At 36.2% G+C, this 57,671-nt stretch carries 57 protein-coding genes and 2 pseudogenes; 42 read left to right on the plus strand and 17 right to left on the minus strand.

The features are described 5' to 3' along the window. The coding region (locus ACQV2Q_RS07150; RefSeq protein WP_428882379.1) for a hypothetical protein at positions 1–272 on the minus strand (272 nt) is incomplete at its 3' end. Between the two features lie 1,135 nt (positions 273–1,407). Here ACQV2Q_RS07150 and ACQV2Q_RS07155 point away from each other — a divergent pair. Both ACQV2Q_RS07155 and ACQV2Q_RS07160 read left to right on the plus strand, forming a co-directional pair. Next, positions 1,408–1,575: a hypothetical protein gene (locus tag ACQV2Q_RS07155; protein ID WP_428874197.1), complete on the plus strand. Its 168-nt coding sequence runs from the start codon at positions 1,408–1,410 to the stop codon at positions 1,573–1,575. A gap of 30 nt (positions 1,576–1,605) precedes the next feature. Further along, positions 1,606–1,665 (plus strand): annotated as a pseudogene (locus ACQV2Q_RS07160) (DUF1295 domain-containing protein); the annotation flags it as partial. A gap of 315 nt (positions 1,666–1,980) precedes the next feature. Here ACQV2Q_RS07160 and ACQV2Q_RS07165 read toward each other — a convergent pair. Continuing rightward, positions 1,981–4,707 carry an ATP-binding cassette domain-containing protein gene (locus ACQV2Q_RS07165; protein ID WP_428875341.1) on the minus strand — a complete coding sequence of 909 codons (2,727 nt, stop codon included), beginning with the start codon at positions 4,705–4,707 and terminating at the stop codon, positions 1,981–1,983. A 631-nt stretch (positions 4,708–5,338) separates the two neighbouring features. On the opposite strand from ACQV2Q_RS07165, the gene ACQV2Q_RS07170 reads away from it, so the two are divergent. The 4 genes from ACQV2Q_RS07170 to ACQV2Q_RS07185 all read left to right on the plus strand — a co-directional run bounded on the left by ACQV2Q_RS07170 (position 5,339) and on the right by ACQV2Q_RS07185 (position 9,426). Beyond that, positions 5,339–6,238, plus strand: coding sequence for a haloacid dehalogenase-like hydrolase (locus ACQV2Q_RS07170; RefSeq protein ID WP_428882380.1), 900 nt, complete (start codon positions 5,339–5,341; stop codon positions 6,236–6,238). A 115-nt stretch (positions 6,239–6,353) separates the two neighbouring features. Beyond that, a complete protein-coding gene (locus ACQV2Q_RS07175; RefSeq protein WP_428882382.1) occupies positions 6,354–7,607 on the plus strand; it encodes an ABC transporter substrate-binding protein in 1,254 nt (417 codons plus the stop codon). Positions 7,608–7,718: 111 nt separating this feature from the next. After that, the gene (locus ACQV2Q_RS07180; protein WP_428874202.1) at positions 7,719–8,588 is read left to right on the plus strand and encodes a carbohydrate ABC transporter permease; all 870 of its coding nucleotides are present in this window, start codon (positions 7,719–7,721) and stop codon (positions 8,586–8,588) included. Then, positions 8,581–9,426 carry a carbohydrate ABC transporter permease gene (locus ACQV2Q_RS07185; protein ID WP_428882383.1) on the plus strand — a complete coding sequence of 282 codons (846 nt, stop codon included), beginning with the start codon at positions 8,581–8,583 and terminating at the stop codon, positions 9,424–9,426. The genes ACQV2Q_RS07180 and ACQV2Q_RS07185 overlap by 8 nt, the downstream gene beginning before the upstream one ends. Before the next feature lie 6 nt (positions 9,427–9,432). Here ACQV2Q_RS07185 and ACQV2Q_RS07190 read toward each other — a convergent pair whose 3' ends face one another. Continuing rightward, positions 9,433–10,344 carry a hypothetical protein gene (locus ACQV2Q_RS07190; protein ID WP_428874205.1) on the minus strand — a complete coding sequence of 304 codons (912 nt, stop codon included), beginning with the start codon at positions 10,342–10,344 and terminating at the stop codon, positions 9,433–9,435. 80 nt (positions 10,345–10,424) lie between these two features. Between ACQV2Q_RS07190 and ACQV2Q_RS07195 the strand changes: the two genes are divergently transcribed. The 4 genes from ACQV2Q_RS07195 (at position 10,425) to allB (ending at position 15,365) form a co-directional block, all read left to right on the plus strand. Then, positions 10,425–11,111: a histidine phosphatase family protein gene (locus ACQV2Q_RS07195; RefSeq protein WP_428882384.1), complete on the plus strand. Its 687-nt coding sequence runs from the start codon at positions 10,425–10,427 to the stop codon at positions 11,109–11,111. 138 nt (positions 11,112–11,249) lie between these two features. Next, complete coding sequence (gene allC / locus ACQV2Q_RS07200; protein WP_428874230.1) at positions 11,250–12,476, plus strand: allantoate deiminase; 1,227 nt, start codon at positions 11,250–11,252, stop codon at positions 12,474–12,476. A 23-nt stretch (positions 12,477–12,499) separates the two neighbouring features. Next, complete coding sequence (gene allW / locus ACQV2Q_RS07205) at positions 12,500–13,948, plus strand: allantoin permease (RefSeq protein WP_428874207.1); 1,449 nt, start codon at positions 12,500–12,502, stop codon at positions 13,946–13,948. Positions 13,949–14,000: 52 nt separating this feature from the next. Further along, complete coding sequence (gene allB, locus ACQV2Q_RS07210; RefSeq protein WP_428875337.1) at positions 14,001–15,365, plus strand: allantoinase AllB; 1,365 nt, start codon at positions 14,001–14,003, stop codon at positions 15,363–15,365. A gap of 102 nt (positions 15,366–15,467) precedes the next feature. On the opposite strand, the gene ACQV2Q_RS07215 is transcribed toward allB, so the two are convergent. Further along, positions 15,468–16,400 (minus strand): AEC family transporter, encoded by a 933-nt coding sequence (locus ACQV2Q_RS07215; protein ID WP_428874210.1) that lies wholly within the window; start codon positions 16,398–16,400, stop codon positions 15,468–15,470. Positions 16,401–16,423: 23 nt separating this feature from the next. After that, positions 16,424–17,176 carry an alpha/beta hydrolase gene (locus ACQV2Q_RS07220; RefSeq protein ID WP_428874211.1) on the minus strand — a complete coding sequence of 251 codons (753 nt, stop codon included), beginning with the start codon at positions 17,174–17,176 and terminating at the stop codon, positions 16,424–16,426. A gap of 291 nt (positions 17,177–17,467) precedes the next feature. Between ACQV2Q_RS07220 and fdrA the strand changes: the two genes are divergently transcribed. The 8 genes from fdrA to ACQV2Q_RS07260 all read left to right on the plus strand — a co-directional run bounded on the left by fdrA (position 17,468) and on the right by ACQV2Q_RS07260 (position 26,960). Next, positions 17,468–20,476, plus strand: a complete 3,009-nt coding sequence (gene fdrA / locus ACQV2Q_RS07225) for an acyl-CoA synthetase FdrA (RefSeq protein WP_428874213.1) — start codon at positions 17,468–17,470, stop codon at positions 20,474–20,476. Beyond that, the gene (locus ACQV2Q_RS07230) at positions 20,469–21,401 is read left to right on the plus strand and encodes a DUF2877 domain-containing protein (RefSeq protein ID WP_428874214.1); all 933 of its coding nucleotides are present in this window, start codon (positions 20,469–20,471) and stop codon (positions 21,399–21,401) included. Before fdrA ends, ACQV2Q_RS07230 begins: the two co-directional genes overlap by 8 nt. Then, complete coding sequence (gene allE, locus ACQV2Q_RS07235; RefSeq protein WP_428874215.1) at positions 21,402–22,190, plus strand: (S)-ureidoglycine aminohydrolase; 789 nt, start codon at positions 21,402–21,404, stop codon at positions 22,188–22,190. A 9-nt stretch (positions 22,191–22,199) separates the two neighbouring features. Then, positions 22,200–23,270, plus strand: coding sequence for an ureidoglycolate dehydrogenase (allD, locus tag ACQV2Q_RS07240; protein ID WP_428874216.1), 1,071 nt, complete (start codon positions 22,200–22,202; stop codon positions 23,268–23,270). A gap of 276 nt (positions 23,271–23,546) precedes the next feature. After that, positions 23,547–25,163 (plus strand): PucR family transcriptional regulator, encoded by a 1,617-nt coding sequence (locus tag ACQV2Q_RS07245; protein ID WP_428882386.1) that lies wholly within the window; start codon positions 23,547–23,549, stop codon positions 25,161–25,163. A gap of 170 nt (positions 25,164–25,333) precedes the next feature. Beyond that, positions 25,334–25,591: a DUF5960 family protein gene (locus ACQV2Q_RS07250; RefSeq protein WP_428874218.1), complete on the plus strand. Its 258-nt coding sequence runs from the start codon at positions 25,334–25,336 to the stop codon at positions 25,589–25,591. 138 nt (positions 25,592–25,729) lie between these two features. Further along, the gene (locus tag ACQV2Q_RS07255; RefSeq protein ID WP_428882387.1) at positions 25,730–26,563 is read left to right on the plus strand and encodes a TspO/MBR family protein; all 834 of its coding nucleotides are present in this window, start codon (positions 25,730–25,732) and stop codon (positions 26,561–26,563) included. A 181-nt stretch (positions 26,564–26,744) separates the two neighbouring features. Further along, on the plus strand, positions 26,745–26,960 hold the full coding sequence (locus ACQV2Q_RS07260) for a DUF1722 domain-containing protein (protein WP_428882388.1): 216 nt from the start codon (positions 26,745–26,747) through the stop codon (positions 26,958–26,960). A gap of 150 nt (positions 26,961–27,110) precedes the next feature. On the opposite strand, the gene ACQV2Q_RS07265 is transcribed toward ACQV2Q_RS07260, so the two are convergent. After that, the gene (locus tag ACQV2Q_RS07265; RefSeq protein WP_428874220.1) at positions 27,111–27,860 is read right to left on the minus strand and encodes a hypothetical protein; all 750 of its coding nucleotides are present in this window, start codon (positions 27,858–27,860) and stop codon (positions 27,111–27,113) included. Positions 27,861–28,045: 185 nt separating this feature from the next. On the opposite strand from ACQV2Q_RS07265, the gene ACQV2Q_RS07270 reads away from it, so the two are divergent. From ACQV2Q_RS07270 to ACQV2Q_RS07300, 7 genes are all read left to right on the plus strand, one after another. Further along, the gene (locus tag ACQV2Q_RS07270; RefSeq protein ID WP_428874222.1) at positions 28,046–28,909 is read left to right on the plus strand and encodes a GNAT family N-acetyltransferase; all 864 of its coding nucleotides are present in this window, start codon (positions 28,046–28,048) and stop codon (positions 28,907–28,909) included. A 220-nt stretch (positions 28,910–29,129) separates the two neighbouring features. Continuing rightward, positions 29,130–29,330 (plus strand): cold-shock protein, encoded by a 201-nt coding sequence (locus tag ACQV2Q_RS07275; RefSeq protein WP_428874223.1) that lies wholly within the window; start codon positions 29,130–29,132, stop codon positions 29,328–29,330. A 108-nt stretch (positions 29,331–29,438) separates the two neighbouring features. Continuing rightward, the gene (locus ACQV2Q_RS07280) at positions 29,439–29,825 is read left to right on the plus strand and encodes a GntR family transcriptional regulator (protein WP_428874224.1); all 387 of its coding nucleotides are present in this window, start codon (positions 29,439–29,441) and stop codon (positions 29,823–29,825) included. Beyond that, complete coding sequence (locus tag ACQV2Q_RS07285; protein ID WP_428875553.1) at positions 29,812–30,660, plus strand: ABC transporter ATP-binding protein; 849 nt, start codon at positions 29,812–29,814, stop codon at positions 30,658–30,660. Before ACQV2Q_RS07280 ends, ACQV2Q_RS07285 begins: the two co-directional genes overlap by 14 nt. Then, the gene (locus tag ACQV2Q_RS07290) at positions 30,657–31,322 is read left to right on the plus strand and encodes an ABC-2 transporter permease (RefSeq protein ID WP_428882389.1); all 666 of its coding nucleotides are present in this window, start codon (positions 30,657–30,659) and stop codon (positions 31,320–31,322) included. Before ACQV2Q_RS07285 ends, ACQV2Q_RS07290 begins: the two co-directional genes overlap by 4 nt. A 164-nt stretch (positions 31,323–31,486) precedes the next feature. Then, positions 31,487–32,143 carry an ABC-2 transporter permease gene (locus ACQV2Q_RS07295; RefSeq protein ID WP_428882390.1) on the plus strand — a complete coding sequence of 219 codons (657 nt, stop codon included), beginning with the start codon at positions 31,487–31,489 and terminating at the stop codon, positions 32,141–32,143. 353 nt (positions 32,144–32,496) lie between these two features. Then, positions 32,497–32,697: a cold-shock protein gene (locus ACQV2Q_RS07300; RefSeq protein ID WP_428874223.1), complete on the plus strand. Its 201-nt coding sequence runs from the start codon at positions 32,497–32,499 to the stop codon at positions 32,695–32,697. Between the two features lie 57 nt (positions 32,698–32,754). Here ACQV2Q_RS07300 and ACQV2Q_RS07305 read toward each other — a convergent pair whose 3' ends face one another. Further along, complete coding sequence (locus tag ACQV2Q_RS07305) at positions 32,755–33,060, minus strand: DUF4298 domain-containing protein (protein ID WP_428875559.1); 306 nt, start codon at positions 33,058–33,060, stop codon at positions 32,755–32,757. Positions 33,061–33,198: 138 nt separating this feature from the next. Here ACQV2Q_RS07305 and pepI point away from each other — a divergent pair, with 138 nt between their 5' ends. The 3 genes and pseudogenes from pepI to ACQV2Q_RS07320 all read left to right on the plus strand — a co-directional run bounded on the left by pepI (position 33,199) and on the right by ACQV2Q_RS07320 (position 35,629). Then, positions 33,199–34,080, plus strand: coding sequence for a proline iminopeptidase (pepI, locus tag ACQV2Q_RS07310; protein WP_428882391.1), 882 nt, complete (start codon positions 33,199–33,201; stop codon positions 34,078–34,080). A gap of 240 nt (positions 34,081–34,320) precedes the next feature. Continuing rightward, the gene (locus ACQV2Q_RS07315) at positions 34,321–34,551 is read left to right on the plus strand and encodes a histidine phosphatase family protein (RefSeq protein WP_428882392.1); all 231 of its coding nucleotides are present in this window, start codon (positions 34,321–34,323) and stop codon (positions 34,549–34,551) included. 300 nt (positions 34,552–34,851) lie between these two features. Continuing rightward, positions 34,852–35,629, plus strand: a pseudogene (locus ACQV2Q_RS07320) (nucleoside phosphorylase). Between the two features lie 41 nt (positions 35,630–35,670). Here ACQV2Q_RS07320 and mnmH read toward each other — a convergent pair. From mnmH to ACQV2Q_RS07335, 3 genes are all read right to left on the minus strand, one after another. Further along, positions 35,671–36,696, minus strand: coding sequence for a tRNA 2-selenouridine(34) synthase MnmH (gene mnmH / locus ACQV2Q_RS07325; RefSeq protein WP_428882393.1), 1,026 nt, complete (start codon positions 36,694–36,696; stop codon positions 35,671–35,673). Positions 36,697–36,995: 299 nt separating this feature from the next. Further along, complete coding sequence (locus ACQV2Q_RS07330; RefSeq protein ID WP_428882395.1) at positions 36,996–37,238, minus strand: hypothetical protein; 243 nt, start codon at positions 37,236–37,238, stop codon at positions 36,996–36,998. A gap of 71 nt (positions 37,239–37,309) precedes the next feature. Continuing rightward, positions 37,310–37,939 carry a hypothetical protein gene (locus tag ACQV2Q_RS07335; protein WP_428875312.1) on the minus strand — a complete coding sequence of 210 codons (630 nt, stop codon included), beginning with the start codon at positions 37,937–37,939 and terminating at the stop codon, positions 37,310–37,312. Positions 37,940–38,616: 677 nt separating this feature from the next. On the opposite strand from ACQV2Q_RS07335, the gene ACQV2Q_RS07340 reads away from it, so the two are divergent. The 8 genes from ACQV2Q_RS07340 to smpB all read left to right on the plus strand — a co-directional run bounded on the left by ACQV2Q_RS07340 (position 38,617) and on the right by smpB (position 47,218). After that, a complete protein-coding gene (locus ACQV2Q_RS07340; RefSeq protein WP_428874263.1) occupies positions 38,617–39,540 on the plus strand; it encodes a dihydroorotate oxidase in 924 nt (307 codons plus the stop codon). Between the two features lie 4 nt (positions 39,541–39,544). Beyond that, the gene (locus tag ACQV2Q_RS07345) at positions 39,545–40,465 is read left to right on the plus strand and encodes an aspartate carbamoyltransferase catalytic subunit (protein ID WP_428874264.1); all 921 of its coding nucleotides are present in this window, start codon (positions 39,545–39,547) and stop codon (positions 40,463–40,465) included. Positions 40,466–40,475: 10 nt separating this feature from the next. Continuing rightward, entirely contained in the window at positions 40,476–41,759 is a 1,284-nt protein-coding gene (locus tag ACQV2Q_RS07350) for a dihydroorotase (protein WP_428874265.1), read from the plus strand. Between the two features lie 126 nt (positions 41,760–41,885). Beyond that, positions 41,886–43,025 carry a 23S rRNA (adenine(2503)-C(2))-methyltransferase RlmN gene (rlmN, locus tag ACQV2Q_RS07355; protein ID WP_428875310.1) on the plus strand — a complete coding sequence of 380 codons (1,140 nt, stop codon included), beginning with the start codon at positions 41,886–41,888 and terminating at the stop codon, positions 43,023–43,025. 164 nt (positions 43,026–43,189) lie between these two features. Beyond that, a complete protein-coding gene (gene secG / locus ACQV2Q_RS07360) occupies positions 43,190–43,423 on the plus strand; it encodes a preprotein translocase subunit SecG (RefSeq protein ID WP_090290184.1) in 234 nt (77 codons plus the stop codon). A gap of 126 nt (positions 43,424–43,549) precedes the next feature. After that, positions 43,550–44,320 carry an alpha/beta hydrolase gene (locus ACQV2Q_RS07365; RefSeq protein ID WP_428876150.1) on the plus strand — a complete coding sequence of 257 codons (771 nt, stop codon included), beginning with the start codon at positions 43,550–43,552 and terminating at the stop codon, positions 44,318–44,320. Positions 44,321–44,340: 20 nt separating this feature from the next. Then, positions 44,341–46,689 carry a ribonuclease R gene (gene rnr, locus ACQV2Q_RS07370; RefSeq protein ID WP_428875307.1) on the plus strand — a complete coding sequence of 783 codons (2,349 nt, stop codon included), beginning with the start codon at positions 44,341–44,343 and terminating at the stop codon, positions 46,687–46,689. Positions 46,690–46,750: 61 nt separating this feature from the next. Further along, the gene (smpB, locus tag ACQV2Q_RS07375) at positions 46,751–47,218 is read left to right on the plus strand and encodes an SsrA-binding protein SmpB (RefSeq protein WP_428874269.1); all 468 of its coding nucleotides are present in this window, start codon (positions 46,751–46,753) and stop codon (positions 47,216–47,218) included. 51 nt (positions 47,219–47,269) lie between these two features. Here the strand turns inward: smpB and ACQV2Q_RS07380 are convergent, their stop codons facing one another. From ACQV2Q_RS07380 to comGA, 7 genes are read right to left on the minus strand one after another with little or no spacing between them, the layout of a single operon-like run. Next, a complete protein-coding gene (locus tag ACQV2Q_RS07380) occupies positions 47,270–48,022 on the minus strand; it encodes a hypothetical protein (protein ID WP_428882396.1) in 753 nt (250 codons plus the stop codon). After that, positions 48,012–48,494 carry a competence type IV pilus minor pilin ComGF gene (locus tag ACQV2Q_RS07385; protein WP_428882397.1) on the minus strand — a complete coding sequence of 161 codons (483 nt, stop codon included), beginning with the start codon at positions 48,492–48,494 and terminating at the stop codon, positions 48,012–48,014. The genes ACQV2Q_RS07380 and ACQV2Q_RS07385 overlap by 11 nt, the downstream gene beginning before the upstream one ends. Continuing rightward, positions 48,454–48,747, minus strand: coding sequence for a hypothetical protein (locus ACQV2Q_RS07390; protein WP_428875306.1), 294 nt, complete (start codon positions 48,745–48,747; stop codon positions 48,454–48,456). Before ACQV2Q_RS07390 ends, ACQV2Q_RS07385 begins: the two co-directional genes overlap by 41 nt. Positions 48,748–48,778: 31 nt before the next feature. Then, positions 48,779–49,225, minus strand: a complete 447-nt coding sequence (gene comGD, locus ACQV2Q_RS07395) for a competence type IV pilus minor pilin ComGD (RefSeq protein ID WP_428875304.1) — start codon at positions 49,223–49,225, stop codon at positions 48,779–48,781. Further along, a complete protein-coding gene (gene comGC, locus ACQV2Q_RS07400) occupies positions 49,225–49,569 on the minus strand; it encodes a competence type IV pilus major pilin ComGC (protein WP_428882399.1) in 345 nt (114 codons plus the stop codon). The genes comGD and comGC overlap by 1 nt, the downstream gene beginning before the upstream one ends. A 12-nt stretch (positions 49,570–49,581) precedes the next feature. After that, positions 49,582–50,652 (minus strand): competence type IV pilus assembly protein ComGB, encoded by a 1,071-nt coding sequence (gene comGB, locus ACQV2Q_RS07405; RefSeq protein WP_428882401.1) that lies wholly within the window; start codon positions 50,650–50,652, stop codon positions 49,582–49,584. Beyond that, positions 50,606–51,658, minus strand: a complete 1,053-nt coding sequence (comGA, locus tag ACQV2Q_RS07410; RefSeq protein WP_428874277.1) for a competence type IV pilus ATPase ComGA — start codon at positions 51,656–51,658, stop codon at positions 50,606–50,608. The genes comGB and comGA overlap by 47 nt, the downstream gene beginning before the upstream one ends. A gap of 189 nt (positions 51,659–51,847) precedes the next feature. On the opposite strand from comGA, the gene ACQV2Q_RS07415 reads away from it, so the two are divergent. The 6 genes from ACQV2Q_RS07415 (at position 51,848) to ACQV2Q_RS07440 (ending at position 57,667) form a co-directional block, all read left to right on the plus strand. Next, a complete protein-coding gene (locus ACQV2Q_RS07415; RefSeq protein ID WP_428874278.1) occupies positions 51,848–52,060 on the plus strand; it encodes a DNA-directed RNA polymerase subunit epsilon in 213 nt (70 codons plus the stop codon). Between the two features lies 1 nt (position 52,061). After that, on the plus strand, positions 52,062–53,771 hold the full coding sequence (gene rnjA / locus ACQV2Q_RS07420) for a ribonuclease J1 (RefSeq protein WP_428874279.1): 1,710 nt from the start codon (positions 52,062–52,064) through the stop codon (positions 53,769–53,771). 40 nt (positions 53,772–53,811) lie between these two features. Continuing rightward, positions 53,812–54,873, plus strand: a complete 1,062-nt coding sequence (locus tag ACQV2Q_RS07425) for a M24 family metallopeptidase (RefSeq protein ID WP_428874280.1) — start codon at positions 53,812–53,814, stop codon at positions 54,871–54,873. Positions 54,874–54,884: 11 nt separating this feature from the next. Next, positions 54,885–55,310 (plus strand): Asp23/Gls24 family envelope stress response protein, encoded by a 426-nt coding sequence (locus ACQV2Q_RS07430; protein ID WP_428874281.1) that lies wholly within the window; start codon positions 54,885–54,887, stop codon positions 55,308–55,310. 1 nt (position 55,311) lies between these two features. Then, positions 55,312–55,752 (plus strand): transcription antitermination factor NusB, encoded by a 441-nt coding sequence (gene nusB / locus ACQV2Q_RS07435; protein WP_428874282.1) that lies wholly within the window; start codon positions 55,312–55,314, stop codon positions 55,750–55,752. A 151-nt stretch (positions 55,753–55,903) separates the two neighbouring features. Beyond that, positions 55,904–57,667: a DUF1002 domain-containing protein gene (locus tag ACQV2Q_RS07440; RefSeq protein WP_428875301.1), complete on the plus strand. Its 1,764-nt coding sequence runs from the start codon at positions 55,904–55,906 to the stop codon at positions 57,665–57,667. The last annotated feature ends 4 nt before the right edge of the window (positions 57,668–57,671 follow it).

The following is a 57,671-nucleotide window of genomic DNA, read 5'->3' on the forward strand; positions in this document are numbered from 1 at the left end:
GTACTTTCTTCTTTAGAGCTTATTTCTTTGGTACTCTCTTCTTTAGAGCTCTCTTCTTTGGTACTTTCTTCTTTAGAGCTTATTTCTTTGGTACTTTCTTCTTTAGTTGTTTCCTCTTCAGTTTCTTCATTCATCACTTCAGTAGCTGTTGTTTCATCAACGGATGTGTCAGTATTCGTGGTAGTGTTCTCATTTGTACAACCAACTAATAGGGCAATGGCTGATAGAGATAGCACTCCCACTTTCATCTGATTTAAAATTGATTTTTTCATTCAACTCTCCCTTTCATCAATAGAATTTATTAATCAGCAACAATAAAATGAATATGTTTATTTTATGACAAACATATTTCATTCAGCTTTATTGTACGAACGAAAACGCAACAAGTCAAACAATTCAATATTAAATTAGATATAAACAACATATATTATAGATGATGAAAACTTGCTAGAAAATTTATTATTAAATTTAATTATCAAATTATTCAAAATTACTTAGCATAGATTGCTTAAGGAGAATCATGTAGCCGGCTTATCTTGAAGCTTAAATATAAAATTTAAAAAGCAAAGCCTATGAATTATGTTAAGAGGGATTTTATTTTTTTGTTAGTCGCTTTATAGAAAGAAAGTGTATAAATGAATCAGCAAAAACACCTATTATAATTTGAAAGAATTAGCGAATACCCCAATTAAAGTCATTGATTCAAAATTTAATTCAGGCGCTCAGTGACTGGTGGTTAAAAAAGCTGCAGAAGTTTTAGCCGCTAGAGAGGACTTTTAAGAAACGGTTAAAAGAATAGAAGGAACTATTAAGAAAACGCATCTCTTTATCAACGCTCCTACCTTGAAATATATGTTAAATCAGGATGCATAGCTAGGGCGCAGGTTTTTGTTGCCAATAAGGTCATTTTAAAACCAGTAGTCTCGATGGATGAGGTTGGCGGCGGGGTAGCAATAGGTATGACCATTAGTTAAAAGGGTAATATTAAAAAGATTTAAAAATGAGTTAATAATTGTATGCAAGAGCATACAATTATTAACTATGCTAGTGTTCATGCCTATGGAGGCCAATGCGTGCAAGAATTTGAGGAATATTAAACTTAATTAATTAGTAGGGGGCTAGATTATACGATGAAATTTTAGCATTTGTAGCGATGAGTGCGAGGATAGGTTCGGTCGCTATCGCCTTAACTATTGAATCGAATAAGAAGGGGGTTAACTGGATTTTAAAAGGGTAATTATATATAGTGTGTTATTTATAGTCACCTTGGTGATCGCCACTCAAGGCTTTACGACTAAGATGGAGGTGGCTTGATGTTGCCACTTCTTTTCCCCTTTATTTATTTCACTATTATTTTTTAAAATTAAGGGCAACTCAATTGTCGATATAGGGTGGGGCTTAGTCTTTGTGTTGCAAGGAATCTTTAATTTTATTGTCGGCTCGGTAAGCTATTCGATTATTAAATACAATCAATTTGATTTTTCTATGAGTCATAATTACATTGTAATAATTAGCTTGCTAATTGCTGACATTGGTCTGTTTTTCGAAGTGGTTGGCGATGAACAAATTAGATAACACATAAATAAAAACACAGGCAAATGACTCCGAACAGACTTATGGTCAATGCCCCGTCATCCTAATTATTTTAGAGAGATCTTAGTTTAGGTCGACCTATATATTAGTGGGTTCACCTTATTATTTATTCAAGTCGTTCATCCTGTTTATTATATCGTTCTAGTTATTTCTCCTCTAGTAATGGCGACAGTATTGATAAAAATATCTATTCCTTTATTAGAAAAAACATGTAGTAATATGAAGGTTGGCAAGAATATACTCAAAGAGTCCCTATGTTATTTCCATGGGGCAAGAAATAACATCTAATAAAATAACTTCCTAACAAACTGTTTTGAGACAGTTTGTTAGGAAGTTATTTTGTATTAAAGTTCGAAGTTAAAATGGATAGGAGGTTGGAGGTCAAATCTATTCACTACGAAGAGCTTCAACCGGGTTTTTGCGTGAAGCTTGTTTAGATGGAATTAAACCAGCAATAAATGATAGTAGAATGCTTAAGCCAATTAAGATAAGGGCATTTTTAAAAGATAAGCTGACTGTGACCTCTTCTAATAAGTGCAGCAATAAATTGTTTAAAGGAGTGTGTAATAAATAAGTAAACCCGATGCCTAATAATCCTGAAAACAAGCCGATAATAATCGTTTCAGCATTAAAAACCGTTGAAATATTTCTTTTTGAGGCGCCGATGGCTCTTAGAATACCAATTTCTTTTGTGCGTTCTAATACTGAGATATAAGTGATGATCCCGATCATAATCGATGATACGAGTAATGATACGCTGACAAAAGCAATGAGAACGTAGGTAATAACATTCACAATTTCCGAAACAGAAGACATGATTAAGCCGGCAAAGTCGGAGTAGGTAATTTTTTCCTTTTCACTAACAGTCTGATTATAAGCTTCAATTGCGTCAGAAATAGCTTCTTTATCAGCAAAATCATCAGCATAAATACTGATTGCAGAAGGATTTTCAGTAGAAACGACACCAAATTCTTTTAAATTAGTGTCGTAACTAGCCGGTGCAATTGAAGAATCATAAATTTCAAGAAGGGACGAATCATCCAGGTCTTTAACGACTTGATTAAATGGATCCGCGATATTAGCCGGATTGTCAGCTAAATTTGGCTCTGTTGTTGCGAACGGTTCTAAGCTTTGCTGTTTTGCTTGAATTTGCTTAATAAATTCAGCTTGTTGACTGAGGGTGAAATCCTCTAAATAATGATAGACATCTTCAATTTTTTCTCTATCGTTAGCTGCTTCAAAAGCTAGACCATTTAAAACGTTGGTTTTTGGTTGCTTTTTTTGTGCTTGAACGATGTCACTTTGATTGACATAAGCCATTAAAAAGTTTCTTAATTTGCGTGTATAAGCAAGCGGAGTGCGAATGGTTAAGGTTTTAGCATTATCAACTGGTTGAATGATACCGGAAATTTTTATCGGGATAGCTTTTTCTTTAACAACTTTTTCAATCGTTAAGGGATCGTCAGTCAGTTTTTGATAATTACCTCGCGCGTTTTTCTCATAGTAATCACTGCGAGGTAATAAATAAAAAGTTTGATTGCGTAGGTCTTTAAACCGAAGTGTCTTTTTTTCGAGGTGAAGTTCTTCATCATTTTCTATTTGATTGAGAATTTTCTCATAATCTTCAGAGGGGAGCATGCCAAACTCGTAAAAATCAGAAAGGCTGATTTCATTGGCTTCATTTACAACCAGCACCATCTCATTATATTTTTCAGGCCATTTACCATCGATTAAATGATAATTATCCTTTACAACTGGGCTAATAACTTGCTCACCTTGACCTGGAAGAAGTTCGCTAATTTTTGTGTTGGGTTGATTAAACGAGTTTGAAGGGGAACTAAAGTTTGTTCTTGGTTGTCGATTCACACTTTCAAAAGAACTACCATCAGTATTGATCAAACGCTCATTTTCGTCGTAGGCGAATAAATCAAAATTGATAGCGTAAGAATAAACGATACCATTTTTGCCGACATAGTTAGAAAGTTTATTGTCATCTTGATCTAAATATTTTTTGAAAGCTGTTAAATTATTTTGGCGAAAAGAAGAATTGAACTCACTCATTTGTTCAAGCGATTCATTGTTACTGTAGATGACGTCTAAATTTTCATTGTTAGAGTCGGTATCTTCTGTTTCTTTAGTAGAAGTTTCCGCTCTTCTTGCCGACATTAATTGATTAAAGTCGACAGACTCTTGTTCAATGGTTATTGGATAGGCCGACATAGTCTCTTCTTGGACGTTATCAATATAGTTATTCACGCCGGTCGATAGCGATAGAATGAGGGCAATTCCAATAATCCCGATGGACCCTGCAAAAGCTGTCAAAAACGTTCGGGCTTTTTTAGCGTTTAAATTATTAAAACTTAACGACAAGGCCGTAAGAAACGACATGGAAGACTTGCCCATGCTTTCATGCTTAGAGTTTTTGTTTTCTTCAATGGCTAAAGGATGGGTGTCAGAAATGACTTTGCCGTCTTGCAATTCAATAATGCGGTTGGAGTATTGGTGAGCCAATTCAGCATTATGAGTAACCATCACGACCAAACGTTTTTTGGCAACGTTTTTTAATAGGTTCATTATTTGAAGGCTAGTCTGTGTATCTAAGGCTCCTGTCGGTTCATCGGCTAAAAGAATATCTGGCTCATTGACTAATGCTCGTGCGATCGCAACTCGTTGCATTTGCCCCCCAGATAATTGATTGGGCTGTTTGTTGATATGATCTTTTAACCCTACTTCCTCTAAGGCTTTGATAGCTTTTTGCTTCCGAAGCTTGGCTGAAATTCCTGAAATAGTAAGTGCCAATTCAACATTGGATAAAACGGATTGGTGAGGGATTAAATTATAGCTTTGAAAGACAAAACCGACCGAGTGGTTGCGGTATGAATCCCAGTCTTTGTCTTTATAATTTTTGGTTGAAATGCCATTAATAATAATATCACCACTGTCATAGCGGTCCAAGCCGCCAATGATATTGAGTAACGTCGTTTTACCTGACCCGCTGTGACCTAAAATAGATACAAACTCATTGTCTCTTAAATTGAACGTCACATTATCCAAGGCTTTTTGCTTAAAGCCCCCTGTATGGTAACTTTTGGTTATTTTTTCTATTTGGTGCATTGTAAAACTCCTTCATTGAAAGATTTACGAATAAATGGTAATAGTCTCATTTCAAACAAAGTATATCACTAATACCGACCTAATTCGATCCTAGCGCAAACAAAAAATAGCAACACAATATCTTCCACCTAAAAAAACTCAAGTCGAAAGTTTTAAGGTATGCGTGGGAAGCCTTGCGATAAAATAGCAAGTGTGATCAATTGTCTGATAAGGATGTTTTTTATATTGTTAGCTTAATGGGACATGAACGACTAAAATAATCCGTCAGGTAACGATTGGAGCATTATTTTATAATATAAATCTATCAGTTTCTAAAATGACACCAAGGGGAGCTAGTTTGTAGGATGCTTAAAGGGAACAGTGCATAAGTTTTCCAAGCAATAGCCATTGTGGCCTACCACTTAATTAAATAGAATTTTAAGAAGTTATCTAATAAATCAGGCCTATTTATCAGAAACTCTGATAGGTCCGCGGCCTGTTAGTAAGTTATAATAGCATCAGGAATATTATTTAGATGCATCCATCCAAGATGTTGAGAGTGGTTTTGTTTATAGGAAGCCTGTTGTTCACAAAAGCGGTAGGACTTAAATAATGCTAGTGCAACTAATAGAAAAAGAGCGAGGGGTTAATTTTGAATAGTAAGCGTATGTTAGATTGTTTCGCAAGTGATTTTGCTACGATGACTTCCTCGGATTTACTCAATAGTATACGAGCTAATGAAGGCAGAACTTTATTAGTAGAATTAAGAGAAGATCGAACTCCTCACCTACCTGATCTTACTAACAGTGAACTTGCTCGAGCCGCTGGTGCGGATTTGATTTTGCTCAATCAAGTAGATGTTTTTAATCCAAAGATATGGGCTTTACCAGATACGCCACATCCAATTGAAACTTTGAAACAGTTTGTCCAACGTCCCATCGGTGTCAATTTAGAACCGGTAGCCAGTGAGGGACATTATTTGGAAAAAGTAAAGAGCCTAGTTGAGGGGCGTATATGTAGTGTTGAAAGCTTAAAAAGAGTGGAAGAATTGGGGTTAGATTTTATATGCTTAACAGGAAACCCACAATCCGGAGTTAGTAATCAGGCAATAGTAGAAGGTATTCGTCTGGCGAAAAACCATTATTCTGGTATTGTGATTGCTGGCAAAATGCATGGGGCAGCCTATGATGAACCTATTTCTTCAGAAGAATGGGTGCAACACTTTTTGACAGCTGGGGCTGAAATTATCATATTACCTCAAGTTGGAACCGTGCCTGGTTACTCGATGGAAGAGTTTAGGCGCAGTTGTCAGTTGATTCACAAAGTGGGGGCTTTGAGTTTAGCAGCTAACGGGACGAGTCAGGATTGTTCACAAAAAGAGGTGGTTACTCAATTGGGATTAACTGCTAAAATAGGTGGTGCAGATATTTTGCATATTGGTTGTTCAGGTAGTGGGGGCATTGCCCCGTTTGAAAATATTATGCAATTATCGATTGCCATTCGAGGGTTGAATCACACGCTTAGAAGAATGGCCATATCCAATCTTCGATAAAGACTCTGCTTCAAGACTTATTACTAAAAAAGATGGAAAGGATGTGGTAGGCTAGAATAGATAATTATTTAGGGATTTAGTCATTCCAACAACTTAAAGAATAAAGGAGAAAAATATGAAAAAAACATTAAAAAGCATCTTAGCAGCATCGCTCACTTTATCAACTGTGTTAGCACCTTTAACAGCTATGGCTCAAGAAGAAAATGCAGGTATAGAAATTAGCTTTATGATTCCTGATTGGGGAGCTCCATCGGATGAAATGTTGGCTAGATTTGAAGAAGAGTATGGGATTAAAGTCAATGTTTTACCAACTAGTTGGGACGATATTCGTGATAAGTTAGCGATTGCAGCTGCAAGTAACACGGTGGCAGCGGATGTCTTTGAAGTAGATTGGTCTTGGATGGGAGAATTCACCAGCGCAGATTGGTTGGCTCCTATTGATTTGCCAGATGCGGATGCTTTTCCAGCAATCGAGCAATTTATGCTAAACGATGAGGTCTATGCAGTCCCTTATGCAAATGATTTTCGGATTGCCTACTACAATACAAAAATGTATGAGGAGGCTGGCTTAGAAGAACCGCCAGTAACTTGGGATCAAGTGATGGAACAAGCTAAAACTATTAAAGATGCTGGAATTACAGAATACCCAGTATCGCTTCCGTTAGGTGCGGATGAAAATTTAACGACTACTTTCTTCTGGTTGGCTTATACACGCAATGGTATTATATTTAATGAGGATAATACTTTGAATGAAGAAGCGTCTCTCGATGCATTAACTATTATTAAGGCTTTATCAGATGAAGAATTAATTAATCCAGGTAATGTGAACGGTTCGGGAATGGACGCTTACAGACAGATTAACTCAGGAGATACTGCCTTTATAGTAGGCCCATCTTCATTTGTTGGTCGCGTTAATAATGAAGAGGAGTCAACAGTAGTTGGACAGGTAAAACCAATTTTACTGCCAGGTGTTGATGCAAACGCTGAAAGAACAGTACCTTTCCAAGAAGCAGTAGGTATTTCACCAAATACTGAAAATATGGAAGCTGCTCAAACCTTCGTTAAGTGGTATACTTCCGAAGAAACTCAATTAGAATTATTTGATGCAGTAGGAGCACTTCCTACACGATTAAGCATCTTACAGCAGCTAATTGATGAGGAAAAGATTAAAAACACAGGTGCGATGGTTGAATTGGCTGAAATGGTTGAATCACCATTCCCAAATGGGGTGCCAGAATATTACACCGAAATGAGTGCCGAAATTTATAATACTATCAATAAAATGGTAACTTCAGATCTTTCTGCCGAAGAGGTTGTTAAAGAATTAGTTGAAAAAGTAAATAGTGTTGTTGAGGAATTTGCTGAGTAATTAATAATAAATCTAGGTGTAGTACACTACACCTAGATTTAAATTTTTAAGGGTTGATCCGTGCTATTATAAAAATGATAGTAGGGATCAATGATTTAAAAGGAGTTTATTATGAAAAAATCTAAAAAAGCCATTTTTCTAATCTTACCCATGATGCTTATCATGGGATTGTTCGTCTACTTACCAATTGTACGCACCTTCATCTACAGTCTTCATGCGTTTAAATTAAGTAGACCAGACCGCTTTAAGTTTATCGGACTCGATAATTATAAAGAGGTTTTACTCTCAGAAGATTTTCATCATGCTTTTCAAAATAGTTTGATGGTTTTTTTATTAGTCGTCTTTTTAACCGTCATTTCCAGCATTATTGTGGGACTTTTGCTCAATAAGCGGACAGTTATTAGCCCAATGCTAACGGGTATTGCAATTGTTCCTTGGGCTTTGCCCCCCCTAGTTAATGGTATTGTCTGGCAATTTATTTTTCATCCCAGTTATGGTTTTATGAATAAATTATTGATGAGTCTTTCAATTATTGATCAGCCAGTTGCTTGGATTAATAATCGTTATTTACTCCTAATTGTCGTTTCAATTGTAATTGCTTGGCGGGTGGTACCTTTTTGTGCCATTTTAATTTTGGCAACCCTACAAACAATTCCTAAAGAAATCTACGAAGCGGCTAAAATGGATGGTGCCAGTCGTTATTCAGAGTTTTTCTATATAACGCTAAGAATGATTTTGCCTACACTTTCAATTGTGTTAATCCAAGCAACTATGGCAGGTTTAAATGTTTTTGATGAGGTAATTTCTTTAGTAGGTTACCGTTATGAAGGACAAACCCTTTTAATATATAATTATTTAAATACCTTTAGCTTTTTAGACTTTGGTCTAGGGTCAGCGATTACCTATATAATCATGATTTTATCGGGGATTATTGGTTACTTTTATATTCGTTCGCTAAGATTGGAGGGAGATCATGCTTAAAAATAAACGTTGGGATTGGTTATACATTATAACTGTAATTATCTTTCTGCTATTCACTTTAGGTCCCCTTATTTGGGCTTTTATAATTAGTGTCACCCCTAAAGCAGAATTAATGAAAGCGGGAGGTCGCTTTCTACCCAGTCAAGCAACTTTTACAAATTATCAAAGCTTGTTTGATCCGACAGATAAGGCACATATAACCATTTTTAATGGCTTAAAGAATTCCTTAATTAGTTCCTTATATACTCTCTTTATTGGGGTACCTTTAGCTGTTTTAACCAGTTACGCTATGGTGCGTTTTCGCTTTCGCTTACGAAAAGTGATTTTACGCTTATTATTGATTACCATCGTTATTCCTGTGTTTACCACCATCATTCCAATATTTGCTATTTTTTCAAACTATCAGTTGCTGGATAAGCTTTTCTGGATTAGTGTCATTTATGTGACTGCTTTTTTACCTCTAGCAACTTGGATGTTGATTACGCATTTTAATAAGATTCCTAAAGAAATGTGGGAAGCAGCAGAACTCGATGGTTGTACAGAATGGCAGCTTTTCTGGAGGGTGATTTTACCCATGTCACGAACAGCTATTATTACCTGTGTCTTAATTCTCTTGTTAATGAGTTGGAGCCAATTTCAAATCCCAATGATTTTAACGTCAACTCAGAATAATAAAGTAATTACCCTAGTTCTATCTGAGTTTATGACAAGAGATGCTATTGACTATAGTATGATTGCAGCCTCTGGTTTAATAGCTATTATTCCACCAGCAGTTATCGCAATGATTTTTAGAAAAGATCTTGTATCAGGTTTATCAGCAGGGTCAATTAAAGGATAGTATTTCCTAGAAAGGAACAATCCCCACTCCAATTCCCAGAAATGAAAGATGACTTTTTGCTCTTCTTTGCAAACTAGTGATTTGAGGCATTGAGTCAGGATGGATATCTTTAGAACCATAAATATGCTCTAAGGCCATATCAGGATAGGCAGAATGGGCGATTAGGTCAAAGTTACTTGAAAAAGATAGAATATTGCTTTGAGATCCTAATAAAAATGAGTTGTTAGGATTTAAGAGCCAAGAATAACAGTAAAAGTATTGTGCTGGGAAATTAGTTAAATATCTTTTTTTAAAGGCTCGAGCTAAGTAAAAAGCAGTTGAAGAGTGTGCTTCATCAATTAAACTATCTTGCATGATGTGGACACTAATAATAGGGAGAGCATCTTGAAGGATTTTACTACCGTTATTAATGTAAGAAATGTCTTTAGGAAGAGTGGCTGAATCAAAAAGAGTAAATTCAAATTGAAGCTCGCCTAACTTGAAAATCCTAAGACGAAAGATACGTGCTAACCATTCAAAATCATCTGTTGATAAACCGACAGACTGGGATAAGTTAATACGTAAAAAAAGGTCGGATAGTGTATTTTGTAATATATTAAGAGGGAGATCGTACTTTTTATACAGCTCTATTAAAGCTTGAATACATACAATCATAATGACCAATTGTTGCCAATCATTTAGTTGAATATTAGTTAGCAGAAAGTCTTGCTTAATAATTTGCTGTAAAACTGCCAAGTAAACTGTTTGATTATCTTTAAAGTCTTTTAACGCTCTTTGAATGGTTGTTAATTCAATCTGGCGAGACTTAATGGTTTGAGACTGATTGTATTTTTGACAAAAGGTTTGGATTTGTTGGCTATCAATCGAAAAGTTTTTAAACCAGTTTTGGTAGAAATACGAGTATGATAAGTAGGTCATGGTTGCTCCTCCTTGAAGATTTAAAATAAGTATAGCACGGGATCCTACTAAGCACACAAATTTGTTAAAGGAATGATTAAATGTCTAACGGGTTAACCATATATTTTGTCCGTCATGGTGAAACGTTTTTTAATAAGAATGGGCGTACCCAAGGGTGGTGTGATCCTTTATTGACAGCAGAAGGGATTCAAGCAGTTAAAGATTTAGGCGAAAAATTAAGTAAGGTTAAATTTGATGCGGCGATTGTAAGTGATTTAAAGAGAACACGTACCACAGCCGAAATTCTTATTGAACAAAGTATCTATCCGAATTGGATGATTCCCATTATAGAAATGGCAGATTTTCGAGAAATTAGCTTTGGTTCCTTTGAAGGTATGGAAAGCTATCAAACTTGGGATATCATAAGGAGATATTTGGGTTTTGATTCTGTAGAGAGTATGTTGAGAAATACAACAGAAAAACAAAGGCTGACAGCATTACAACCTGCTGACCCTCTAGGTCAAGGAGAAGACTATGCTGTTTATTGTAAGCGTCTTAAAGAAGGAATGGATAAATTGTTTAATGAATTAATTGAGACGGAGGCTTGTATCTTATTTGTTGGACACAGTATCAATATTCGCCATATACTTCAAATTTTATTACCAAAAACAGAACATATTGATGAGTTTTATGATATGCGGTCTATGAATAATGGGGGCGTGGTAATTATTCAAAAAGTAAGAGAGAGCTTTAAACTCAAACAGTTTATAGACAAAAAGTTCGCTTAACTAACAGAGGGTTGTTTTTGTTCACTTTATACAAAATACATTGTAAAGTTGAGCAAATATAACAATGAGAAATGAAACCGTTTTACACTATAATGTATGCAAGATACAAATGGGCAAAATTTGGAAAGGGTGCGAACTATGATAAAAATTTCACCAGCAGAAATCGATCGCCAAATGGATTGGATTTCGAGTATTTCTGATAAAGAAGGAAAAGGTACTACAAGACTTTTATATAGCAAATCATGGATTGAAGCTCAGAATGCCTTGAAAGAACTTTTTGAAAAAGAGGGGATGAAGGTAGAGTTCGACGAAGTAGGGAATATGTTTGCAACAGTTGAAGGTAGTGAAGAGCCAGAATCAATCATCGCCTCAGGATCGCATATTGATACAGTTGTTGATGGTGGTCGTCTAGATGGCCAATTGGGTATTATGTCTGCCTACTTAGCGATTAAGGGGTTGGTTGAAGAATACGGCCAACCAAAGAAATCTTTGCGAATTGTTTCGATGGCAGAAGAGGAAGGCTCTCGTTTTCCATATGCCTTTTGGGGATCTAAAAATATTTTTGGTTTAGCGAAAAAAGAAGATGTTGAAACCATTAAGGACAATGACGGTGTTCCTTTTGAGACAGCTATGAAGGAAGCAGGCTTTAATTACCTTGTAGATTCTCCACGCTTTAATCACTTTGATGCTTTTGTAGAATTACATATTGAACAAGGAAACTTCTTGGAAAATGCAGGCAAAAAAGTTGGGGTTGTTAATGCCATAGTGGGGCAAAAACGCTACACCATTAAATTAAAGGGTGAAGCTAATCATGCCGGAACGACCTTAATGAGATATCGTAAAGATGTCATCGACTGTTACGCTAGAATTGTTTCTGAAGTCATTGATAAAGCAAATGAAATTGGCGATCCTTTAGTCGTAACCTTTGGCCACGTAGAAGTAAAGCCTAATGTGGTGAATGTTGTTCCTGGAGAAATGGAATTTTCAATTGATACTAGACACACTAACCAGGAAGCTCTCGATGAGTTTGCTGTATTTATTGAAACAACTATTGAGAAACATTGTCATGAAAAAGCGATTGAAGTAGAAATGAATTTATGGATGAATGAGCCACCAGTGCCAATGGATCCTGAGATTGTTAAAGTTTTAGAAAAAGTTTGTCAGGATAACCAATTAAATTATCAAATCATGCATTCAGGAGCGGGGCATGATTCACAGATATTTGCTCCACAAGTTCCAACAGCTATGATCTTCGTTCCTTCCATCAAAGGAATTAGTCATAATCCGGAAGAACATACCGAGGCGGTGGATATTGTTGAAGGGATACAAGCTTTAGCAGAGGCCTTAAAAGAATTGGCCTATTAAAATAATTTGGAGGACTTTTAATAATGGAACATAATGATGTCTTAGTAAGACAAGAACAAATTGATTTGTTTAAATCAAGGGGATATACCAATGATGACATATTGCCTAATAAGCCAGAACAACGTAGTATGTCAACACTTAACTTCTTTACTCTGTGGATGGGATCGGTCCATAATATTCCTAATTATCTAACTGTTGGTGGCTTTCTAGCTTTAGGGGTGGCACCTATTCACGTGTTCTTAGCTATCATTTTGGCGGGACTAGCAGTAGCGGGACTAATGACAGTTAACGGTAAAGCAGGGTCTATGTATGGCATTCCATTTGCCATTCATTTACGTTCTGTTTATGGTAGTGCAGGATCTAAATTGCCTGGCTTTCTAAGGGGAGTTGTGGCAGCTATTGCTTGGTTTGGGGTCCAAAACTATGCAGGTTCGAAAGCTTTGTTGATCTTAGTAAGTAGAATTTGGCCAGCTTTCTTGAATGTTGGTGAAGGCATTAATATTTTAGGCCTTTCTGTACCGGCCTTTTTATCATTTGTAGTCTTCTTCTTGATCAATGTAATGATTGGCTTAGGGGGAGGCCGCGTATTAAACAAGTTTACAGCTATACTAAATCCACTTATTTATGTTGTGTTCGGAGGAATGGTTGTTTGGGGATTGAGTGTAGCGGGCGGGTTTGGACCAATTTTCGACCATGTAACAGCTGTTAATCAATCGGTTGCAACCCCTCTAGCCTATTTGATTATTATTGCATCTACCTTATCTGTTTGGGCAGCTCCAGGAGTAAGTGTTTCTGACTTTACTCAAAACGCAACTTCCACCAAGTCTCAAACAATAGGACAAATCTTATCGTTGTTAGTTGGGTATGTCATTTTTGCTTTTGCAAGTATCACTGTTTTAAATGGTGCGGCCATTACTGGTGTTTCACATCAAGGAGATGTCTTACAAATTATTAATCAATGGGACTCTATGCCGGCTATTTTCTTGGCTTCTTTTGTCTTATTGATGACAACCGTTTCAACTAATGCGACTGGTAATATTATTCCAGCAGCCTTCCAGTTAACAGCTCTTTTTCCACAAAAAATTAATTATCGTAAAGGTGTTATCATCGCAAGTATTATCAGTTTTATCATAATGCCTTGGAAATTCATGGAGTCAGGGAGTGTAATTCTAGTTTTCCTTAACTATATTGGAAGCTTGTTAGGCCCTGTAGCCGGTGTTATGATTGCTCACTTCTACTTTGTGGACAAACAAAAGATCGACTTGGATTTACTATACTATTCACCAGAGCAAGCAGCGGATAACCCTTATTCTGGTGTCAATAAGAAAGCTTATATCGCAACCATTTGTGGGTTTGTTGTTTCAATTGTCGGACAATTTATCCCAGCCCTAGAGTTTCTGTCCCAAATCTCTTGGATTGATGGTTTTGTAGTGGGATTACTTGTTTACTTTGTATTAAATCGTGCAGAATAATTAAATTTAATTATTTTGGACGCTTAATAAAAATTTATTAGGAGGTTATTTTATGTCATATGATTTAGTCATCAAGAATGGTCAAGTCATTTTAGAAAGCGGCGCAGTTGTGACCGATTTGGCAGTCAAAGACGGAAAGATTGCTGCAATTGGTGAAAATTTATCGGCTGAGCAAGAGGTTGACGCTAAAGGATTAATTGTTAGTCCGGGAATGTTTGATTGTCACGTTCATATTACTGAAAATGGTGGAGGGTATCGTGATGAGTGGGAAGGTTATGTTACAGGAACTTCTGCTTGTGCTAAGGGAGGAGTAACTTCTTTCTTAGAAATGCCATTGAACCAAGTACCAGCAACAACTGATGAAGCGAGTATTAAGGACAAATACCAATCTGGTCAAGGTAAATTAAAAGTGGATGTTTTCTCATTTGGAGGACTCGTTCCTTATAATGTTGAAACAGGTGGTATTCAAGAATTAAATGAGAACGGTGTAACGGCCTATAAATGTTTTATGGCAACTTGTGGCGACCGTTCAATTGATGGAGACTTCCAAAATGTGGATGACTATTCACTCTACGAAGGGATGAAACAAATTGCGAAGACAGGAAAAGTTCTAGCTATCCATGCTGAAAATGCAGCGATTACTGATCGCCTAGGTGAAAAAGCAAAAGCGGAAGGCAAATCAAAATTGTCAGAGTATGTGGCGACTCGTCCAGTCTTTACAGAGGTGGAACCTATTCAACGAGCAATTCTTTTTGCTAAAGAAACAGGCTGTCGTATTCATATCTGTCACGTGGCTTGCCCAGAAGGTGTGGAAGCAGTTATTAAAGGGCAACAAGAAGGTGTCGATGTCACTTGTGAGACTTGTTTACATTATTTATACTTTACAACAGACCAATTAGATGCTATTGGAAATGTGGCTAAATGTTCACCACCAATCCGTGATAAAGAAGCTCAAGATGGTTTATGGGATTATGTCTTTTCAGGGGATATTATTTCATCAATCTCTGATCATTCTCCATGTACCCCAGACTTGAAAGATAAAGAAAATGCATTTGATGCTTGGGGCGGTATCTCAGGCGTACAAAATGATGTCGATGTGTTCTTTGATGAAGCAGTTAATAAGCGTGGTATGTCTCTTGAGCAATTTGCACAAGTGATTGCGACACAACCAGCCCGTCGTTTTGGTATTGATGATACAAAAGGAAGCTTATCAGTAGGCAAAGATGCAGATATCGTTTTAATTGATCCTAATAAATCTTACGTCTTAACTGCTGAAGATTTAGAATATCGCAATAAGATCAGTCCTTATATTGGTAGCGAAATTGGTGCAACTGTTATGGCTACTTATGTAAGAGGACATGAGGTTTATAGCATAGATAAGGGAGTAACAGAGGAGTTTGTTGGAGAATTTAAATAATTAAATATAGACTAATTTGTTTTCAGAAGAAGCAAATAGTCCCTAAGAATAGATTGGATCTAATTCTTAGGGGTTTTTTAATACCAACAGAAGACTTTTTAATTAGAAGAGCAAAGTGATGATTGGTATGGTAACGACTGAGAGCAGAGAAGTCATAAAGACCATCTGACTAGCAAACTCAGGATGATTGTCGTAATTTTGAGCAAACATAGCTACATAAGATGCTGTCGGCATAGCTAACATGATAGTCGGAATAATTAACTCATAGTTTGAGAAATTAAAAGCTTTTAAAGTAAAGAGAATTATTAGAGGTATAAAAACGAGTTTGAGTAAAGCTTGAATATATAAGAATTTATTAGCGAATATCTTAGAAATATCACTGCGCGATAGAATTAAACCAACAACAATCATGGCTAGCGGTGAAGTTGCCGGGCTTAAAATATTCAAAACTTTATCCAAGGGTTGAGGAACTCGCCAACTAAAAAGAAAGAAGATTAAACCAACGACTATCGATAAGATGCCGGGACTTAGAACAATTTTTTTCCAATTAAATTCTACCTTACCTGAACCGTTTCTTCCCATTAAATAAATACCAATTGACCATGAGACAGTTTCAAATAAAAACCCGGCGCCGATAACAGCATAGAATAGAGCTTCTTCTCCTAAGAGATTACTAACAATAGGGTAACCCATAAAAGAGGTATTAGATAAAAGAAGGGCCACTCTAAAAACATCCTGCTCGGAAATACTTAACTTAGTTTGTTTAGCAACTAACCATCCTAATAACAACATACCAGCATAACAAACGGCTACAATTATTAGAATTGTAAAAGCTCTTTGCACACGTTCAATATTAAAATCTAATTGCATGGCATTAAAGATGGTTGCCGGCATGGTGATATACAAAACAAGGTTGGTAATATCTTTTTGACCTTGAGCACTGATTACTTTCCACCTACCAGCAAAAAAGCCAATAATAATAAGAATGAATAAGACGAGCACACTTTGAAGCGTGGACATAAAATCTAACTGCATAAAAACATCCTTTCAATTTTTATTTAATTTGATAACGAATCAAGCCACTCTATGACTTGCAGATAAACCTCTCTCCCTTTTGTTAAATTTGTTCGATCGAAATCATGATCTGCAGAAGCAACCTCAATCAAATGACTTTGATTAGCGAATTTGTTTAGTTGTTTTGATTGTTGAATGGGAACATCAGGGTCTTTATCAGCATGGACAAGAAGTAAAGGAGGTAGTAGGTTAATTTGCTCTTTAGTGAGTGAAAAACTGTTTGGATCATCCGTTAGAAATTCAATCCAATTTCCAACTTGTCTACAATAGAGGTAGATTAAATAACGCTCATTTTCGTTTCCCTGACTGATAGGTTTGTTTTGAATGAAAGTCTCGATTAATTCTTTGGACACTTTCGCAAATTTATTATGGTAAGGATTAGGATAGATAAAGTTTGCATCATTTAACTTGTAATAGCCATAAAAGCTGATGATAGTTTTCAACCATTTAGAAGACCTTCTTGTAGCTAGTTGTAGGGCAAGATAAGCTCCGGCTGACCGGCCAAATAGATTGTACGAAGGATCTATTTGGCCTGCTAATTGATAACCTGCATTTTGATACCATTCAAGAGTTTTGCTTAAAAGATTAATGATTTGCTCTAAATTACTTTCAGGAGCTAATAAGTAGTCAAGAGCTAGTATCGAATATCCTTTACTGTTAAGTAATTCGATATATTCGCCCGGCAAGTCTTCGCGTTGGCCAAAAATCAGTCCACCACCGTGAAGATAAATCAACATCTGGCTTTGTGGCAGTGAAGATCTATATAGTGTAGCTGAAATTTTATAGTGAGGAGTTTGAAAAACATCAATTATTTGTCGAATTTAAATCACCTTCTTCTAAATAGGGAGATGGAGCCCATTCTTGTAAGGTTATTTTAACATTCTTTTTAACGCATCCACTACAAATTTAAAATGAAAGAAACCTTATTTTTGTTCGAAATGAACAAAAGAAGGCGTTTTATTTGTAAACTGAGCAATCGAATTATATGAGGGAAAACGATATAATAGTAGACAAAGGGAGGGGTTTTCTTGTTATTCACAAAAATTCAAAAAGGTAATTATCAAGACTCTATTAACTTGATGCTTTTATCAGCAGAAATTAATAAAGTTGATGGTGTTACTCAAGCACAGGTTATGATGGCGACGGATGCAAATAAGGATATCTTTAAAGGGGCCGGTTTATCTACTCCTGAATTAGAATCTGCCGGTGCTAATGATTTGGCAATTGTAGTTGAAACAGAAGATCAAGCAGTTTTTGACAAAGTTTTAGAAGAAATCGATCATTTTCTGGCAGACCTAACGGTTAAGAAAGAATCTGATAATAAGGTAGATGTTGATAACTGGGAGGAAGCAATGGAAGCTTTACCAGATGCTAATTTAGCCTTAGTATCTATTCCAGGAGAGTATGCAGCCTATGAGATAGAAAAGGCGCTTGATAATAATTTACATGTTTTCTCATTCTCAGATAACGTTTCAATGGAAGATGAAGTGAGACTAAAAGAGAAGGCGCATGAAAAAGGACTCTTATTCATGGGGCCTGATTGTGGGACAGGAATCATTTCGAGTATTCCAATGGCCTTTACCAATGTTGTGAAACCAGGAAATATTGGCGTGGTTGGAGCTTCAGGGACAGGCATTCAAGAAGTCACAACTATTATTGATCGTTTAGGTGGTGGAGTAGTTCACGCTATTGGTACTGGTGGTAGAGACTTGAAGGAAGCAGTTGGCGCACGTACCATGATTGACGCCATTATCGCTTTAGAAAAGCACCCATTGACAGATGTCATCTGTGTTATTTCTAAACCACCTGCAAAAGAAGTAAGGGATCAAGTTGTTAAAGTATTACAATCCCTATCCAAGCCTGTAGTAGCCATTTTCTTAGGTGAAAAACCAACCGAACATATTGGTAATGTAGCTTTAGCTTATACATTAGAAGAAGCAGCTAGAATAGCAATAGACTTAGCTAATGGTGAAGAAGTCAAAGCTAAATATGTGGACGGGTTAGATAACCAAATCCAATCTCAATTAAAAGACAAAACAGTAAAAGGTCTCTACTCAGGTGGAACATTAGCAAATGAAGCAGCTATGCTAATTGCAGATGCTTTAGAACTAGGAGATATTCAAAACGAAGAAGGTTACATCTTAAATACGCACGGTTTCCAAGTGATGGACTTAGGAGACGATGTTTATACACAAGGTAAACCACATCCAATGATTGACCCAAGTATTCGAATTGAAAAGTTAGAAGAAGCTTTTGCAGATGAAAAGACAGGTGTTATTTTATTAGATGTTGTCTTAGGATATGGTTCACACCCAGATATGGCTAATGCTCTGATTCCTACTATTCAAGAAAATCTCTCAAAATTGGCTGATAGTGAACGTGAAGTTTATGTTGTTGCGACTGTAACGGGAACACCAAACGATCCTCAAGATTACGATAAGGCTGTAGCCAACTTAAAAGAAGCGGGCGTTTATGTTGAAACAACTAACGCAAAAGCGATTCGTTTAGCTTTAGAATTGATGGGCGTTCACTATCAATTTGCTGCTAAAGAACATGTGGCTTATACAGGCGAAAAGATCGAATTACCTAGTCCAAGTGAACACGTTCAAGAATTAGTGATGACTTCTCCACGTGTTATAAATATTGGTATCGAAAGTTTTGTGGATCCAATTATTAAGTTTGGAGGCAAAGCTATTCAATACAACTGGCGACCAAAAGCAGGTGGCAATAAGAAATTAATCAAGATCTTAAATGAACTAGAAAAACATGCAGAGGCTATTGATGAAGCCAACCAGAAAGTAATTGGTCGTATGCGAGATTCGCAACCTTACTTAATCGATGTGAAATATGCTAAAGAGGTTATCCCAGAATTAAATACGGATAAAAAAGTTGTTTTACATGCTGGACCACCAGTGAAATATGAAAACATGACGGGTCCAATGCAAGGTTCAGTTATTGGAGCGATGCTATTTGAAGGCTGGGCTTCCAATCATGAAGAAGCACAACAACAAATTGATGCTGGAGAAATCACCTTCATGCCTTGTCACCATGTGGGCGCAGTAGGCCCTATGGGCGGAATTACTACTGCTAATTTCCCTGTCTTTATCGTTGAAAATAAAGCAGACGGTACCACTGGTTACTGTATTATGAACGAAGGGATCGGAACGGTATTACGTTTCGGAGCCAACAATGAGGAAGTTATTACTCGTCTTGAATGGATGCGTGATGTATTAGGGCCTGTATTAGGACAAGCGTTACGTCAAATTGAAGGTGGTATTAATGTCAATGTTATGATTGCTAAAGCCATTACCATGGGTGATGAATTCCACCAAAGAAATATTGCGGCTTCCCTTGTATTCCTAAAAGAAATTGCTCCAATCATTACATCCTTAGATATTGATGCTAAACAAAAGCAGGAAGTGATTCAATTCTTAGCGGATACCGACCAGTTCTTCCTCAATATTGCGATGGCTACTGGCAAAGCGATTGTTGACTACGCACGTAAGATTCAAGAAGGCTGTATTGTTACCACTATGGCACGTAATGGTGAAAACTTTGGTGTTCGTATTGCAGCCATGGGTGACCAATGGTTTACTGCACCTGTTAATACGCCGAAGGGTCTATATTTCACTGGTTATAGTGAAGAAGACGGTAGTAAGGATATCGGAGACTCTGCAATTACAGAGACTATCGGTTTAGGTGGTTCAGCCATTGTAGCGGCCCCTGGAGTGACACGCTTTATCGGTGCAGGTGGTTTTGAAGACGCAGTTCGCATTTCCAATGAACAAGCAAAAATAGTCAGCGCACAAAACCCTAACTGGTCTATTCCAACTTGGGATTTCCGTGGAGCTAACTTAGGAATCGATATTCGTAAAGTTGTTGAAACAGGAATTGAACCAATTATTAATACTGGTATTGCACATAAGAAAGCAGGTGTCGGTCAAGTAGGTGCTGGAACGGTTACTGCTCCGATTGCTTGCTTTGAAAAAGCTTTAGTAGCTTTTGCGGAATCATTAGGAATTAAGGTGGATGAATAAGCTAGTAGCGGATAAAACAGCCCTATTGATCTCGACTTATCTTTTCCCCTTAGAAGATCAAATATATTGGGTCGACTCTGTCTTTGAACATGGGATTAATTTAGTCACAAGAAAGACAGAGGGTTCACAACAACTGATTTATCTTTCAGCAGTTAATCAAGAAAAGGCTTCTGTAATAGGCGTTCAGTTAGAAAACAAGCAAGTGTTTAATCAGTTGATGCGCTGTCTGAAGCCGGGTGAACAAATTCGACAGCGTAACCATTCATGGATTGTCTATACGCGCCCTTTACCCCTAAAAATTGATCTAGTCGACTATCAAAGATATTCTTGTTGTTTACCCGCTTATTCTTTAAAGCTAACCGTTAAAGATTTAAAACAGCTTATTGATAGCCTGAGAAAAGCCAAAGTTTATCAGCAATCGGCTTTTAATAAGTTAGCTACACTGCAAAATTACTATCAAAACAAATTGCTTGGCGATCTACAAAATGATTTATTGACTGATCCAGCTAAAATGTCAGATTTAGTCCAATTTCTTTTTGGTAAAGGGCTTGGACTAACTCCTTCGGGAGATGACTTTTTACAAGGAATGCTAGTTATGGAACAGAGTCTCTTAAGTCGCCGAGGTCCAATTGCTTCGTTTGAACAAACCTGTGTAATATTATCTAATCTCATCCAGCAAGCGCTGAAAGTAAAAGCAACAACTAAAGTTAGTCAAGCCTATTATCATGCTGCTTTAGCAAGACAAGTCAATCCGATATGGCTGAAATTGATTGAGGCGATAGAGAATCAAGCAACTGATCAGTTAAGTCAATCAATTCGTGCAATCCAATCGTATGGGCACACTTCAGGTAATGATATGCTCTTGGGAGCACAATTTTACTTACAACTAATACTAAAAAACAAACTTTTAAAAGGAGAGGTTTAAATGGGATATAAAAACAATAAAACAGGTTATAGAGATGGTTTATTAGAAAGTCGTGCTGTGGTTGAGAAAGACTTATATGCAATTTTACCGCATGATGGTTTAGTGAATAATCAGATTCCAGGATTTGAAAATGTTTTGATTTCAATTTTAGGCTCACCTGCTCTTGGCGCTAGCTTTAATGATTATATTGCAGAGTTCCAAGAAGGCGGTAAGAACGAACGTGGTTTTGGTGGAGAAGGGCTTGAAACATTTGCTTATGTTATCTCAGGTAAATTAAAAGTAAGTGATGGTAAAGAAGAACACCTATTAACAGATGGTGGCTACGCTTTCTTCCCAGTAGATCAATTAATGTATCTAGAAAATGCTCAAAAAGAGATAACAGAAGTTTTCTTGTACCAACGACGTTATGATGCTATTGAAGGTCATGAAGCGCATAAAGTGGTGGGTAATAAAGCTGATTTACAACCAATTGAGTATGAAGGTATGAAAGACGTCCTCTTATGGAACTTCTTGCCAACAGATGATTTTGGCTTTGATATGAATATTCATATTCTTGAATTCCAACCAGGAGCTAGTCATGGATATATCGAAACCCACTATCAAGAACATGGTGCTTATCTACTTTCTGGTCAAGGAATGTATAACCTTGATAATAAGTGGTTCCCGGTCGAAAAAGGTGACTACATCTTTATGGGAAGATATTCTTTACAATGCGCTTATGCTGTTGGACGTGACGAACCTTTATCTTATGTTTATTCTAAAGATGCTAACCGCAACCCTAAACTATAGGAGGATAAAATGACAGATAAAAATGAAACAGTAAAAATTCAAGCCAGTCGTCTACAAGACTTAATAAAAAAGAAGTTAATGGCAGCAGGACTACCAGAAGATTCGGCTTTAGAAACGGCTAAACACTTAACTTATGCTGATTTATCTGATATTCATTCTCACGGAGCTGTTCGTGTTGCATATTATGCTGAACGCATTGCCAAGGGGGGCGTGACCAAAGAACCGAAGATTACTTATACAAAAACAGGTCCTGCGACAGCTACTTTTGATGGTGACAATGGTCAAGGACATTATATTGCTAATCTTGCTTTAGAAAAAGTCATCGAATTAGTAAAAGAAAATGGAATTGCCATGGTAGGAGTCACCCATGTTAGTCATACAGGTATGTTAGCTTACTATGTTGAGAAGTTGGCAGAAGCTGGTTATGTTAGCCTGTCGATGACACAATCTGATCCTATGGTAGTGCCTTTTGGAGGGTCTGAAAATTATTTTGGAACCAATCCGATTGCTTTTGGTGCACCTCGCAAGGAGGGTCGTCCAATCTTCTTTGATATGGCAACCACTGTTCAAGCTTGGGGCAAAGTCTTGGATGCGCGTTCAAAGGGCGAGTCAATTCCGGATACCTGGGCAGTTGATGCTGAAGGTAATTCGACCACCGATCCACATAAAGTAGCAGGTCTTTTACCAATTGCGGGTCCCAAGGGATATGGTTTAATGATGATTGTTGATATTCTTTCGGGTATGCTCTTTGGCTTACCTTTTGGTAAGAGTGTCTCTTCAATGTATAATGATTTAGACAAGGGCAGAGACTTAGGACACGTTTATATCGCGGTCGACCCAGCACGCTTTACTAGCTTGGATCAATTTACTTCCAATATTGAACAGATGGTAGAGGAGTTGCATGCTATCAAACCAGCTGATGGCTTCGATCAGGTCTACTATCCTGGAGAATTAGCGGTTTTAAGCACAGAACGTAATCTTGAAAAAGGGATTGATATTCCAAAACATATTATCGATTACCTTGAGTCAGATACTGTTCATTTTAATCAGTATGGTAATAAAGGCGCTTTTGCTGAATAAACCACATAAGCTTAGAAAAAACAAGATAATTAATAAATTTAAAAATAGTCTAACAATCTATCAATTGCTAGACTATTTTTTATATTGAAGAAAGTGATAAGCGTCAAGTCTTTTAAAAAAGGAAGATGAAAATCAGTTATAAAATTGCTTAAGCAAGAAATTGTTATTTTGGTTAGTCTCAGTCTAAGTTGTTTTATATCCTATAAAAGATGGCTTGTAAAAGTAGGAAGGAATTAAATCTCTTGGTATAATGAGTTTACTAAGGAGATGGTTTGTGTGGTATCCGTAGAAAAATTATTAACAATCGACTACCTCTCGGAGATTAAATTATTAACAGATAGAAAAACAATTGAACACCAAGAAGTTAGTAACGTCGAAATAACTGAAACACCCGATGTTGAGTTTTATATCAGTCCGGAGACGTTAATTCTTACAACCGGAATGATTTTTAAAGATGATCAGTTGCAGATGATTCCCTTTATCGATTCATTAATTCGTGCTAAAGGAGTAGGTTTAGCCATTAAATCAGGACGTTTTCTTAATGGAGAACTCCATCCCAAAGTGATTGATTATGCCAATCAGCGCAACTTTCCTATTATTAATATACCTGATAAATATCCACTCGGACGCTTACTCCATCAAATTTCAAATTATATCTGGAATCAACGAAAAGAAGAAATTGAGTTTGCGCTAAGTATTCAAAAGCAATTCTCAGACCTTTTACTTAACAATACTTCCATTGATAAAGTAATCAATGAATTCAGTAAAATCATTAAATGTCCGATTATTCTCTTGAGCCCAATAAAAAAAGTGGTGAGTTATTCGCATCATTTCACTAAAAAACCACTTCTTATTCAATCGTTGCAGGAGCAGTTTCAAAAGCGATTTAAACAAAAACAAGTCCCTAATGATTATTTTAAAATGAAAGATGAAAATGACCAGACACTTCTAATCTCTGCCAGCAGTGTCTTTGTATTTAAATACTTTCCCCATTACTTGCTCATATTAAACCCAGAGAATATGACCTACCCCATATCTGCCTTTACGATTGATCAAGCCAAATTAGTTCTTTCCTATATTCTTTATAAAACGGAAAAAGTTTTTTCCAGCTATTTACACACTTCCTCTAGTTTTATGTTAGAGACTATGGGAGGAGATACCTTAAATAAAGGGATTCTTTATAAAACGATTGAAGAAATTAAATATGTTGACTCCAACTATTACTTGGCTGTTGAAGTAAATGTTTCAAGTGCACTGGAACCTAAATTAAAAACAGTTAAACTCTATGAAAAATATGCGTTAATTTTAGATTTTCTAAAAATTTATGGTCAAGAATATTTTAAGGATATGTTTTTATTTCAAACAGACGTTAATGCCCATCTCTATCTAATCTTACAAAATCATGTCGGTAATCTGGATGAGAAATTAATGCAGTGTCATGATGATTTGTTAAAACTGGTTAATATTGACATGATTTTTAGCGTCGGCGAATCAGTCAGTTCAATTGATCAAGTATCCAGGTCGATTGACCAAGCATCCTTAGCATTTAAAGCTCGATTGACAGATTATAATAAAGAGACTATTAGCTATTATAACAATTCGGGAGTTCAACATCTTTTTCACGATATCGACAGTAAAGATATTAATTATTTTTGCGAATCAGTACTAAAAGAGTTAGCGTATCCTCAAACAAATAATTTAAAAGAATTACGTGAAACCCTTAAGGTATACTTAGATAATCAGTGTGAGACAACGTTAACTGCCAATATACTATTTGTTCATCGAAATACCGTCAAATATCGTATTGAGAAATGTCAAGAATTATTAGGAGTTGATGTTACCGACCCAAGAGCGTCCTTAAACATTAGAATAGCCTTAATGCTTAGCGTCTAGCTTATCAGTCATATGCAGATCAGTTTGAGCAAACTCTTATGGCTCATCGCTGGAGTTAAGAGAGTTTGCTATTTTATTGCAAAGGACTTTAATAAAGATAAAAAATGCTAAAAGTTAAAACCTCTTGAAAAAAACGAACGTACGTTCTATAATGTTGAAGAGGTGATTCGATGTTGAAGGAAGAACAAGCGCTGGAAATTAATTTTTTTGATTTGGCCTATCGACAATTAGAAGAAGATTATATGAGATATTCAGCTGTAGGTTTGCCTCTTTATTGTGTAATCGACAGCATTATTAAGATGATGCAAAGAGATGAGATAACATTTTTTATCTTACCTCGAGCAAAAAGTTTAGACGGCAAAAATCATTGTTTTTATTTTCGTGTAGTTGATAAGTTCTATGAATATCGTGGCTGTGATTTGTTTTAAAATTTATTTAATGGACAAACATGCAGAATATATTATTAATAAGTAAAGATGTTATAATCAAAATGGAAACGTTTTTTTGAATTGAGTTGAGGGGTACCTAAAGGTCGTTAGTTTAAAATGTAAAAAGGAATGATAAATATGTTAGAACAAACAAAGAGTCAAGCTGTTAATAGAACAAATTTTTGGATAATAGCTGATTTCATCTCTTTTTTTCTTACCATATTTGTCAATTATTTGGGGGGATCAGGTTTAATTAATGATATGAGCCAGCAAGAAGTATCTGCTAAATATACAACACTGATTACTCCCGCTGGTTTTGCTTTTAGTATATGGGGTGTGATTTACACCTTAGTGTTAATCACGCTGACTTATTTAGCCTTTAAGCGTGATGATAAAAAAATTATGCATACTATTTCACTGATTTCTCCTTTATTTATCGTTTCCTGTCTTTTTAATATGGGTTGGATCTTTAGTTTTTCATACGAATTGATAGGTCTTTCTGTTGTGATGATTTTTATATTACTCTTAGCATTAATGAAACTGATTGAAAAAATTAATTATAATAGTAAAAACATTTCTTATAATTTACCAGCTTACGCTTTTACACTCTATGCTGCTTGGGTTTTAATCGCAACTTTTTTAAACATCTCTATTTTCTTAGTCAAAATAGGCTGGGATGGCTTTGGTATCTCAGATTCAGTGTGGTCATTGGTGGTTATTATTATTGCCATTGTTTTCGTTGTAGGCTATGTCTTTATGTATAAGAATGCTTTCTTTCCTATCTCAATAGCTTGGGCTTTCTATGGCATTTATAGTAATTATGAAGAAGGTGTACATAGTCCGGAATTAGTAACAAGTATTAAAGCAGTCTTGTTAGCTGGTTTAGCTATCTTAGTAGTATCGGCTATCTATCGGTTTGTTAGGAATAAAAATAGCATCTTCCCAAAGGATGTAAACAGCCAAAATCAATGAGTAGAAAGGGAACAAATATGGTGGGTCAAAATTTCAAAAAAAGAAAGTCAATCTCTTTGGAGAAGAAATAAGTATTTAGTTCTTTCTAAATTACAAAATATTTACTTAGAGATTAAAGAGCACCTTAAAAATGATCATGTTGACCTCGAATATGTTCGTGGAAAAAAGATATTGCCGAAAAATGCCAGAAAACCAAAAGCAAAGCGTAAATGCCTTGCTTCATGGATGGGCTTATTTTGAAAAACAAGCCAATCAGCAGGAAAAAGATGATTTTTTAAGCAGCTTAGAGGTCTATCCACAAGGAAAAATCGAACCAAATGATGTCATTAAATATATCAACCATTTACTTGAGCGATACACCAATTCTTATTTGCAGGCATCGACTTTACTAAAATAAAAGCGAATTTAAATAAATTTCCAATTAGAGTCTTCTACTTATTTAATTTAAGTTTTTAACTTGGATTGAAAGGTGAAAGGCTCTTTTTATTAGAAAAAACCTTCCAAAAGGAAGGTCAAAATTAATTAGAGTTAATTTGAAGGTTGATATCTACCAAATGCGATAAGCTATAGCAAAATCCATTTGGCCAATAGCTTTATCCCAACGACAAGTCATAAAGGCAGCCATGTCATCGCCATTTCCGTAATAGGCAAGGAAGGGAATAGAATCTTCATTATAGAAATAGTTATATTGGAAGTCGGTTTGAATGGGAATGATTGCTGTGATTTCATAGCCTTTGGATATTCCGTCCTTATCTGTAACAATAAATTCATTACCCGGTTCAAAATAATTGTTGCTAGCAAAGGGAGCAAAAGCTCCTGTATTAATATGGTCATAATAATGGCCAAAAAAGGTACGGATACCATTCATTCCAACTTGAGGAACACCATCTATCCCTAATACATCATTCACTTGGTCAAAGTCATCTTTACTGCCTGTATTATCTTCTAAAGGAATATATTCGACGACGATCCCATTTGATTCGATGGTATTGGGGTTTTTTCCTAAAACTTTTCCCTCGGTATGCATAACGTCTAAATAGTTTTTTGGAATGATGGCTTCTTGATTTTGATAGTCTTTGTTCTTCTTATCATACTTTGTGACTTTTGAATTGCCATCCTTGATTAATTGTTCGGTCATCGCCCCTGCTTTAGCAGTTTCTTTTTTTTCTAGTTTCAAACTGGATTGAATTTTTGCAGGAATTCTCTCTTTTTCTTTATTTTCAGCACTGGCCTCAAGGGTTACTGTCATAATTCCTAATGTTAAACAGAGGACTTTAATAAAAAATTTATTCTTCATAGTGACCACCTCTCAAATGATTTGTTATTTATAATATGCTATACAAGTTATCAAATAGCAACAACTTTCACTTTAATGTAATATAGAAGAAAGATTGATATATAAATCTATAGCATTAAATCAGATTATTCAGCTTAAAATTATCAAGCAATAAATTTAATTCTTAGCTAAAAAGGGTGTGTAAGATGAATATTCATTATCAAAGTAAACAAAATCTATCTAATAACGACATACAAGCAGCAAAAGATCTTTTAACACACAAACATCAAGTGGATCGAACCTTTTCTGATCCGTATCTATTTAATCGATACAATTTTGATCGATCAATGCCTAGTTTTTTTACGGCCTATAAAGATCGGAAAATGATAGGTTTATTAGCAGTTTATGCCGATGATGCTGAAGCGGAACTTTCAATAATTGTCGATCCAAACTATCGACGCAAGGGCATAGCATCTAAACTTTACGAAAACTTTCAATCAGAAACTGCTTCTTATGGAATTAAATCTCTTACTTTTAAAACGGAACGCATATTTATAGATGAAAATCCAAAATTTTTAGTCTCTTTAAACTTATTGTTAACAGATGAGGAAGTATTAATGGCTTATGGGACAAGTCCTTACTTAGTTGAAGAACGTTTTGATATTAAAGTTCTGATTGCTTCTGAGGAACATGTAGAGGAAATTGCTCGCTTTCAATCCGAAAGCTTTGAGGATGATTATGAGCTGAGCCTACGATATGCTAGAGAAACAGTAGCAAACCAAGAAAGCCCCATCTATGTAGCCCTATGCCAAGGGTATGTAGTTGCATCCATTTCTGCTGACCAAAGCTCAGATGTCAATTATTTATTTGGTGTTGCAGTGGACCCAAATTTTCAAGGGCAGGGAATTGCCACTTACCTAATGAAGCAAACAATTAATGATTTGATTCAATCAAATCATAAGCCTTTCCACTTAACAGTTGAAGCAGATAACCAAACTGCATTTAATCTTTATAAAAAGTTAGGGTTTAAGGAAATCACTCGTATTGTCCACTTAGAACTTAAAAAATAGAACATTTAGTACAGCCACTTGACTTTCTAGCTCTTAATTTATGAAAGCATCATTTACTTTCAAATAAAGTTTGACAGATCAATAATTTTGGACTATACTAGGTAAGTAGTAAAGAAATAAGTTAATTAAGTCATTTCCATTCAACAAATGTAAATCTTCTTTTTAATTATTTAGTTATTGCAATACAAAGTGCTTAAGACGCACACAGGAGGATTTATATATGAATACAGGTACAGTAAAATGGTTTAATGCCGATAAAGGTTTTGGTTTCATCGAAGGACAAGATGGGAAAGATGTTTTTGCACATTTCTCAGCTATTTCTGGAGACGGCTTCAAAACATTAGATGAAGGCCAAGCAGTGTCTTACGATATTGTTTCAGGCGATCGTGGCGACCAAGCCGCAAACATCGTAAAACTTTAATATAATTTAAACCCACCAGCTTTGCTGGTGGTTTTTTTGTGTTTTTTTATAAAAGGATTGACAAGTGTTATATACTGTTATACACTGTTTATGAAAGGGGCAAAATGCATGCAAATAATTATCGATAATACAAGTATGACTCCTCTTTATGAACAAATTGTAGACCAGATAACTGCAATGATTCTAGCAGGAGAAATACCGACTGCAAGTGCGCTTCCTTCCGTGAGATCCCTTTCTAAGGAATTGAAGATCAGTGCGCTAACGGTCAAAAAAGCTTATGACCAATTGGAGAGAGAAGGGTTTATTGAGACAATTCATGGTAAAGGCTCCTATGTTTTAGAAGCCAATCAAGAACTTTTACGTAATGAACAGTTGATGCAAGTGGAAGCTATAATGGCTCAAGCAATTGAGAAAGCACAACTTTTTCACTTAAGTAAAGATGAAATGCAGTCCATATTTGATTTATTAATGGGGGATTGGGATGTTAAAAGTTAATCATTTAAAGAAAAATTACGGTTCTTTTCAGCTCGATTGCAGTTTGCAAGTTAAAGAAGGAATGGTAACTGGCTTTTTGGGTAGGAACGGATCTGGCAAGACAACGACGATTAAGGCGATTCTTGGTTTGATCTTTCCTGATCAAGGGGAAGTTGAACTTTTTGGGCGTCCGGTTAATCAGTTATCTGGTCATGACAAGGAGAAGTTGGGGGTCGTTTTGTCGGATTCCAATTTTAGTCGAGTGATGAATTGTAAAGATGTTTTAGCTATCTTAAAGCGTAGCTATCGAAACTTTGATGAGGCCATGTTTAGACATTTTGTAGACCAGCAAGGCTTAACGTGGGATAAAAAGTTTGAAAAATTTTCGACAGGTATGCAGGCAAAAATGAAAGTAATTACGGCCATTTCGCATAAAGCTCAATTTTTAATAATGGATGAGCCGACCTCAGGGTTGGATGTAGTGGCGCGTGAAGAAATATTAGATATTTTGCGTGAATACTTAGACGAGTCTCCGCAAACGAGCATTTTAATTTCTTCCCATATTGCCACAGATTTGGAAGGGATTTGCGATGATTTCTACCTTATCGATCAAGGTAAAATAGTTATGTACGAGGAAATGGATCAACTTTTATCTAGCTATGGTATTTTAAAGCTTCGTCAAGAAGAACTGGATCAGATCGATCAATCGCATATCATTAAGATTGATCAGACAAATTATGGTTATTGCTGCTTAACCAATCAAAGACAGTTTTATTTGGAAAATTATCCACAAGTAATTATCGAAAAAGCTTCGGTGGATGATTTAATTAAATTAATGGTAGGTGGTCGCAAATGAAAGGATTGCTTTATAAAGATTGGCTACTAATTCGTAAGATGGGTTTGCAATTTCTGATACCAGTAGTGGTAGGAATCATTGTGCTTTATAGTGGGGACGATAAATTATTTTTTATGACTTACACCTCGATGGTAGGTCTATTCTCCATTATTTCGACTATTTCTTACGATGAGTATGATAATGGCATGCCCATGCTTTTATCGCTACCGTATACACGGCAAGACTATGTGCGTTCAAAATATTTGTTTGCAGTTATAACCATCGTTACTTTATTGATTTTTGAAGTGGGCTTAATCACCAGTATGGCTACCTTCAAAAATATTGAAGAATTTTCTTTTACTGACAACTTTCTTGAAATATTGAGTACTTTAGTGGTATCTTCTGCTATGTGTTGGATTTTGCTTCCCATTTATTTAAAATATGGTGTTAAAAAAGCAATGATTGCCATGATGGTAGTAGGTGGCTTATTATTTGGAGGAATAATGGGAGTTCTTTATCTTATTAAGGAGTTTAAGTTAATTTCATTGGATCAAATACAGTTCTTGCAAAATTTCTTAGCAAATGATTGGAATGTTTTCTTTTTATTTATACTAGTGATAGCAGGAATGATGGGCATATCCTATTATATAAGTAACAGAATTATGCAAAAGCGGGAGTATTAAATTGTGAAGGCAAGTATAGAAATGTCATTGATCAAGATTAAACGTTCACTTAAGTCATTCATATTAAAATTCAGCTTAGAAAATCAATGCCCCTTTTCGATGTTCTCCACGAATAAATAATCAGTGTAAAGCGATGTAAAATTAATAAAAGGAGGTGGTGGCTTATGAAAGGTTTGCTATATAAAGATTGGCTATTAATTCGCAAGACCAAGTTACATATTTTTTTACCAATAATAATGATTTTCATTATCTTGTATATTAAATCTGGTGACCTGGCTTTGATAAGTGTTACTTCAGTTTCAATCTTATCTTTGATACTGTCACCCATGACTTATGATGAGAGGGAAAATGGGATGCCAATGCTTTTGACCCTACCATATTCGCGCGAAGATTACGTATATTCAAAATACTTTTCCTTAATCATAGGGTTAATAGGTTTATTAGTTTTTGAAGTTTATTTGACTTCACTCGTCGCTTATTTTCAAAGTCCACAAACTTTCAATTTTATAGACAATCTTTTGACGATACTAATGATTTTGGCTGTTAGCTCAATCCTGGTTTTGATACTGTTACCTATTCAATTAAAATTTGGCTCAGAAGGGACACTATTAATAATCTTTAGCTTTTTAGTCCTTTGTATTGTTGGAGTGGTTCTCTTTTTATTCAGTGAAAAGATAATTTCAACAGATTTATACAGGATTTTGAAAAACTTCTTTTCAAATAAATGGAGCCAACTCTTTACTTCCATACTAGTCATGAGTTTTACTTATTTTGCTTCCTTAATTATAAGTATGAAGATTATGAGAAGACGTGACTATTAAATGAACAAGGGAGTAAAATTCGACAATCATTTAAGTGTTTTCAGCTGAAACATTTTATCGAGTAATAATATATAGGATGTTAAAGCAGCTATTTAATAATTCGTATCATTTCAATTGGCTTACAGCCGCTTGACTTCCCAGCTAATTATATATGAAAGCATCATTTACGTTTAACAAAAGCATCATTTACTTTCAAATAAAATTTGACAGATCACTATTTATGAACTATACTAGGTGAGTAATAAAGAAATAAGTTAATTAAGTCATTTCCATTCAACAAATGTAAATCTTCTTTTTAATTATTTAGTTATTGCAATACAAAGTGCTTAAGACGCACACAGGAGGATTTATATATGAATACAGGTACAGTAAAATGGTTTAATGCCGATAAAGGTTTTGGTTTCATCGAAGGACAAGATGGGAAAGATGTTTTTGCACATTTCTCAGCTATTTCTGGAGACGGCTTCAAAACATTAGATGAAGGCCAAGCAGTGTCTTACGATATTGTTTCAGGCGATCGTGGCGACCAAGCTGCAAATATTGTAAAACTATAATATAATTTAGACCCACCAGCTTTGTTGGTGGGCTTTTTTTGTTTGTGCTTTAAGAGTTTAATAAATTTTAAAAATCTCCGTACTGATTTCTAACATTTGAAGCGCGCATTGTCTGAGATTTCCCAATGTTTCATAAGCATAATCTTCGCCGAGAATAGCTCGTGTAGAATCACTCGGTAACAATTCTCTTTTTTCCATTTCAAGATGCTCATACCATTCTTGACTACCATAATAATCGATGAGTTTTGCTATTTTTTCGATTTGGCCTTGGAACGCATCGAGTTGTTCCATTAATTGATTAACAGATTGGTCAACGGCTAAATAGTTTGTTTCCATTTCGATAAAATGCTCAATCTTATCCATTTTATATCCCCCTAAACGAATTATTATTATTATTTTATCATCATTTATTAACCTTGCGCTAAAAAGAGTGAAACGAAAGTGGCAGGGACAGTTTATTTAGGTAATAATAGAAAGAGAACAATAAAAGGAGGCAAGATTATGAAGATTATTGAAGGAAAGATGCCTTTCAAAGGGCATGAAACCTATTACCGCGTTGTAAATCAAGCAGGTAGCAAACCCCCTCTACTCTTACTCCATGGGGGGCCGGGATCTACTCACAATTACTTGGAAGTTTTAGACCCACTTGCTGAATTGGATGATCGCCCATTGGTTATGTATGATCAAATTGGTTGTGGTTTATCGATGGTTGAAGGGCATCCTGAATTATTTACCGCACAGGTATGGAAAGAAGAATTAATTGCTTTAAGAAATTATTTAAAATTAGACCAAGTTCATATTTTAGGACAATCTTGGGGTGGGATGCTGCAGCAAATATATCAGATTGAAGAACAACCAGAGGGGATAAAATCTTATATCTTTTCATCAACGCTTTCATCCGCCAAGCTTTGGCGCCAAGAAGGGATGCGCCGAGTGAATCTAATGCCAGAAGTCTATCGTCAAGCGATATTAATGACTGAAGAAAGCGGCAATTACCAATCACCGGAATACCTTGAAGCACTTAATGTCTTTATGGAAAGATATTGTTGTGGTCCAGTCACTGAAGATTCACCTGCTTGCCTAAAAAGAGAAAAGGCAGCTGGTTCAGAAGCTTATCTAGTGGGTTGGGGGCCTAATGAATTTACGCCGACTGGGACTTTGTCTGGCTTTGAATATACGGAGCACTTAAGGGAAATCGTACAACCATCCTTAGTGATCAGTGGGGCTATGGATCTTTCTTCTCCATACATTGCTAAAACTTTGTATGATAATCTACCCAATGCTGAATGGGAGTTGTTCCAGTATAGTCGACATATGTGTTACATTGATGAAACGGAAAAATACATTAATGTCTTAATGAATTGGTTAAATCGAAAGGATTAATGAAATCTGAGGAGGTTCTATTTAATTAGACATTCAATGCGAGACCTTACTGTTAAAAACGGATAAGTGCCTTTAACGGTTGAAGAAAAAATTGATTGAGGAGTTGGCAATTTTTTGAAGATAAAGAAATCAGTGCTATTTATGCGAGTCCATATCTTCATGTCAAACAAACCATTGAACCTACAGCTGAACGATTAAATTTAAAATTTATTTAGCAGAAAGATTTACGAGAGCGTAGGATTGGGGAAGGGGGAAGAGTTTTCTACAATTGCGCAAAACCAATGGGATAATTTTAATTATAAGTTGTCGAATAGTGAGTCATTACATGAAGTATCTCATCGAGTCGTATCTTGTTTTAAGGAAATAACAGAGCAATCACAAGCTAGTATCATTGTTGCTAGTAATGGCACAGCTTTGTCCGTACTAATGAATGTTTTGACAAAAAACAGTTTGCTTATCAAGATTTCTTAAGTATGAAACAACTGCGAGTTTATGAATTAAAACATTCTCAAAGACAAGTTGAAGAGTGGGAAAAATTAAAATTCATTAGTTCGAGAAGCGGACTATTTTACTGGACATCGCATTTTTAATGAAGGAGTGACCCTCAAGTTCAGATATTAATCAACGTATCTTAAGGCATTATTGATGGATCATGTAAGAATCATGAAAGGTAGTAATTATTATCTTCCCTCACTAAGCATAATAAAAATTGTCTTTCTCTTGTTAACAACTAGAGTATTTAGTAGGATAGAAAAAAATGAGAGGAAGGATATGAATAGCCACTTACCTTTACATGAATGGGATCATAATCCCCAAGCCATTATTAACCCTAAAGAAGTCACAGAGAAAGTAGTAAATTTTCCAGACACAGTAGTTTCTTGCTTTTCCTGCTTAACTTTCCAAAGAATGATCAGTGATTATCCACATGAAGCGATTGCTTCCACTTCTACTGCTCAGGGCGAGATTCCTATTTATCAGCTACAAATTGGAAAACAAACGATTGCTGCTTTCAATTCTCAAGTAGGAAGTCCGGCTTGTGTAGGCGTCCTGGAGCACCTATGGGCAATGGGGATGAAACGTCTCGTTTTATTTGGAACCTGTGGTGTGCTAGACCCTAGTATTGAAGAGTTATCAATTATTATTCCAAATCGAGCGGTGCGAGATGAAGGAACCTCTTTCCACTATCTTAAACCAAGCTATGAATTAGATGTAAATAAAAGGAGCTTAGAAGATTTTCAATCATACCTCAATCAAAAAGGGGTTTCATCGCGTATTGGTAAGGCCTGGACAACGGATGCTATTTTCAGAGAAACAATTGATCGGTATAAAAAACGAAAAGAGCAAGGCTGTATCTGTGTCGATATGGAATGTTCAGCCGTAGCCGCCTGGGCTCAATTGCGATCAGTTGAAGTGTGTCACTTCTTTTATGCTGCCGATCATTTGAGTGAAGAAGCTTGGGACAGCCCGTTCTTTATCCGATCATCTTGCCTTAGATTCTAAGGCTTTCATTGCTCAAATAGCAATTGAGTTTGCTTTAATATGGAAGTAGACTAAAACAAAAGCAGCGACAAAAAGGTCGCTGCTTTTTCACTATAAAACGTCGTAAAGGTCGATTAAAGCACGTGCAGTATCCAGCGAAGAATAATTAATGATCTGATATTCAAAATTTTTATTTTTAAGTGTGTAGTGTTGATCATAGTATGAAAGGATGAGATCTTTAATGACGGATGCATAGTCACCTTGATTAAGGGATTCTATATGCATAGCCTTGCGTTGCGGGTTCATCTTATCCATTCTGTTCAAGCTTTCTTTAATCTCTGCTAAATTTTTTTGATCAGAAGCATTAATATATTCATCTTCGATTCGTTCAATTCGTAAATCTATTGGTGAATCAATGTAGACTTGATGGGGGGATTGTTTATATGCTTGATAAAGGGTGTGGGGGGTGTGCACCTTACCAATGCTAGCACTTTCTCCTTCGATAAAAACAATGCCTGGTTGGAATGATTCAAGTTTGTTAATTAGGGCTGCCTCGTAATTAGCTTGGCTAGGTTGTTGACCCAATCCAATCTGACCAAAATGCGACCCTCTATGATTCGCTAAACCTTCTAAGTCTAATACTTGGCCACCCATTGCTTCGATGTATTTTAAAATCAAGGTTTTGCCCGTTCCAGTCATACCGTCTAAAGATACGAATTGAAAGTGATGAGGTAGTACTTCGAGTTGAGCTAATACACGTTGGCGATAAGCTTGGTACCCTCCAGCTAATTGATAGACAGTCAAACCGAGTCCATCTAATAAACCAACAATTGAAGAAGAGCGAAAGCCACCACTTTTACAATAGAAAATTAATGTATGGCCATGACTAGCTGTTATAATATGTTGAAAAAAGGTCGGTAAAATACCACTCATAAAATTAATACCAACTTGTTTAGCCTGGTCAATCTGTCCTTGGCTATAAAGTGTTCCAACCTCATGGCGGGTTGAATCATCCATAACAGGAAGATTGATAGCATTTGGAAGGTGGCCTTGAGCAAATTCCTTAGGACTTCTGACATCTATCCAAAGTGGGTTTAATAAAGATTTTGATTGTTGATAAGAAATTAAATATTTCAAAAGATCACCTTCCTTTAGTTACTAAATAAATAAGTTCAATATTAAATTTTACATCTAATCACTATAAAATGAAAGATTAGATTATTTTTCTTGAAGAAAGACTGTCAACCCCAAGCGATTATGTCCCGAAATTTGATTAATTTGGGTACAAGTAAGAATTGATCGAAAGTCCTACCGGGCTTTGCTTGGTTGCCTCTTCTTGTCTTCATTTTATATCAATACGGTTGATAGGAAGCTGCTTTCTACGGATGAGACAGAGGTGGGATAGAAGGTTTAGCTTGTTCAATTATCGCTTGCTCTTATAGATTTTCACTGACCGACTTATGCCGATGAATTTCTTCCAATGCATAGAGTTGATCTTTGTAAGAGGCAAACAATTCTTGTTTACGGCTTTCAATCACCAACACTTTTGTCTTTTTATTCAAATAGACGGGCTTAGCTTGCTGATCAATGAGACGATAACGATGCTTTTGATACTGAATGGCATGCTTAGCTTGAATACGACACCAATTAAAGCGTGCGAGAATAGGATCTAAATTCATACCCTTAGCTAGTCTTTCAAAGGCGGTTATGCTAGGCTTAATTGAGAGGGCAATTTGATTATTAAACGTCTCTAAATGGATGGGAGATAGCAATTGGCTTCTTGAATGGTTTGGATATTTGCAAGCTTCATCTCATTGAAAAGACGGTCTTGAAACATACCGAAGAGTCGCTCAATAGGTCCTTTGGTTTGCAGAATTGAAGTGGAACTTAATTGAATACCATGCGTCTGACACGCATATCCAAATTGAGTGGAGGCCTTTTGTTCGATAGCTTCGGACAAAGAGGCCTCTTTGCGTTGTGTCCCTCTTTGATCAAAAATCGATCGATTATCTGTCAAAATTTCATAAGGTATGCCATATTTTGTAAGAAATTGTTGAGTAACTTCAGAATAGCCATTGAGGGTTTCTTGCGTATCAAACGAAGCTCCAACACCCCTTCCCATCGCGTCATCAATAGTAGTGTGAAGATGATAATAGGAAGTATCTCCTTCAAACCACTGGTGTTGTGAAGCATCCATTTGAAGGGGATCGCCAGCATATTTTTTACGTGGACATACCAGGTGAGCCTTTTCAGGAGAAAGAGTAATTACCGTTTGAGAGAGCGCCTTATCCCGTTGAGAGAGTGTTCCTTTGGCTTCAATTTTTTGTTCGAGAGCTTGTCTTGGCTGACGACGTGTTTGTCTTCGCGCTTTAGGAGACACTGTCTGATGTTTTCATGATATTTGGAAGAGTCGATTCGAAAATTTGAATCTGTTCACACGCCTTTAATTTTTCACAGAAGTGTTTAAAATTGAACCCTTCATAGACAGTTTGGTACAAATGGATAATCTTTTTTCAATTGTTTGACTTATTTTATTAATTGGGGAGTGATTAACATTTCCATGTTGAAAGCCTAATTTAACATAGGTTTTATAGACAGTTAATCGTCGTTTATTGAGCGACGCGATAAACCGAGCTCCACTTGGTCTTTGGCTTTTGATTTTCGGCCCTGTGCAACCGATTGAATGACAGCATATTTTCTTTGCTCGAACATTGTTAATCAAACTTTCATCTAACTACCCCTGAAAAAAGTATAACTCAGAAATGGGACATTTTGATTTGTGTTCTCTTGAGACATTATCATTTACGTTTAACAAAGAGTCGATTATTTTTAATAAAGTCTTGATTTTTTTGAATGGTCGGGCTATAATAAGGAAAAATTTTATTAGTCTTTAACCGTGTACGAGATACATGAAAGATTTATTTGAATAGTTCATTGGAGAAACTCTCTCTAATGGGATATCCTTTTATGTGCGCAAGAGGTCAGTAACGGTTTTTCGTTACTGACCTCTTTTTTGGTTAAAACTAAGCGAATTCAACTTATGAAAGGAAGTATGAAATGACGCTTACGACCCAAATTGCCAATCAACATTTTAAATCCTGTTTAATGAATGCCGCCGGGGTTCATTGCCAAACAAGAGAAGAGCTAAATGAAATTTTAGACTCTCAAGCTGCTACTTTTGTTACCAAAACAGCTACTAGTCAAGCGAGAAAGGGTAATCCTGAGCCACGCTATGTGGGGAATCTTCACGGTTCAATCAATTCGATGGGCTTACCGAATTTAGGTATTGATTATTATCTAGACTATCTTTCTGAGTTAGATCGTTCAGATCTTTTCTTGTCGGTAACGGGCCTTTCTAAAGAGGAAATCTACCAAGTTTTGCATAAAGTACAAGATGCTTCATTCAATGGCTTGATCGAATTAAACCTGTCCTGCCCAAATGTAGTCGGCAAACCCCAGACAGCCTATGATTTTGAACTCATGCACGAGATTTTGACAGAAGTGTTTAGTTTTGTAAACAAACCACTAGGAGTAAAATTACCTCCTTATTTTGATCTGGTTCACTTTGATCAAGTGGCCGCAATCTTGAATCAATTTCCGCTTTCTTTTGTCAATTCAGTCAATTCAATTGGTAATGGTTTGTGGATTCAAGATCAAACTGTTGCAATCAAACCAAAGCAAGGCTTTGGAGGGATTGGAGGAGCCGCAATTAAAGCAACGGCTCTGGCTAATGTACATGCCTTCTACCAGCGTCTAAATGACTCCATAGCCATTATTGGGACAGGGGGCGTTGCAAGTGGGCGTGATGCTTTTGAACACATTCTTTGTGGAGCTTCAATGGTTCAAGTAGGAACAGCTTTGATGGAAGAAGGACCACAAATTTTTGAGCGATTGAATCAAGAATTAAAGGCTGAAATGACATCTTATGGCTATCAAAAAATAGAAGATTACCGCGGTAAATTACAGTACATGGAGGGATAAAATAATGAGTAATCACAACTTAGTTTTTAAGCATTTTGAATCAACCAAGAAACTAAATTCAGGTATGGTAATGAAACTAATTCATCGAGCCATCGAATTTAAAAACCTTGATCGCTCACTATTACCACAGTATCCAGGACACTTTGTTTGTAATGTTTTTTTGGAAAATTCGACAAGAACGCACCTTTCTTTTGAAATGGCTGAGAAAAAGTTAGGTATGCCGGTTATTGCTTTTGATGCTAAAACATCTTCACTTTCCAAAGGAGAAACCCTCTTAGACACTTTAATTACACTTGAATCTTTAGGGGTAGATACAGTTGTGGTACGTACTCGCGAAGAAAATTACTTCGAGCCGTTGATGAAATCACCGCACTTGAATTTGTCAATTATTAATGGTGGGGATGGGGCCTCTCAGCATCCTACACAGTGTATGCTCGACTTGATGACCATTTATGAAAAATTCCAACGTTTTATTGGTTTGAAAATAGCAATCGTAGGAGACCTCAGTCACTCTCGTGTTGCTCATTCTAACGCTGAAATTTTATCTCGTTTAGGAGCTGAACTATATTTTTCAGGACCAGAAGAGTGGTATGATGAAACCTTTGATCATTTCGGAAGCTATCTACCCATTGATGAATTGATCGGAGAAGTCGATGTCTTAATGCTCTTAAGAGTTCAATTAGAACGCCATGACCAGCCAGATAGTTTCGAAGCGGAAACCTATCATCGTTTATACGGTTTAAATACCGAAAGAGCCAGTCGCATGCAAGACCATGCAATTATTATGCACCCTGCACCGGTCAATCGAGGGGTAGAAATTGCTGATGAATTAGTCATGTCAGAAAGATCTGTAATAGCTGAACAAATGAAAAATGGTGTATTTATGCGTATGTCAATTATTGAAGCAGTTATGAACGGAAAGTAGGGGGGAAAAGATGTTATTAATTAAGAATGTGCGAATGCTAAATCGTCAAGGTGGATTTCAAGCAGTAGAGCTTTTAATTAAAGACCAAAAGATTAACGCGATTGGTCTAGATCTGTTGAATGAATTATCTCATGAAGAGCTTAAAATTTTTGATGGTCAAAACGGTTTAATTACTCCGGGGCTAATTGATTTGCATGTTCATTTTCGTCAGCCTGGTTTCGAAGGAAAAGAAACCATTGAAACCGGCTCAAAAGCAGCGGCTCGAGGCGGTTATACACAAGTTTGTGCAATGCCAAATCTAAATCCAGTTCCAGATAATCTAGCAGATTTTACAGCTTTGATGCAATTAAACGAGCAAGAAGCTTGCATCAAAGTACATCAGTATGCACCGATTTCACTAGAAATTACTTCCGAAAAAGAATTGGTTGATTTTCCTGCTTTAACACAAGCAGGAGCTGTTGCCTTTACCAATGATGGCAAGGGCGTTCAAACAGCTGGTTTAATGCTTCAAGCTATGCAAATGGCTGAGCAATTAGACCGACCAATTGTGGCCCATACTGAAGATAATTCTTTGCTTTTTGGAGGGGTCATGCATAAGGGGAAGGTAAGTGAAAAGTTAGGTTTACCAGGAATATACTCTGCGACTGAATCCAGTCAGATTGCCAGAGATTGTATTTTGGCTAAAGAGGCAAACTGCCACTACCATGTCTGTCACGTTTCAACTAAAGAAAGTGTAGCGGTTATTCGCGCTGCCAAAGCTGAGGGCGTAAAAGTAACTTGTGAAGTTTGTCCCCACCATCTTCTCTTGTGTGATGAAGATATTCCAACTGATGATGGCAATTGGAAGATGAATCCACCATTAAGAAGTCGCGCGGATCAAGCAGCCTTAATTCAAGGTCTACTAGATGGAACGATTGATTGTATAGCAACCGACCACGCTCCGCACATGGCAGAAGAAAAGAATCAGAGTATGCTTAAAGCACCTTTTGGTATTGTGGGATCAGAAACTGCTTTCGCTTTGCTGTATACTTATCTTGTTGAACGAGGAATTTGTAGTTTAGAACAGTTAATCAATTGGATGGCATGGGAACCAGCTAAAATCTTTAATATACCAGCTTCCGATCTTACTGTGGGGTCTATTGCTGACCTAGCTATTTTCGACATTGACCATGAATATCCAATCGATCCAAAGGAATTTGCTTCTAAATCGACCAATACACCCTTTGTAGGTTGGCAAGTTAAAGGTAAAACCTTAGCAACTATTTATCAGGGCCATCTTGTTTATCAGGCGTAAGAATATCTCATGAATTTTTGCTAGAGGCTAATGGCTATTCTTTAGAATGGAAATAAAATAAAGACAGGCTCTTTTGTTTGTGCTAAACTGAACATGAAGTTTTTAATAAATAGAGGAGTTTTATCAGTGAAATCAATAGATAGTTTGACCCTAGACGATCTAATCGAATGGCTAGCTCAAAGAGGAGAAAAGCCATACCGGGCAGATCAAATCTGGCAATGGCTTTACCGTCACCATGTGGCGTCCTACGAAGAGATGACTAATATCCCCAAAAAGATTTTAGAACCTTTATCCGAGGAATTTATTTTTTCTCCCTTAAGGGCAAAAATTGTACAGAAAGCCCAAGATAAAACCACTAAATTTTTGTTTGAATTACAAGATAAATCAATGATTGAGACGGTTTTAATGTATCATCATTATGGTATTTCAGTGTGTGTCACAACGCAAATTGGCTGTAATATTGGCTGTAAGTTCTGTGCTTCGGGTTTGATACCCAAAGTAAGAGATCTAGAAACAGGTGAGATAGTCGCTCAAATCATGTACGTTCAACGACACTTGGACCAATTAGGTCAAGGAGAAAAGGTTTCGCATATTGTGGTTATGGGTATAGGTGAGCCTTTTGATAACTATGATAACGTGATGAAATTCTTAAGAATTGTGAATTCAGATAAGGGACTAGCTATTGGGGCACGTCATATTACTGTCTCAACTTCTGGCTTAGCACCAAAAATTCGTGAATTTGCTGATGAAGGGTTACAAGTCAATCTAGCAGTTTCCCTCCATGCCCCTAACAATGAGACTCGTTCTTCGATTATGAAGATTAACCGAGAATATCCCATTGAAGAATTATTTGATGCTATTTATGAATATATTGAAAAAACCAATCGCCGGGTAACTTTCGAATACATTATGATTGATGGTGTCAATGATACACCTCAACATGCTAAAGAATTGGCAAATCTGTTGAAACCGATGCTGAAATTAGCTTATGTTAATTTGATTCCTTATAATCCGGTTGCAGAAAATTCTTTCCGGCGTTCTAAGGCTGAAAATATTGCGCAATTCTTTGATATTTTAATGAAAAACAAGGTTAATTGTGTTGTTCGTAAAGAACACGGAACAGAAATCGAAGCGGCTTGTGGGCAGTTACGGTCTCAATACGAACGTCAAAGAAGAGCTAAAACTGCTAAAAAGACTAAAGAAGAAATCCGTCAATTTTCACAAGCACGTAAAGCTGCAAAGGCAAATGAGTCTAATAATCAATGATAAAGTAATCTTAAAGCGATTAAAATAAGCCCTCAAAAACGAAGATCTTTGGTCGTGTTTTTAAGGGCTTTTACTTTTAATATTAAAAGTTCCGGAGATGTCTATCACATTCTTAAGAAAGTATGATATAATTTCCTAGATAGTCCATATAAAGGAGGGCAACTATGTATAACGCTTTAATGATTTCATTAATTGTAGTATCTATTTTGATTATTTTATTAGTTATTATGCAACCATCTAAGAGTAATGCTGCTTCAACTTTAACAGGTGGAGGAGACGATGGCTCTGTTAAATCAAAAGCACGTGGCTTTGAAGCCTTTTTAATTCGTGCTACAACCGTTTTAGGCGTGCTGTTCTTTGTCATTGCCTTAGCTTTAGCTTACTTATCGGCTAAATAATCGTTAAAGATTTTGAATAGACGCACATGTCGGCTCATTAGGCCACATGTGCGTATTTATTTAGAAACAGAGGAATTTCTTTAGTTTCCAACAAGGTTTAGATACAATGATAATAAGAGGTTAGGAGTGAAAAGTGTGATGAATGTTCCATTTGATAAGGCGGTTTATTTAGAAGGTCAAGATAAGAAGGTAGGGATCCTACTCTTCCACGCTTATACGGGATCAACACGTGATATGAACCTATTAGGAAGGCTATTGAATCGCCAAGGCTATAACGTATTAGTGCCACAATTTAGTGGTCATGATACACAAGACATCAAATCAGTTTTGGATTTTTCTCCAAATATTTGGCGTCAAGAAGCCAATGATGCTTATCATTGGATGCTAGGACAAAAATTTGAGCACCTTTTAGTCTTTGGTCTTTCATTAGGTGGAGTTATGGCTACAGATATTATTTCTCAGAAAGATTTTCAAGGAAGTGGTGGAGGAATCTTTAATGCGCCGGTTATGACTGAGGAACCGATCAATATTTCCAACTCATTTATGCATTTAGGTAAATTTTTGGCCAGTCAACGACATGATACAGAGACATTTATGGAAGAGTTTGATGATATATTGGCAGGCCATTGGCAACAAATGAAAGAATTAGAAGAAATTAAAGAAGAAATCGCTTCACAGTTGGTGAATGTTAAGGTGCCTTTTTATATCGCTCAATCAGGCCAAGATGAATTAATTGAGCCAGATGATTCTTATTTATTACAAGATCATTTGGTAAATGCACGCATTGATTTTCATTATTTCCCACATAATACACATTCCATTCCTACAAACCGTGATCGTAAGGCTTTTGAAAAATCAGTTTTAGATTTCATCAAGCAAGTGACCCAACCCTTTTAGGGTGAGAGAGGAGAATAAATTTGAGTTTATCTAGACTAGAAAAAGACATTATTGTTTTTTTACAAGGGAATAAAGAGGATTCCTTTTCGGTGGAACAGCTTTCCCAACATTTTAATTATCGCGGAACCAAAAATTATAAAAAATTAATTAAAGCTTTAGCCTTTTTGGAAAGAATTGGCGAAATTCAATTAACATCTGAGGGCCATTTTAAAGCTTTTTCTTCAAACGAAGAAGTTATAGGAGTATACAGAGCGAATGAAAAAGGCTTTGGCTTTGTATCTCATGAAGAAGGTGAAAGTGATTTCTTCGTGCCTAGAGGTAAAAACGGAGGAGCCATGGAAGGAGACACAGTCCGTGTTCGAATCGTTAAACATGTTAATCCTACAACAGGCAAAGGTTCGGAAGCTCAAGTGCTTGAAGTAATAGACCGTAAAGTTAGTCAGTTAGTTGGCGAGTTTTATGGTTTTAATCAAGAAGAACGTGAAACCACAGGCTATGTAGGATACATTAAGCCTCAAGGCGAATTTCCAGATGAGACTAAAATTTTCATTCGTCCAGATGGTATTCATCCAGCTAATCACACTATTTGTATTGTAGAAATCGCTGAATACCCAGATAGCCATAAGCCCAATGAAATGGTAGGCCTTGTGACTAAAGAAATTGGCCATAAAGACGCTCCAGGTGTTGATATACTAGCCGTTCTCTTCCAATTTGGTATTCCGCACGAATTTCCAAAAGAGGTGGTCAAAGAATCTGAAGCCGTAGAGCAAACAATTAAATCTGAAGAAATCCAAGGACGTAAGGATTTACGTGATCAATTAATCATTACAATTGATGGAGCAGATGCCAAGGATTTAGATGATGCCATCAGTTTAGAAAAAATTTCGGATAAAGAGTACCAATTAGGTGTCCATATTGCCGATGTATCGCATTATGTAAGACCAGGCACTGCTATTGATCGCGAAGCTTATGAGCGAGGAACATCTGTTTATTTGACAGATCGCGTGGTCCCTATGTTACCGCAAAGATTGTCTAACGGTATTTGTTCTTTGAATCCTCATGAGGATCGCTTAAGTCTAACTTGTGAGATGGTGATTAATAATCAAGGGCAAGTAATTAAGCATCGCATTTTCAAATCAGTCATTCATTCATCCTATCGGATGACCTATTCAGATGTGAATGCTATTTTAGATGGTGATCCAACTTTAAGACAAGATTATCAAGAAATTGTTCCTATGTTGGAGGACATGGCTGAGTTACATGATATTCTCTATCAGATGCGTCGACATAGAGGAGCACTCGATTTTGATGCGCCTGAAGCCAAGATTTTGGTAGACGAAAAAGGACACCCGACAGAGATTGTTTTACGTGAGAGGTTTACTAGTGAACGCTTAATTGAATCCTTTATGCTAGCTGCTAATGAAACGGTGGCCAAAGATTATTTAGCTAAGCAGCTACCCTTTATCTATCGAATTCATGAGCAGCCAGACTCTAATAAAATAGACCGTTTTGCGGAATTCATCTCAAGTTTTGGGGTCATTCTTAGGGGAAATACTGAAGATATGGCACCGAGGGCCTTGCAAGAGGCGCTTAAACAGGTCAAGGGTGAAGATTACGAACAAGCTGTTTCAACTATGATGCTAAGGTCGATGCAACAAGCCAAGTATTCAGATGAAGCAGCAGGTCACTTTGGTTTAGCAGCAGAAGACTATACACATTTCACTTCGCCAATACGCCGTTATCCTGATTTGATTGTTCACCGTCTAATTAGTCAATATTTATTAGGCAATCCTTCAAATAAGGAGATTTCTAAGTTAGAAGATCAACTGCCAGCTATAGCGACTCATGCTTCTAAAATGGAGCGCCGGGCGGTTGATGCAGAAAGAGAAACTGATGCTCTCAAGAAGGCTGAATATATGATGGATAAAGTTGGAGAAAGTTTCTGGGGAACTATTTCATCGGTTACCTCTTTTGGAATTTTTGTAGCGCTTCCCAATACGGTAGAAGGACTTGTCTCTATTCAAAATTTAGATGATGACTATTATCATTTTAATCCAGAACACATGCTGTTGATTGGTGAGCGGACACATAAAATCTTTAGAATCGGGCAAAGGGTTAAAATAGAGGTTGGTAATGTCAGTATCGAAGATCGACAAATTGATTTTAAGCTAATTGAAGCAGAAGCAGTAGAAGGTATCGATCCAAAAATCATTCAATCTTCAACAAAAAATAAGAAAAAGAATAAATCGAACAGACAAAACAAATCAAATAAAGCGAATCCTAAAATGGGTAAAAATTTAGCAGGTAAAAAAATTTCTGCTAAGGGAAACTTTAAGAAAGCAAAAAGAACTAAGAAAAAGAAATACTAGGAGTCCATCAGATGCTAGTAGGTGATGTAAAATAGACTCCTAGCACTAGCAAGGAGATTTTATGGCAAATAATAAAGCAGTACACGATAAACCACTGGCCCAAAATCGAAAGGCCAGACATGATTATGAGATTATTGATACTTATGAAGCGGGTTTAGTCCTCAAAGGAACAGAAATTAAATCCATTCGAGCAGGAAAAATAAATATTCAAGATGGCTTTATTTCAATCTATGGGGGCCAAGCCTGGGTAAAGAATGTTCATATAAGTCCTTATGACCATGGTAATTTATTTAATCATGATCCTTTAAGAGATCGAAAGTTATTATTACACCATAAGGAAATAGTGGATATGGACCAAGCAACGCGTCAGAAGGGAATGACCATTGTTCCCCTAAAGGTTTATTTAGTTAGGGGTCGAGCTAAGCTATTAATAGGAGTTGCACGTGGTAAACATCACTATGATAAGCGACAGGCGCTCAAAGAACAACAAGCTAAGCGAGATATTGATCGGGCTCTCAAAGTAAGATAAATTAAAACAGCAAGCACTCTGGAGGATTTGAGAATGCTTGCTGTTTCTTCGTTAACTGGCCTTAGAATCCTGATAAAGATTCCCATGCCATTGGAGGAGGTAATTTAGTTGAGGTAAGTCTTGTTTCTTTTCGAATGACTCACCAGAAGAAAGCCTTGAGTCGAAAATTAATTCGTCCCTAGAACTTAAAACCTTACTTGTTCCTGAATTAAATTCAATCTGAAACTCTTTTTCAATGGTTCCTACCCATTGCGATTCTTTTTGTTTAGTAAGTTGTTTGTTTAGCCGATAGCCTTGCGAACTGAGGAATATTTGACTAGCATCGAAAGAGCTTTCCTTAGAAGAATTAGGAAAAAGAGTCACTTGGCCATTAGCTAACCATTCGCCATCAGCTTCTATTATTGAAAAGCTTGACTCAAAATTGGATGGATATTCTATAAAAACAAGCGTTTTATAGAGTAAAAGTAAAGACTCAATGTCTAAAGTATCAACTTCGATTAAGTTGACTGTTTGAATTAAGGAATCACTTGTAAACAGGCCCAAGTCATTTAAGCTTTCTTTTTGTAGAAGTTGGCATTCTCTTTGAATAGATTCTTCTATGCTTTTTGTCCATTGGTCTTGGAGAACAGGACGCAGGTTAAAATCTGTTAAAAGAGTTTGAATTTGTAATTGGTAATAATTATTTGACTGGTGGATTCTTTGTCTTTGGAGAGCATTAAGTTGAATGACTCCTAAGTATATAACTTGGCTTAACATCATAAAACATAATACCATTGGTAGGATAAGCCCTTTTTTATGTTTCATCAAAATCTTCCGTTCTTATGTAATCAGTATGAAAGGTATGTGAGAAGATTTGACCATTGGTTAGCTCCACGGAGATTGTTATAAAAGGTTTTTCGGAATTTAGATGCCAAGATTTTACTTGAAAGAGGTAAGGGTGATGTCCGGGTCTGCGATAAATCTTTTGATTTCTTAAAATGACTGAGCTCTGTTCATAGTAATCCTCTTTGAGACAAAGATTTATTTCTTGTTCAGAGACACCTATAATTAAAAAATGATCAAATTCACTTTCCATCATCAGTGTGAAGTGCTGCCAATCTAGCGAACGATCTTGCCGCATATTTTCATCTAATTTGCGGTAATGTGAAACACTTATCATGAGAGTGTTCATTATTAAAGCAACAATAGAGAGTGTAATAAGGCACTCAATTAAAGTGAAGGCCCATTTTGACTGTTTATAAGGTTTGAATAGCTTGAATTTCAATCTGATAGGCACTCCCTCTCTTAAACTCTATTTGACAGGAATTAGTGTCGCATGAAAAATCATCAACCTCGACTGAAAATAATAATTGGTAACTTTCCATTGTAGATTGAATAAGTGTCTCTTTTTTTATTGAATCTAAATCAGAAAGTTGAATGTCCGCCAGTTGATAAAATAATTGCCATTCATTATTTTCTGATTTTAATTGTTTAAAAGTCCTTAATTCTTGGTTAAAACTGGGTAAATAAAAGCTCAAAATCCAAGACAAGATCAATAAACCTACTAATGCTTCAATTAGACTACTTCCCTTTTTGCTCCTTAAAAACAAATTGACCACTTCCTAGTTGAAAAACAAGCTCAAAATTATCGCCTTCTGCATTTTCAAAGTAAACAGTTTCAAAATCATTAATACGACCACTACTTAAGTAATAAAAAGAAAAAGAATTAAGTAAATTTAAATGTTTAGGGAGTTTGAGTTGACTAAAATTTTTGCGGGATTCTACTTGCCAGAAGTAGACTACTCCTCTTTTACTAAAGACAATCTGAACTGGATCTTGATCAATAATTGCTTTATCTTGAGCTAAATGTAGCTGACTCTTCAGTTGGTCTTTAAAAACTTTTGTCTGATAATCAGCTTTTAATTGTTGATAGGGTAAAGCAATTAGCAAAATCATCAATATACTAAAAATTGAAAGTACGCACAAAGCTTCGATTAGGGTAAAGGCTGATTGATTTTTTGATTTCATTAAGGGGTCAGTATTTGACTGAGGACTTCAGCTTCAATTCTCTCAGTCGCTTCGTCTGCTTGCTTTTGAGTGAGGTAACCTTCAGCAACCAAAGTTTCTAAGTTTAAAGGCTCTTGGGTATCCTCTACTAGATAATAGGCATCCGCTTGAGTTTCAACAATCTCTGTGATATTTTCAACTGCTTGTTGGTCAATACGATCTTTTTGGCCAGAAACATTGGGAATAATAATAGCCATTAATAGTGAAACAATAATAAGAACAATTAGCATTTCGATAAGTGTGAACGCTCTTTTAGACTTTAATATTTGACAAGACTTGACTTTTCTGATGGTTCTTTCTTTCATAATAGCTCCTTTTCATATCTCCATGGTTAACATCGGCAACATTAGAACAAGGTACATGGCCATTACAATAATAGCGATAATTAAAAACAGTATGGGTTGCACTAAAGTGAGCTTCTTATTAAGATCTTCGATCACCTCCTCAAATATTTTTTTAGCATAAAGCTTACATTTTTGACCGGTCTGACTGGTTAGTTCACCCTGATATATGACTAAACTAAGTGTTTTAGTGAAAATACCCATGTTTTCTAATGAATCGCTCAACTCGCTCCCAGCCAAAAATTGTTGCTGCAGATAATCAGCTATTTCACTGATTAAGGGATCAATGGGATATGAGATTAAAAGATCTAGTGTCTCTTGCATGGAAAAGCCAGCTGCGTAAAAATATGAAAGTTCATCAGCTAGACGATAGGATACATATTTCCTAATTAGCTTTCCAAAGAGAGGTATCTTAACTAAGTGTTGAAATCTGTTAATAACAGGGAGTCTTAATAAATAAAAATCAATAGCTAAGTAAATAATTAAAATGACTGCTAAAAAGCTGATGCTAATTTGTGGAAGAAAGGTAAAGAGAATGAGTAAATAACGAGCTAATAAATGAGTTTTTAAAATTTCTTGATCGATGAAGGATAAAATATGTGGAAGCATCCAATGTCTCATTGCAAACAATAAGCAGGAGAGAAAAAGCATTAAAAAACAGGGATAGATAAGTGTTTTTATTAATTTTTTTTGATAGCTTCTAATCTTTTTTAAATGGTTTACAATTTCAAAAAGCGCTTGAATAAATCGGCCTTGTCTTTGAGCAAAAAATAATTGAGCGGCAATTCGGTTTGAATACCCATAGTTTAAAAGAACTTGATCAAAGCTTTGTCCTACATTTAATTTTTCCAGCATTTGATTAATAATTAAAATTCTTTTAGGTAATAGTATTTTCATAAATTGCAGACTTTGATAAATTGAGAAACCTTCATCAAGCATTTCAGCTAAAACCTGTAAAAAATATATTTTTTCCTCTTGATTAAAGAGCAATTTTTCTGTATTAAAGAACTTCAAAGTGTTCATACTCTTTTTTAGTGATGTATCCATAGGCCCATGCCTTTCTTAGTTGGTGATTAAGGGGCGAGAAGTTTAAAGGTAAATTAAAATGATTCAAATATTCTTTCAATTGTTGGCCATCTAATATTTCGAACAAAGCGGCTCGGTGAAATTTTTTAGGAATATGATTGCAGGATACTTGAACACTACTTTTACAAAAAGGACAAAAGCGAGGCACTAGTCTTTGTGAGATGACACCAATGAGAGATTGTTTTAATTGTTGCTCACTAATGGTTAACTCTTTAAGACGCGCAATCACTCCGAAAGTATCTTTAGCATGGATCGTTGCAATCATCAAATGCCCGGTTAATGCACCTCTTAAAGTCATACGCGCCGTCTCCTCATCCCGAATTTCTCCAATAAAAAGAATATCGGGATGATGTCTGAGTGATGATTTAATCAGTAGGTCATAAGAAATACCTATTTTTTCATTTACCTGCGTTTGTAAAAAAGAAGCTTCTTTGATTTCTACAGGGTCCTCCATAGTAATAATTTGTAACTTTTCTTCATTCATTCTTTCTCTTAAAAGTTGATAGATCGTCGTGGTTTTACCTGAATTGACTGGGCCAGAAATTAAAATCATCCCTGATTTTCTTCTAATTAATTTCCGAATGCGGTCAATTTGATTGGGAAAGTAGCTGTTGATTTGTTGAAAATTATGAATTTTACTAAAAATCACTCGAACCACTAAGGACTCTATGAGGTTGACGTTAGTAATAGTGGACAATCTTAATTCAATCGTTTGTTCTTCTGAGATCTTAAACGGACAAGCACCTGATTGGGGCCGTCTTTTTTCACCGACATCCATATTGGCTAAAAATTTATAATGAGCGATTATTTTTCTTCCTAGACTTAAAGGGACATTTTTGTGGAAGTGGAGTTGACCATTGACTCGAAAGAAGATTTGATAGTTATCAATTATTGGCATGAAATGAATATCGGAAGCCAACAAACTGATGGCCTCGTTAATCAATGATTTAGAAAGTTCTTCGATCATCAACTCACCCTTTTGATTAGTCTAATGATAAATACAAGATAAAGGTTAAAAGGGTGCTTATATTTTTTCTCAAATAAGCGTTTCAGTGTCTAACTATACCTATATATGAAAGTATGATAGAATAAATTGACAACGAGTGTTTAGCTCACCCACCAGTTGAAATAAAAAATAATAAAGGAGTTTTATTACATGATTTTTAAAGTAATGTACCAAGAAAGTAAAGATCAAGTTCCAACAAGAGAAAGGACACTTTCCCTTTATCTTGAAGCAGAAAATCGCGTAGAAGCGATTGAAAAAGTGACTCAAAATACATCTTACAACATCCAATATGTCCAAGCCTTAGATGAGGCGCATTTGGCATATGAAAAAGAACAAGCAGGCTTTAAGTTGGTGGAGTTCTAAGATGTCAGTAAATATTAAAAATAATGAAGTAGGCGTATTTGCCTTAGGCGGTTTAAATGAAGTTGGTAAGAATATGTATGGCGTCCAATTTCAAGATGAAATTATCATTATGGATTCTGGTGTGATGTTCCCAGAAGACGAATTGTTAGGTATTGACTATGTCATTCCTGATTATCAATACCTATTACAAAATCGTAATAAGATTAAGGGAGTTATTATCTCTCACGGTCACGAAGACCATATAGGTGGAATTCCATTCTTATTGAAAGAGATAAACGTGCCTATCTATGCTGGCAAGTTAGCCTCAGCTTTAATTCGTAATAAATTACAAGAACGTGGACTGTTGCGTGATGCAGAAATTCATGAAATTGATGAAGATTCTGTGATCCGTTTCCGTAAAACAAGCGTTAGTTTTTATCTAACAACTCACTCCATTCCAGAAGCATATGGTGTGGTAGTTAAAACACCTCCTGGAAATATTGTCTTTACAGGAGATTATAAGTTCGATTTCACACCGGTAGGCAAACCAGCCGACTTACATAAGATGGCACGAATTGGTGAAGAAGGAGTCCTATTATTACTAGGTGATTCAACAAATGCCGAAGTACCAACCTTTACTAATTCAGAAAAAATTGTCGGCCGTTCGATTCGCAACATTATCCAAAAAGAAGAAGGACGCGTTATTTTCGCTACTTTCGCATCCAATGTGTCTCGATTGCAACAAGTCGTAATGACAGCCTATGAGACAGGTCGTAAGATAATTGTTTTCGGTCGTTCGATGGAATCTTCCATTAAGACAGCTAGAGAATTAGGTTATGTGGATGACAAAGGGGCAGATATTTTCATTGAACCAAGAGATATTAATAAATATCCTGCTAATAAGATTTTAATTCTATGTACTGGTTCACAAGGGGAGCCAATGGCAGCTTTAAGCCGTATCGCTAATGGTACGCACCGACAAATTTCGCTTCAACCTAATGATACCGTTATTTTCTCTTCTTCACCTATTCCAGGAAATACTATGAGTGTTAACCGTGTCATCAATCAATTAAGCGAGCAAGGTGCCAAAGTGATTCATGGAAAGGTCAATAATATTCATACTTCTGGTCACGGTGGTCAGCAAGAGCAATTATTAATGCACCGTTTAATGAAGCCTAAATATTTCATGCCAGTTCATGGGGAATATCGCATGTTAAAAATCCAATCGGAATTAGCTCAGATGACTGGGATTCCAAAAGAAAATTGCTTTATTATGTCTAATGGCGATGTTCTAGCTCTTACTGCCGACTCTGCTCGTGTAGCAGGACGCTTTCCTGCTCAGGATGTATATGTCGATGGTAATGGTATTGGTGATATTGGTAACATTGTACTGAGAGACCGTAAAGCTCTGTCAGAAGAAGGACTAATCATTGTTTCAGCTACTATTGACTTTGAAGCTAAACAATTGATTGCCGGACCGGATATTATGTCTCGAGGCTTTATTTACATGCGAGAATCAGCAGACCTGATCAATGATATTCAAAATAAGGCGCGCGCAATTATCAACCGCGGCTTAAATGAGTCAGGCGCTAATATAAATGAACGGAGCGTGCGAGATCTATTGCTCAGTCAATTAGAACCGGCTATTTATCAGAAGACGCAGAGAAATCCGATGATTATGCCGATTTTATTAGATATTAATAAAGGGGTAAGACCTCATCAAACGAAGTAGTAGTTAGTATTAGAGTTAAAACAAGTAAAGGAGCGATCATATGTATAGAATCAACAAATTACGTCAATCACTTAAAGAACAAAAATTCGATGCAATCTATGTAACGGATATGTTAAATATAAGATATTTAACCGGCTTTACCGGCTCGGCTGGTGCCGTATTTGTAACTCAAGATAAGGCCTTCTTTATTACCGATTTCCGTTACAATACTCAAGCTAGTCATCAAGTTAAGTCTGCAACAGTTGTTATCCATCAAAACGGAGTAGATCAAGAAGTTAAAAACTTAATCGATCAAGAAAAGGTTCAAACACTAGCCATAGAAGCAGATAATATGAATGTCAGTCAATATCTAAAAATTAAAGATCTATTTGCAGCAGATATTAAAGCAAGTCAAGGGTTAATCGAAAAAATTCGCTTAATTAAAGATGAATCGGAACTTGAGACCATTCGACAAGCATGTGAAATTACCGATCAAGCGTTTGAACATATCTTAACCTTTATTAAACCTGGTGTAACTGAAATTCAGGTTGCTAATGAGTTAGAAGCTTTTCTTAAGGATAAAGGATCAACAGGCATGTCTTTTGATACTATTGTCGCTTCAGGTGAACGCTCTGCCATGCCTCACGGTGTAGCGAGTGAAAAAGTGATTGAAGATGGCGATATTGTGACGCTAGACTTTGGTTGCTACTATAAAGGTTATTCGTCTGACATGACTCGTACGATTGCGGTAGGATCGATATCAGATAAAATGAAAGAAGTCTATGAAATTGTACTTGAAGCACATCAACGCGTAATCAGAGAGGCTAAAGCTGGCATGACTGGTAAGGAAGTAGATGCGATAGCTCGTGATTATATTACGGAAAAAGGCTATGGTGAGTACTTTGGTCACTCTACTGGCCACGGTGTCGGTTTAAATGTCCATGAAGAACCTGCAGTCTCTAGTCGTTCTGAAGCGGTTTTAGAGACGAACATGGTAATTACTGATGAACCCGGTATTTACTTACCAGGTATCGGTGGTGTTCGCATTGAAGATGATTTAATTGTGCAAGCAGATCGTGTAATACCAATCAACCGTAGTCCCAAAGAATTAATAATTATATAGGAGGCTAAAGGATGTTAAATAAACAAACTGTCGCATTTGAATCTCTCAGCGAACAATACTTAGGCGAAATTAATATTACGATGGGTGTCTTGGAAGACATTGCAGCCAAAGCTGCTTCAGAAATTGATGGTGTACTTAGTTCATCACAAAAAAAAGAAGCAGGAAAATTTTTGCGTATTCAAGGATCAGGTGTTAATGCTAAAATGCGTCAAATTGAAGACCGTATTTCGATTGATATTAATGTAAGCATTGCTTACGGTAAAACAGTTCCAGTTATAGCCGCTGCTATTCAAGAACGTGTTAAAGAACAAATTCTATACATGACAGATCTTATCGTCAGTGAAGTGAATGTTCATGTCCAATCGATTGATACAGAACCAAAAATGAATTCAGAGTTAAAAACTATTGGGAATAGCGAAAAAGAAATCGGAGAATAGGATGAAAAAATTATCACGTCATCAGCTAAGAGAAAAAGCAGTCCAGAGTTTATATCAATTAGTAATTGCTAGTGACCAGTTTCAAAGTGAGGATGCTGTAGAATTCGCTTTAGAAGCCGGTAATGATCCTGAGAAGGGATACTCAGGTGAGATAGATTCTTATCTAATAACCTTAGTTAGAGGAGTAAGAGACAATCAGTTGGCGTTAGATGATATGATTAAACAATATCTCAGCCAATCTTGGACTCTTGATAGAATAGCAAGTATTGATCTAACCATTTTACGCTTAGCTTTTTTTGAAGTGCTCTTCATTGACGAAGAGAAAGTTCCAGCCAAAGTAGCGGTTGACGAAGCGATTGAATTATCTAAGACTTTTTCAGATGATCGATCACGACAATTTATCTCAGGTGTTCTCGCTAAACTTTTAGCTAACCAAATCTAAATGGCGCCAGAAGAAGAATGTGAAGAAATTATTCTTTTTCTGGCTTTTTTCTTATAAGAATTTATTAAAGAAATGGGTATAACTTGTATAAGTATTTTAGGATGGATATAATCAAAGTGTCATCATATTAATTTAAAAGGAGCATAAAATTATGAAAAAACAAAAAGTTTTACTACTTGCTTTAGCTGCTTTAACAACTTTTCCAGCCAGTATGCCTTTGATTAGCCAATCAGCTATGGCAGTTGAACAGGCTGAGCAAACTTTGCAAGTAGAAAAATTAGCTTTAGGAGCGACTTTAAATTCACAACAAGCCCAACAAACCATTCAATTATTAGGCGCTAATCAGGTAACTCCTGAGAATACAATTTATGTTGACGGTGTGATGATTGATCGCTATTTAAACATTGGATCAGATGCTTCAACAGATGTATACTCGTCCGTATATATTAAGCCTCAAGCACCTGGTACAGGAATTAAAGTTCAAATTGTAACGCCTGAAAATATCACTGCTGTTTCAGCGACAACCTATCAAAATGCAGCTATTACTGCAGGGGCTCAAAATGCTTTATTAAAAATTGGTAGTTTTTTACCTGTAACGGGTGAGGGGGCACTTACTGGCTTATACGCTCTATTAGAGTCACAAGGTGTAGAAGTTAAGCAGCATGACATGCAAACGGCACAAAAAGAAATTTCTGTCGTAAATAATGTTAAGACTGAAACAGGGTTAACCGATGCACAAGTAAACGTAATTATTGCTGAAATTAAGAAAGAAGTTGCTGCTCAAGTTCAAAATAATGGTCAAGTAAACTCGACTGAAATTGTAAACACAGTTGTAAATAATGTTATTAATAACACTAATATTGAAGGCGATGGCAATGTTGTCGATAATTCAGTTGCTACCGATGTAGAGATTTCTAATCAAACGAAGCAAGAATTAGAGCAATATGCCAATGATTTTGCCCAGACCGATGCTGCTGCTAATGAAGACACTGTTCAACAACTAGATGCATCAATCGAAGACAAAAAATGGGACAATATTCTTGCTCAACTAGAGCCTAAAATGACTATTGATGAAATTAAAGCAGTAGAAACACCTGATTTTTCTGATACTGAAAAGTATCACGAAATTTTACCTGCTTTATACAATCGTTTCAAGCAAGCAGTCGATCAGGGGATCCGTGTAGATGATATCTATGCCCATACCTTTATCATTGAAGCCATCCAACCAGAGCTTACAGTTGAAACGAAAGCAGAGTTAGATAATTTTAGAGAATTGCTTTATCAATATACAGCTTCTTTTGAAGGAGATTTAAAAGCAGCGGCTGAAAATGAAGGCTTTGAATTCCAACCAATCAAAGATCTGTGGATGGCTAAATTACAAGAAGCTGAAAATCTTGAAAGTTCTGATGCATCCTTAGCTGAGATAATTCAGTTAATAGCTAACGCTACTGGATTTGCTCCACAAGTTTATACCTATACTGACATTGAGCAAGACGATAAAGTAATTAGTCTATCTGTAGCAGAAGATAGCTCTACTAAGATCACCACAGTAGCACGTTTTGAATACGATTTAGAAACTGGAGTAATTAGTGAAGTTGACCCAGTATCCATGGAAGCTGTGCCATTAAATCAGGATACCTATGATTTCAATGCTGTTTATGGTGTCAATGTTGAAAATAATTATATTGCTAATAAAATCCCAGTTGATTATAGGATTCCTGGTTACACACCAGTTGAATCCACTGAAGAAGAAACAACTTTAGAAGAAATGGTTGAAGAGCCAGTTGATTCTGTAGAAACTCAAACCCCTGCAGAAGAGCCAACAGAAGAACTTCTTGAGGAAGAAGCACCAAGTGAAGAAAGCGTGGATGAGACAGTTCCAACTGAAGAGACAGAGAGTGTCGATCCAGTGTAAACTG

It is taken from the genome of Facklamia sp. P12950, from assembly GCF_050409465.1.
Classification (GTDB): Bacteria; Bacillota; Bacilli; order Lactobacillales; family Aerococcaceae; genus Facklamia.

Excerpts from the sequence above, each read along its gene's own strand:
- ACQV2Q_RS07285 (WP_428875553.1), top strand. The coding sequence starts at position 29,812 with ATGTTAAAAGTTAATCATTTAAAGAAAAATTACGGTTCTTTTCAGCTC.
- pepI (WP_428882391.1), top strand. The coding sequence starts at position 33,199 with ATGAAGATTATTGAAGGAAAGATGCCTTTCAAAGGGCATGAAACCTAT.
- ACQV2Q_RS07255 (WP_428882387.1), top strand. The coding sequence starts at position 25,730 with ATGTTAGAACAAACAAAGAGTCAAGCTGTTAATAGAACAAATTTTTGG.
- ACQV2Q_RS07260 (WP_428882388.1), top strand. The coding sequence starts at position 26,745 with ATGCCAGAAAACCAAAAGCAAAGCGTAAATGCCTTGCTTCATGGATGG.
- ACQV2Q_RS07415 (WP_428874278.1), top strand. The coding sequence starts at position 51,848 with ATGATTTTTAAAGTAATGTACCAAGAAAGTAAAGATCAAGTTCCAACA.
- ACQV2Q_RS07250 (WP_428874218.1), top strand. The coding sequence starts at position 25,334 with ATGTTGAAGGAAGAACAAGCGCTGGAAATTAATTTTTTTGATTTGGCC.
- ACQV2Q_RS07440 (WP_428875301.1), top strand. The coding sequence starts at position 55,904 with ATGAAAAAACAAAAAGTTTTACTACTTGCTTTAGCTGCTTTAACAACT.
- allB (WP_428875337.1), top strand. The coding sequence starts at position 14,001 with ATGTCATATGATTTAGTCATCAAGAATGGTCAAGTCATTTTAGAAAGC.
- ACQV2Q_RS07265 (WP_428874220.1), bottom strand. The coding sequence starts at position 27,860 with ATGAAGAATAAATTTTTTATTAAAGTCCTCTGTTTAACATTAGGAATT.
- ACQV2Q_RS07275 (WP_428874223.1), top strand. The coding sequence starts at position 29,130 with ATGAATACAGGTACAGTAAAATGGTTTAATGCCGATAAAGGTTTTGGT.
- comGA (WP_428874277.1), bottom strand. The coding sequence starts at position 51,658 with ATGATCGAAGAACTTTCTAAATCATTGATTAACGAGGCCATCAGTTTG.
- ACQV2Q_RS07430 (WP_428874281.1), top strand. The coding sequence starts at position 54,885 with ATGTTAAATAAACAAACTGTCGCATTTGAATCTCTCAGCGAACAATAC.
- ACQV2Q_RS07215 (WP_428874210.1), bottom strand. The coding sequence starts at position 16,400 with ATGCAGTTAGATTTTATGTCCACGCTTCAAAGTGTGCTCGTCTTATTC.
- ACQV2Q_RS07425 (WP_428874280.1), top strand. The coding sequence starts at position 53,812 with ATGTATAGAATCAACAAATTACGTCAATCACTTAAAGAACAAAAATTC.
- allC (WP_428874230.1), top strand. The coding sequence starts at position 11,250 with ATGATAAAAATTTCACCAGCAGAAATCGATCGCCAAATGGATTGGATT.
- ACQV2Q_RS07300 (WP_428874223.1), top strand. The coding sequence starts at position 32,497 with ATGAATACAGGTACAGTAAAATGGTTTAATGCCGATAAAGGTTTTGGT.
- ACQV2Q_RS07175 (WP_428882382.1), top strand. The coding sequence starts at position 6,354 with ATGAAAAAAACATTAAAAAGCATCTTAGCAGCATCGCTCACTTTATCA.
- allD (WP_428874216.1), top strand. The coding sequence starts at position 22,200 with ATGACAGATAAAAATGAAACAGTAAAAATTCAAGCCAGTCGTCTACAA.
- ACQV2Q_RS07380 (WP_428882396.1), bottom strand. The coding sequence starts at position 48,022 with ATGAAACATAAAAAAGGGCTTATCCTACCAATGGTATTATGTTTTATG.
- ACQV2Q_RS07220 (WP_428874211.1), bottom strand. The coding sequence starts at position 17,176 with ATGTTGATTTATCTTCACGGTGGTGGACTGATTTTTGGCCAACGCGAA.
- ACQV2Q_RS07345 (WP_428874264.1), top strand. The coding sequence starts at position 39,545 with ATGAGTAATCACAACTTAGTTTTTAAGCATTTTGAATCAACCAAGAAA.
- allE (WP_428874215.1), top strand. The coding sequence starts at position 21,402 with ATGGGATATAAAAACAATAAAACAGGTTATAGAGATGGTTTATTAGAA.
- ACQV2Q_RS07330 (WP_428882395.1), bottom strand. The coding sequence starts at position 37,238 with ATGAATTTAGATCCTATTCTCGCACGCTTTAATTGGTGTCGTATTCAA.
- ACQV2Q_RS07165 (WP_428875341.1), bottom strand. The coding sequence starts at position 4,707 with ATGCACCAAATAGAAAAAATAACCAAAAGTTACCATACAGGGGGCTTT.
- comGD (WP_428875304.1), bottom strand. The coding sequence starts at position 49,225 with ATGAAATCAAAAAATCAATCAGCCTTTACCCTAATCGAAGCTTTGTGC.
- nusB (WP_428874282.1), top strand. The coding sequence starts at position 55,312 with ATGAAAAAATTATCACGTCATCAGCTAAGAGAAAAAGCAGTCCAGAGT.
- ACQV2Q_RS07230 (WP_428874214.1), top strand. The coding sequence starts at position 20,469 with ATGAATAAGCTAGTAGCGGATAAAACAGCCCTATTGATCTCGACTTAT.
- ACQV2Q_RS07270 (WP_428874222.1), top strand. The coding sequence starts at position 28,046 with ATGAATATTCATTATCAAAGTAAACAAAATCTATCTAATAACGACATA.
- smpB (WP_428874269.1), top strand. The coding sequence starts at position 46,751 with ATGGCAAATAATAAAGCAGTACACGATAAACCACTGGCCCAAAATCGA.
- secG (WP_090290184.1), top strand. The coding sequence starts at position 43,190 with ATGTATAACGCTTTAATGATTTCATTAATTGTAGTATCTATTTTGATT.
- ACQV2Q_RS07350 (WP_428874265.1), top strand. The coding sequence starts at position 40,476 with ATGTTATTAATTAAGAATGTGCGAATGCTAAATCGTCAAGGTGGATTT.
- ACQV2Q_RS07190 (WP_428874205.1), bottom strand. The coding sequence starts at position 10,344 with ATGACCTACTTATCATACTCGTATTTCTACCAAAACTGGTTTAAAAAC.
- rnjA (WP_428874279.1), top strand. The coding sequence starts at position 52,062 with ATGTCAGTAAATATTAAAAATAATGAAGTAGGCGTATTTGCCTTAGGC.
- ACQV2Q_RS07180 (WP_428874202.1), top strand. The coding sequence starts at position 7,719 with ATGAAAAAATCTAAAAAAGCCATTTTTCTAATCTTACCCATGATGCTT.
- comGC (WP_428882399.1), bottom strand. The coding sequence starts at position 49,569 with ATGAAAGAAAGAACCATCAGAAAAGTCAAGTCTTGTCAAATATTAAAG.
- ACQV2Q_RS07340 (WP_428874263.1), top strand. The coding sequence starts at position 38,617 with ATGACGCTTACGACCCAAATTGCCAATCAACATTTTAAATCCTGTTTA.
- comGB (WP_428882401.1), bottom strand. The coding sequence starts at position 50,652 with ATGGATACATCACTAAAAAAGAGTATGAACACTTTGAAGTTCTTTAAT.
- ACQV2Q_RS07195 (WP_428882384.1), top strand. The coding sequence starts at position 10,425 with ATGTCTAACGGGTTAACCATATATTTTGTCCGTCATGGTGAAACGTTT.
- allW (WP_428874207.1), top strand. The coding sequence starts at position 12,500 with ATGGAACATAATGATGTCTTAGTAAGACAAGAACAAATTGATTTGTTT.
- ACQV2Q_RS07305 (WP_428875559.1), bottom strand. The coding sequence starts at position 33,060 with ATGGATAAGATTGAGCATTTTATCGAAATGGAAACAAACTATTTAGCC.
- ACQV2Q_RS07295 (WP_428882390.1), top strand. The coding sequence starts at position 31,487 with ATGAAAGGTTTGCTATATAAAGATTGGCTATTAATTCGCAAGACCAAG.
- ACQV2Q_RS07185 (WP_428882383.1), top strand. The coding sequence starts at position 8,581 with ATGCTTAAAAATAAACGTTGGGATTGGTTATACATTATAACTGTAATT.
- ACQV2Q_RS07280 (WP_428874224.1), top strand. The coding sequence starts at position 29,439 with ATGCAAATAATTATCGATAATACAAGTATGACTCCTCTTTATGAACAA.
- ACQV2Q_RS07290 (WP_428882389.1), top strand. The coding sequence starts at position 30,657 with ATGAAAGGATTGCTTTATAAAGATTGGCTACTAATTCGTAAGATGGGT.